Here is a 57671-nt window from a genome sequence, read left to right as displayed (position 1 = left end):
CGCTGAAGGTGGAAGCGGTCAGTTCCAGCATGACCGCCACCAGGATGAGGGCCACGCCATCGCGCTGGATACCGCTGTCCAATTGTCGTTCTTTCTCCGGAATGGCAGATCCGTGGATTTTTTCGATGATCCAATAGCGATGTTCCAGCATGACACCGAAGGTGGCGATCAGGATCACAATCTCATTTTCCAGGCTGATCTCGTGGGGCATGAAATTCATGTGATAGTTGCTCAGCAGGAAATCCAGCTGTTCATCCAGGACCGAGACCGCGCCAAAAAGGACACCGAATGAAATGAGGATCAGGAAGGCCGGGCTGGAGACGGTTTTGTAGAGCATGGAAAAGTCCGGTTTATCAATCTCTTCTCCCGGCCAGATGATAAGCCAAATTCCTTTCCAAGGAATTAAGCGTGGGCGGCGGGGAAAAGGCAGGCCTGCACTATTGCCAGCATGTCACGCGACCCGGAGGTCAATAGCCTGCGGACCGTGAGAATATTCCCATCACTGTGCGTCTCCGGCCTGGCTCAGCGGTTGTGACTTTAAGAAATCACTCAAAGTCCGTGCGACCAGCTGGTGGCCGCGTTCGTTCCAGTGGCCATCCCGCAGGGCCTCGAATGTGGATCCATGAAGATCATAATCTTTTCGGAAGGCTGGCCTTAGATCCAGGACAGTGTAGCCGCGCTTTTGGGCTTCCTGGGCCATATAGATCCGCATCAGGTTGAAATAACTGGCATTGAATACGGCTCCATCGTCGGAACAATCCCGGCCGTCCATGATCATGGAGATCCGGTTGGGCGGCAATTGGGTCATTTCCGGTAGGGCGTCTAGAAAGGCGTCAATGGCGCGGTAGGAATCTGTCACACGTTCCTGGCTTACTGTTGCTGAAACATTGGCGACATAGTCAACCTGCTCCTGGTCTTGTGTCCATTCGGACCATTTTTGCCGGGCCAGGGCAGGGACGGAAAAAATACGCATATTGTTGATCAGGTATCGGACCAATGCAGAATGGCGCGCCAAAAAATTGACCTGGCCCGGGGCGTAATCCACCCGCCTCAGGCAGGGCGCCTCAGTCTCACAGGGAGAGAAATGATGAAATTCCGGCCCCTTTTTGTATTTTGCTAGGCTTTCACCAAAGTCATTGGCAATGATCACGAAATTCAGATAGTCCACGCCATATTCTTCACGTGCGTGTTTTGCCCAAATGAGATACTGGCTCAAAGGGGCACCGGAAAAACCGAAACTGTAAACGTTCAGGCGATCGCTGAATTCTTCAGACAGCCGTCCGTAGAATGTGTCCTGGTAATCCACCTGCACGGCTTCAACATATGAATCTCCGATGATTCCGATCGTGGGTGTGGATGTGTCGTTGGAATATTCCTGATCGTTTCGGAAACCTGCCTGATTTATATGAATTTCGCGGGCATTGAACATGTCCCAGCCGAGCGAATAGGAAATCGTCTGATACCCGTTTGCGTGGAAAACCGGGGATTGCTGATTGACCGGTGCAAAGCTCAAGCCTTCATTGACGGGCATCATCCGCAAAACCAGTTCAAGCAGAATGGCCATAAAGGCCAGACTGCCGATCAGGAGTGCGAGGCTTTGAGCGGCTGACTTCATGTTCATATGTTTGATCCGGGATTTTAACGTCAATTGCATGAACAATAGTTATGGCTGGATTATTGAGTAAGCTTGCTGGAGCAAGAAGGGGGGCGAATGAAAGCGCTCTTATCGCAAGCCTCAAAAAAAGAGGGGCCCGAATTCGGACCCCGTTAACATACTGAGGGAGGGGGAGTTTTTAATCAGCGCCAGCCGCAGGACCGGCCCTTATTCTGTTCGTCCAGCCAGCTTTTCAACGGTTTGAAATAGGCAAGCATGGGACCTGCATCCATCTGTCGGCTGCCGGTGAATTTCTCCAGGGCATCGGGCCAGGGTTTGGACGCGCCCATTTCCAGCATGGCGGTCAGCTGTCGGCCGACCTCCTTGTTGCCGAAAAGCGAGCATTGGGTCAGGTCACCGCCCTGTCCGGCCAGGGTACAGGCCTTTTCAAACAGCTGGAACTGCATGATATGGGCCAGGAAATAACGCATATAGGGGGTGTTGTTGGGGATGTGGTATTTTGCGCCGGGATCAAAGGCATTTTCGCCCCGCGTCATCGGCGCGCTGATCCCCTGATACTGGCGGCGTAATTCCCACCAGGTCTGGTTATAGTTTTCCGGTTTCACCTCACCGGAGAAAACTTTCCAGCGCCATTGATCCACCAAAAGACCAAAGGGCAGGAACGCGACTTTGTCCAAAGCCTGGTTCAGCAGGAAGTCGACCTGGTCGGTTTTTTCTGGCGCTGCTTTCAGCAAGCGGATCTGCCGGAGATAATTCGGGGTGACCGAGAGGCCGATGGCATCGCCGATGGCCTCATGGAACCCGTCATGGGCGGTGTCCCGGAACAGGTGGCTCTGATCCTTGTAAGCCATATAGGTGTAGATATGGCCCAGTTCATGATGGACGGTCTGGAAATCCTCGGCATTCACGCTGGTGCACATTTTGATGCGGACATCATCGCGGGTAATGTCCCAGGCGCTGGCATGGCAGGCGACCTTGCGGTCATTCGGTTTTTCCAGCAGGGATTTCTGCCAGAAGCTGGCCGGCAAAGTGCCCATGCCGATACTGTCGAAGAAATCTTCGCCCGCCTGCATCATTTTGCGGGCATTGTAATTCTCCTGTTCCAGCAGCAGGGTCAGATCATACCCCGGTCCGGAATCACCGGTGGCGACAATATCATAGATATTGCCCCATTGCTGGGCCCAGACATTGCCCAGAAGATGGGCGGGGATTGTGCCGTCCTTTGGCATCACATCCTGGCCGTAATAATCGGTCAATTTCGCTTTCGTATGGCAATGCAGGGCATCATAAAGCGGGCGCACCTGCTGCCAGAGGCGTTCGGCTTCCGCCGGGAAGTCCTTGGCCGGCATGTCATAGCCGCTGCGCCATAATTCACCGGTATTGGCAAAACCCAGCTCGCGCGCACCTTCGTTGGAAAGAGAGACCAGGCGGGCGTAGTTTTTCTTCATGGGGGGGGCGATCTCCCGCCATCCGGCCCACAGCGCCTTCAGCTCGGCCTCATCCCGGCTTTTTGCCATTCTCCCGATAACGCCTGTGCCATCGAAACAATCGCCATTCTTGAGGCAAAACTCGCCCAGGCTATAGGTTTCAGCTAAGGTCGCTTCCAGCCGGGCCAGCTCCGCCAATTTGTCATGATCACTGGGCTTGGGGATGGCCTGCATCCGTTTCAACAGACCCATCTTTCGCGCGGTCACTGGATCCAGATCCAGCCCCTGATATTGTTTGGACTGTTCAATCAGATCCACCAGGATCCGGGAATATTCCGCATCGGCTTTGATGGATTTTTCCCGGTTTTCCGGGGTGATGTCGGTGGCCAGTGTCCAGGCGGCCAGGGTGCTGGCCTGGCTTTTTTCGTCCAGGGTCTCTTCAACCTGACGGATAAAAGCGGCGGCTTCTTCTGCGGTTGGTGTCTTTGACGGGCTTGCCGCCAGCGCACAGGCCGGCACCAACAAAGCCAGGACCGCTGCATGGGCCAGCTGCCGTGATTTGAACCTCATTACCCTTCCCCTTTCCCCAAAAGATGGATCTGCTTAACAGATTGTAAGAAAACAATTTATAGGAGATTTATCAACCGATAATCCCGCTATAGTAGTTTTTAGTAAAGAACGCAACCAGTGGAGACATAAAAAAGCCCCGAGGATACCCCCGGGGCTCAATAACCGACAAAAAGAACGTGGCTAGAAGTTTAACCGGCCGCCCTGTTCACCGCGCAGGTGACGGCTTTCAGGGAGGCGGAGACGATGTTTTTATCACGGCCTACACCAAACAATGTGCGACCGTCGGCGGTGCGGGCCTCCACATAGGCAACCGCTGCGGCATCCGCGCCGCTGCCGACCGCATGTTCGGAATAATCCAGCACTTTGATATCGACACCGGCCTCGTCTTTGAGCGCGTTGCAATAGGCGTCGATCGGGCCGTTGCCTTTGCCGTGAATTTCGATCTCCTCACCGTCGCGTTTGACCTTGGCCGTGATCGCGCGGATCTCGCTGGCATGGGTGTCGGGGACGGTGCGATGATCGATAAAGGCATAGGGGGCTTCATTGCCGATATATTCGGCATTGAAATGATCCCAGATCTGCTGGCTGGTGATCTCCTTGCCGGTCTCGTCCGAATGCTGCTGGATCACGCCGGAAAATTCGATCTGCAGTTTGCGCGGCAGTTTGATGCCGTAATCCGCCTCCAGAAGATAGGCGACCCCGCCCTTGCCGGACTGGGAATTGACGCGAATGACCGCCTCATAGCTGGCACCGACATCTTTCGGGTCAATCGGCAGATAGGGCACCTCCCAAACGCCGCTGTTGGATTTCTCCAAGGCGGTGAGGCCTTTCTTGATCGCATCCTGATGGCTGCCGGAAAAGGCGGTGAAGACTAATTCACCGCCATAGGGGTGGCGTGGATGGACCGGCAACTGGTTGCAATATTCAACCGTTTTGACCATTTCCGGCACGTTGGTGAAATCAATGCCGGCGTCAACACCCTGGCTGACCATGTTCATGCCAAGTGTTACCAGATCCACATTGCCGGTCCGCTCGCCATTACCAAAAAGCGTGCCCTCGACTCGGTCCGCGCCCGCCATCATGGCAAATTCCGCTGCGGCAACACCGGTACCCCGGTCGTTATGGGGATGGACGGAAATGGTCACACAATCGCGGTTCTTGATATTGCGGCAGATCCACTCAATCTGGTCGGCATAGACGTTGGGGGTGGCAACCTCCACCGTGGCCGGCAGGTTGATGATCAGCTTTTTCTCCGGGGTCGGCTGGATCACATCCATGACCGCCTCGCAAACTTCCAAGGCATAGTCCATCTCGGTCTGGGTGAAGCTTTCCGGGCTATATTCATAGCGCATGTTGGTGCCCTTCGCTTCCGCCTGGTCGCCCAATTCCTTGACCAGCTTTGCGCCCTCGATCGCAATTTCCTTGATGCCCTCGCGATCCTGGTTGAACACCACCCGGCGCTGCAGGGTCGAGGTGGAATTATAGAAATGCACAATGGCATTTTTCGCGCCGTCGATTGCTTCATAGGTGCGTCGGATCAAATGCTCGCGGCACTGAACCAACACCTGGATTGCGCAATCATCGGGGATCATCTTCTCTTCGATCAGCTCGCGGGCAAAATCAAAATCGGTTTGGGAGGCGCTGGGGAAACCGATCTCGATTTCCTTGTAGCCGATCCGGGTCAGCAGTTCGAACATGCGGCGTTTGCGCTCCGAACCCATCGGTTCGATCAAGGCTTGGTTGCCGTCGCGCAGATCGACACTGCACCAGATCGGGGCCTGTTCGATCACCCGTCCCGGCCATTGGCGGTCGGGGAGATTGATCGGGGTGAAGGGTTTGTATTTATCAACGGGCATCTTTGCCATCGGTCTCAAGCTCCTGGGAAGCGTCAAATTACATCTTGTGATCTCGGGGGGCGGCACCGTCACGGTCACCGGAAGCCGCAAGGACCCGGCGACCGCCCCTTAGTCGCAGCCAAAGAGCCTGCGTCCAGAAGGACAAACCCCAATTCGGCGCAGCCAAAGATGACCCGCAGAATACGGGCGTTTTAATGCTGTTGGGTGAAAAATTAAAGGACATCTTTTGTCGAACCGGTTGCTGCTGCTGTTTTTAAGGTGCCGCGAAGGGCGCAGGCGGTCATGCCGTCTGAGGGAAATCAGGCGCCTAGTAGTAGGCCTAGCAGCGGGCAATATGCGCGGTTCATGTTCATGGCGCCAACGTTAGTGAGGCTTTGAACCCGGGTCAAGCGATAATGCGCCGAAAATGATCGGGGCTGTCATTCTGGTTTCACACAAGTGCGATAAGCTTGCAATCTAAGGATTGGCTGATCAAAGGGCATACTCAATTGACAAGGGTATCATTCCGGGGGTGGATGATTGCTATCATCTGTCTGTTTTTCCATGAGAGCCATGCATGCGCAGAGGAGGATCTGAGCGTCGGCTTCGACCCATGGCCGCCTTTTGCCATGGTGAAAGACGGACAATATCGGGGGATTGCGGTCGATATCATCCGTGAACTGGCAGCGCGGAACGGGTATCGGCTCAAGATGCGGCATTTTCCGGTTAAAAGGCTGATTGCTATGTTTGAACATGGGGATATTGATGTGATCCCCTTAGACTCACCGCTTTGGAATGATGAGAATAATCAGGCTGTTTCGGTTTTTTCCAACAGTCTGTTTGATCTGAGGGAATTCGTCTATCTGCGCGCCGGTATCCGGGAAGGGGCCATGCAGGTGGCAGAGATGCAAGGGCTGAAGCTGGCTCATGTGAACGGCTATGCCTATCCTGCCCTGGCATCTGCGTTTCAACGCGGAGACCTGTTCCGGGCGCGGGTCAGTCAACCGCTTCAGCTGTTTAAAATGGCAAGGCTGGGACGGGTGGATGGATTGCTGCTGGATGAGTTTCTTTTCAGCCATTTTGTGAAAGAAGAAGGGGTCGTGCGCGAGGATTTCCAGCGTGGCATGCAGCTGAGCAAGGCCCCGATGGCGGTCAAGCTGCATAAAAGCAAGGCCCGCCTGCTGGCCGATATTAACCGGACATTGATGGAGATGAAGGCCGAAGGTCGGATTGACGCTATCTTTGGGCGCTATGCCGACGGGGGACGGATCGCCCTTCTGCGCTGATATGGCTTATGGCGGCCGCTTTTCTCCCTATCCGTGACCGTGGGCCAGTATGCGGCTTTTTGGCTGCGGCGGCTGCACGGCGATCCGGTAGGAGACCGTGCCTGACAGCAGTCCAAACAATGCCATGCCACAGCCCAGACCGATCAAAATGCCCTCAGCCCCCCACAGATGGCTGCCCAGCCAGACAAACGGAATGACGCCTAATGTTTCCCGGGCGAGATCAAAGGCGGTTGCCATGGGGGCTTTTCCGGTGACGTTAAAGGAAGTGTGGGCGACATATTGAACGCCGGTGAAGAAATAGAGCGGTACGATCCAGATACAGAAAAAACCGATCAGGGCCGCCGCCTCGCCCGAGGCGCCAAACAGGATTGCCAGCCAGTCCCGGCCCAAGGCCATGACCAGCGCCACAATCAGCATATAGACAATCATCAGACCCAGCACCTGTTGCCAGACGGCGCGGATGCGTTCGGTCTGACCAGCCCCGAAATTCTGCCCCACAATCGGCCCGATGGCCTGGGGCAGGGCGGCCAGGCCGACAAAGGCGAAAGGCGTGATTCGGTCAATCACCGCCATCGCGGCCATGGCTTCAGTGCCATAGGCGGCCATGGCGGAAATGACGAAGGCGCTGCCGATGGGCGGCCCGGCCTTGGCCAGGCTGATCGGGATGGCATTGCCCAGGATCGGTTTCAAATCCAGGCGAAACCCGCGCCAGCCGGACCGCCCCACCATGTTATGCACGCTAACCGCCCCATGCAGGGCGATTGCCAGGATGAAAAGACGGGATAAGACGGTGGCCCAGGCGGCCCCTTCAATGCCCCACCCCATGGCAAAGATGAAGATCGGATCCAGGATGGCATTGCTGAATGCCCCGGATAATTTGGCGGCCATGGCTCGCTTTTTGGCACCGATGGCCCGCAGCAGCGCGCCTGCTGCCATGCTGATCGTGACGATGGGCAGGCACAGCAAAATAATGCGTAAATAGCCGATCGCCAGGTCAAGGACCCGGCCTTCCGCGCCGAACAGGGCCATTATTTCCGGGGTGAAAAGCCACAGCACCAGACACAGAAGGCTGTTCAAGATCAGGCCGAATAATAGGATATTAAAGGCCAAGCGGCGAGCGCGTGGGCGGCGCCCGGCCCCGACTGCGCGCGCGACCAGCGCCATCATGGTTGTTGAAAAACCGAGCGACAGCGCCAGGATGAATAGGATCACCGGCCAGGCAAAACCCAGGGCGGCGATGATTTCCACATCGCCCAGCAGGCTCAGGAAAAACAGATCCAGTGCGTCGACCATCAGCACGGCCACCAATCCGACCATACTGGTCCAGGCCATACCCAGGATATGGCTGATCGGGGCGCCTTGCAGAAAAGTTTGCTCTTTCATTCTTTCTCTCCGATACCGCTGGACCTCAGTGGACCACGGGTTGTTGGTCTTTTTCATTATGACACGGGCTGATCTCGCTGATATGGCAGCCCAGTTTCCACCAGGCTGCGGTCACCATGTCATCGGCCTGGTTCAACTGGGCCAGGTAATGGGCGATCCGTTCGCGCAATTCCGGTTTCGGAACAAAATGTTCCTTGGTCCAAAACCGTTTGTTGCGGTCAAAGAAACCGGTTTCATCCAGCAGTGCGATGCCGAAATAGAACGCATTTTCAACGGAATGGTAAAAACCGTCGCGGCAGTGAAAGAAACCTTCCGGATCCATGGAGTCATAAAGACACCAATGCAGCATGCGTCGGATCGCGGCGGCGGCCTGTTCCTGTTCGGCGGCGGTCATATAGGGCCAGGCGAACCGGAAGATTTTGGTCACATCATAGCTGTTATGGTTGTTGAACTTGCCTCCGACCAGCCAGCCGTTGGGATATTCGCGTTGGCTGTTGAGCAATGTGGTTTCAATGATTTTGCGCCAGCCCCGAATATTTCCCTTGCGGTAAGAGATGATGTGGAAAGTGTAGCTGAGATCGTCATAGCGATAGAGGGTGCCATTCGATTCATACCAGGGGCCCCAATAACCGGTTTCTGGGTTTTGGGAGTCATCCAGGAAACGCTCAAAGGCATCGACATATTTATCGGTCAGGTGCAGTTCCGGCACATAGCGCCGGACATAATTCCGCAAAACCGGTTTGAAACAGATTTGCGCCAGGCAGGACACCACCCCGCCAAATTCATCGCGCTGGTTGCGCCCGGTTTCGGCGATGTTGGAAATCCGCATGCTTTCCAGATATTCCAGCATACGCCGTTTGTTGGAGATGGGTTTGAGGAAATCGAGGGGGAAACGCGGGGCCCTTTCTTCTTCGGCCAGCTCATAAAGCCGTCCGATCGTTGCATCCAGCTTGTGATGAAATTCCTGATAATGCCAGCCCCAGGAGCCGTCATCCGGGGACTGTGTGGAAACATAGCTCTGATCCGGCAACAGGAAACTGTTTTCCAGCCGTTCGATCTGGCGGTTCAACCTGTGCCAATGCGCGGTATAACGGGCCAGCCATTTGGCATAGATGTAATATTGCTGGGATGCCTGAAGCGATAATTCCGGCGTGTCCTTCTGCCGGAAAGGGGTGTGCAGCTGTTTCAGGCTGTCCAGATATTTCTGAGCCGTGATTTCGTAATTCCGGTCAAAGGCCCGGAAATCACTTTTTATTATACAGTCCGCCGGTTTCCCGGGGTGTGCAGGGTCATTGCGCATTCCTTCCCCCAATTGCAAGGAACACGGTATTTGCAGCACAAACCGGCAAACCGGGTCCGAATGGTCCCGGTCCGGCTGTTAACTATCCACCCCACTGACTTTTTTTATTACCCTAGGCCCCTGTTCACGCATTCTGCTCTGCAGATACCGTGTACAGCCAAAATTCCATGGTGCTCCGACTTTATCAAAATACGCTTAAAAAGGGTAGTGATCTAAATCATCTGCCCGTTTTTCAGGTGTTTTGGGCGACGGGGGCCGGATTGAGGCAAATTTGTGGCGTTTTGTTTCTGGACTATTGCAACCAGGATTCCGCCTCCCCATCTGCCTAAATGTGAATGATGACAAGATGAAATGGATGACGGCATGAAAAACGCGGGCCAACTTCTCAATCAGTTTCTGGGTGGCCAGGGCGCCGGCGGGGCCGGCGGCGGTACCGGTGTCGATCTTCAATCCATGCTGAGCGGCAAAGGCGGCTTGGCGACCGGAGCGGTGGTTGGTGGCCTGGCTGGGTTGATGCTGGGTGGCAAAAAACCGAAGAAGATTGCGAAAAAGGCCCTGAAAGTGGGCGGCGTCGCCCTGGTTGGCGGTTTGGCCTATAAGGCCTATCGCGATTGGCAGAATAATAAGGCGACAGCTCCTGCGCCCCTGGATGAGGCGGACCTGGCTGCGCCGGCGGACAGCGCGTTCCTGCCACAGGCTGCCGCCGCACAGGATGATCTGGGAACTGCGCTGGTGCGGGCTATGATCAATGCGGCAAAAGCGGACGGGCATATCACGCCGGATGAGCGCGCGCGCATTTCTGAACAGTTGGGCCGTTTGTCCCTGGAAAACAGCCACCGCCAGTTTGTTGAAACAGAGCTTGCCAAGCCAATGGATATCGAAGCCGTGGCCGGGTCTGTCGACTGTCCGGAGCAGAAGGCGGAAATTTATCTGGCCTCAGTCCTGATTGTTGACCGCAATGGCCCGGCGGAACAGGGTTATCTGGCCATGCTGGCGGCAAGGATGGGCCTGGAAGCCGATCTGGTGGCGCATCTTCATGCGGCGGCGGATGCCGCTGAACAGGAATAGATTTTTGGAACGACCGGGCGCGGTCACGTGATCTCCTGCCGGGAAAGGGCCTCATGATCTCCCCTGTCCCCTCCCTGACCCGGCTGAGTTGACCGATGTCCCTTGTAACCGGGACGGCTTTCCCCTGGCCGTCCCGGTTTTCTTTAATCCAGTCGCATTTTTCCAGATTGATGCCGCTTACAGGGCGGAGTGCTCCCGGATCGGCTGCTAGATCTTACGGTATTCCCGGTATCGGGAATTGTTGCAGGTGCTGGATGAAATCATCTTTGATTTCAATCGGATAATTGGGAAACCGGTGAGGCGGATAACCGTCGATCCCGGTGCTGCCCCCGCAACGGTAAAGAGGAAGTCCCCACCGGAACCACTGGGCGGATCGCCCGGGAAGGGGTGGGGGGAAGGCGACGGCCTTCACCTCTGAGTCCGGAAACCAGCCTGGAACATGTTAACTCGACGGATCGCGGTGGGCGATTGACGAGACGTGCGTGACCAATGCGCCTTTCAGGCTTGCCCGCTTTCAGGATCCGCGGGTGAGAATGGTCCCGCCGCCTTATCCTCAACCACGTGATTCATAACATCCGAAAGCCGTCCGGGATCATGCCTTGGCGGAAACGACAAGAAGTGGATTTTGTTATGGATACGCAAAACCGGATGCTGGCCATGCTGTTGCGGCGCAAGGCCAACTTCTCACTGGAACAGCCATTTTATAATGCCCAGGCATTCTTTGATCTGGATATGAAGCATATCTGGGAAAAAGGCTGGATCTATGTCGGCCTGACCTGTGACATCCCCAACAGCGGGGATTTCTTCACCGTTGACATCGGCAATAACCCGATCATCGTGACCCGCGACCCGGATGGCTCGATCCATGGTGTTTTCAATACCTGCCGCCATCGCGGATCGAAAATCTGCCTGAAGGATAAAGGCAATGCGCCGAAATTGGTCTGCCCCTATCATCAATGGACCTACAATCAGGATGGCAGCCTGATCTTTGCGGGCAATATGGGCCCCGAATTCAAGACCACGGATTACAAGCTCAAAAAGGTTCATCTGGAGGTATGCGGTGGCTATATCTTCATCAGCCTGGCAAAGAACCCACCAGCCTTTGATCAATTCCGCAAAGAAGTGGAACCCTATCTGGCGCCCCATGATATCGACAATAGCAAGGTCGCTTTTGAACAGACCCTGATCGAAGATGCCAACTGGAAGCTGGTGATTGAGAATAACCGGGAATGTTATCACTGCGCCGGGTCCCATCCCGAGCTGCTGAATACCCTGGCGGAATTTGATAATTCCGATGATCCGCGTATTGACCCCAAATACAAGGATCTGATGGAGCGCAAGGCCAGGGAATGGTCCGCCCAGGGGCTGCCTCATGAACCGACCCCGGCCAATCTGCAATATCGCGCCGTGCGCCTGCCCTTCATCAACGAAGCCGACAGCATGACCATCGACGGTACCCCGGCCTGCGAAAAGATGCTGGGGAATCTGACCGACCGTGGCCTTGGGTCGGTGCGCATGCTGCATCTGCCCAATACCTGGAACCATCTGCAATCCGATCATGTGCTGGCCTTCCGGGTGCTGCCTCTGGGACCGCAGAAAACCATGGTCACCACCAAATGGCTGGTTCACAAAGATGCAGTGGAAGGCGTTGATTATGACCTGGATAAACTGACCACGGTCTGGAAAGCCACCAATGAGCAGGACCGGGAGTTGGCGGAAAACAACCAGAAGGGCATCAATTCCATGGCCTATGAGCCGGGGCCCTATTCCGACACGATCGAATTTGGTGTGCAGAATTTCATCGACTGGTATTGCGCAGAGATGGAAGCCCGGATCCTGGAAGATCAGCCTGATATGAAACTATTGTCAGCCTAATGGTCTCAGGCGGGAATGTGTGACTGCACATTCCCGCCTTTTGCCTTCCGAAAAGATAAAAGAGAAACACCATGTCCGTTGTAAAAACCATCTCCGCCCTCAATCAGAGCAAACCTTGGGACAGCCATAACCAGAAACTGATCTGCTCTATGGTGCTGCAGGATTCCCATGATGTGAAAACCTTCTGTTTCCAGACCACGGACCAGGCCTGGTTCCTCTATCTGCCGGGGCAGTTCATCACTCTGGAGCTGGAGATTGACGGCAAGGTCGTGCATGGCACCTACACCATTTCCTCCAGCCCGTCCCGGCCGCTTTCCATCACGATTACCGTAAAGGCGACGAAAGACGGCTATGTCTCAAAATGGCTGCACGAGAATATGAAAGAGGGGATGGAGGTGAAGGCCTATGGGCCTGCCGGCATCTTTACTCTGCATAACCACTTGGCGGATAAATATCTGTTCCTGGCGGGCGGGGTTGGCATCACACCCCTGATGTCCATGACCCGGTGGCTGTTCGATTATGGTATGCATACGGATGTTTCTTTCATTCAATCCTGCCAAACCCCCAGCGACCTTCTGTTCAAACGCGAACTGGAGGGAATGAGCGCGCGAGTTTCGGATTTCAAGCTTTCCTATATCTGTGAACGTCCGGACGAATATGGTGCCTGGACCGGCTATACCGGCCGCTTGAACCAATTGATGCTGGAACTGATCTGTCCGGATTATATGGAGCGCGAGATTTTCTGCTGTGGTCCGGAACCCTATATGCAGGCGGTACGCGATATTCTGAACAGCGCCGGCTATGATATGGATCGCTATCATGAAGAAAGCTTCTCCGCGCCGGTGGCCTCGGAAGAGGAAGCCCCCGAACATGATGATGTGATCATCGATGAAAGCAATAAAGCGACGGTTAGCTTTATCAAATCCGACAAGGAAGTGAAGATCCAGGAATCCGAAACCATTCTGGCCGCCGCCAAGGAAGCGGGTCTTCATATCCCCAATGCCTGCCAGTTCGGGGTTTGCGGCACTTGCAAGGTTAAGAAGGTCAGCGGGGATGTGCACATGGTCCACAATGGCGGCATCAATGACGCCGATATCGAGGCGGGCTATATCCTGGCCTGCTGTTCAAACCCGCTGGGACCGGTCGAAGTGGAATTTTGACAATGGAAGATCCCCGGCACAATGCCGGGGATCATAGTCTCAGTCTGATGAAAGGGAAGCCAGTAACCGGTCGGTTGCTGTCTGCATGGCCGCCAATTGATCTCTCATCTCTTCCCGGAACCGGTCCCAGAAAGGCTGTTGGTCTGATTCATCCATACGCCTGACCAGGAACCAGGCGGTCTGGACCATCATCATGAGGCTACCCGATGCCAGCGCACGGCTGGCCGCCTCCACCCCGTGGGCGATATCGCCTTGGCCCTGCTGAAGTAATGGGCGCAGTTGGTCGTAGAGGGCCGCCACATCCGGGGACGGGCTGGCATCAAGGGCTTCGATCATATTTTGGAAATGCCGGGCCACAGTCTGTGAAAATTCGGAAAGCCGCTCGGTATCGCAAAGCGTGCCTGCCGGCACGGTTACGATGTGATCCAGAATACCGGCCAGCTGGGCCGTGCGTGCCTCGGGCGGATTGTTGAGCTGGACCTGGTCCGGCAGGGCGGGCAAAGTGCCTTCGATCCGCAAGCCGTTACCGGCATTGTAGATTTTGAACCCGCTGCTGCTGGCGATCAGTTGCTCCAGATAGATCCTGGCATTCAGGAAACTGCGGTTGGTGTAAACGGTTCCGCCGCGGTTGCCGTCCACCGGGATCGTCAGAGCGGCCATTCCAGCACCGGATCTGAAGAAATCACTGCCTTCGGTCTCATAGACCGACGCGCTTGAATGATGATTGTCCGGCTGACGGGAGCCGAAATCCACCCCGAACAAAATGATTTCAGGAAAGCCGAATTCCATGGCCGCCCGGCAGGCCATGTTGGCAACGGTCGGCACCGCCAGCGGCACACAGGCATCGTCGGCGGTGAGAAGTCTGGTGGGCACCACGGAATCTCGATGCACAAAAATCACTGATTTGAACATTGCTGCGGTTTCCGGTGGCACGGTGTTGGCCGCGATCAGCACGGTTTCCGGGAAGCCGCCGGGACTGGCTTTTTCAAGGGCCTCGACCGTCAGGGCGGTATTTTCCACCTCACAATGGAAATCGGGCTGGATGCCATGTTTGACCAGGCTGGAGATCCCGGTCCCGACCGAAAAATAGACCGCGCGCTCACGGTTTTCGCGCAGACAGGGCAGGGCTTCGTCAAAGGAGGGGCCGCTGCCGACGATGAAGGCCGGCAGAGTTTTCCTTATATGTGCATCAGCACCTAAATAACCCGCTGCATAGCCTAGGTAATTCTGCCAGGCATTTTTCAGCATCAGGCATTCATCTTCGAAGAAACCCATGGAGGCCCGCAGGTTCACCTGAATTTCGCGAAAGCAGGAAACCAGCTCATCGAAATAGGGCGACTGATAATGCGGAAACAGATAACTGCCGTCGACCAGCGGATAATCGCGGCTGCGCAGGCCATGCAGCAGGGCATATGCCGCCCGGGTCGGTTCGTTGTCAACGATCCAGGAAACCTCCCCGCCCCGGTCTTCAATATCCTGATAGATCTTGCCCCAGCTTTGCAGGGCAAGCGCATGGCGGATGAAAGACAGGTTCGGCTCAATGATGATCAGGTTGCGTACCGGCAGGCGTTCAAGCAGCAAGGGGATCTGCAGGCCAAGCCCCAGCCCGAACAGCACCAGATAGCCACCGGTTGCATCGGGGTTGGCATTAATCTCGGTTTTGGAAAATTGCTGCAGCAACTCCCTGATCAGCTGATCATGATACAGGCCGGTGCTGTCGCCGCCATGGCGCGGCGGTTCGGCGAAATAGCGCTGTGGCTGTTTCAGATATCCCTCGACCTGAGCGTCGGCCAGGCGCAAGGCGTCATCGCCATAATAGGGATTGCCCTTGTCGTCAAACAGATTGACCGGCCCCTGATCCAGGCTGCCTTCCAGGCGGGACCGGTCATCACCCTGGTTTTTGATGCGCTCCGCTAGATCGGATTGGCCCTGCTGATTCAGCAGACTGAGATTGTCATCTAACATAGATTCCCCTCGCACGAGATTATCAGAGAGCCCTCCCGCCGCCACCGTTTGCGGTTAAACGCACAGGATCGCGTGAACCTCTCTATCCTGCTACTGGTCGTTAATAAAACAGATACTGCCCCGCAGCAGGCTTTTGGTCAAAGCGGTTTGGCTTCAATTGGTTGTGGAGGCATCATCCAAACGAGCTCCAAAGAGATGAAGGCCAAGCAGTTCTCGCAGGCCCAGCCATTCTATTGCAGGGATATCTTAAAGAGGTATTGTGCTTGGTAAATCCCGTTTTGATGGAATTTCATTTACAATTTTAACAGGTTAAACAATCATATATTGCTTCTTATGGGAGATATTACTGTTTCGTAATAATCAAATGGGGGAAATTTAATGAAATTGATCCGTTTGTCCGGCATGGCAACAGCAGTCATGGTCGCCCTGTCAGGTCTGTCGGCACCCGCCCTGTCTAATGGCAACTTTATCTTTATGACGAACCCGGACCTGGCTCCAAGCAGGGACAATGGGCCTCAGCCACACTATAGCAAGATATACGGCTACAGCATTGATGAAACGACCGGCGCGTTCACTGCGGTGCCTGGCACCCCTTTTGCCTCCAGTGACGGTGCGAGGCTCCTGGTGATCGGCCCTAAGGCCGATTATGCCTATACTGCAAATTATGACGATAACAACATTACAACCTATAGCTTTGATGTGAGCACAGGGCAGCTGGCAATCCTGGCCAATTCCGATTCCGGTGGCCGGGGTCCCAGCAAGCTGCAATTTTCGCCGGACGGCACCACCGCTATCGCAACGAATAATATCACTCAGTCCCTGGCAGTTTTCACTATTGGCAGCAATGGCGTCCTGAGCCAGGCCAGCGGCTCCCCATATGCCTTGGGAGGACCGCCTTTTTCCCCAAAGATCCATCCTACCGGGAAATATGTCTATGTATTGGCGAACAGTCATCTCTATGGATATAGCCTGAATGCCGGAACCGGGGGCCTGACGGCCATTAATGGCATGCCGATGGCACTTGAGGCAGGGAACAACCTGGTCATGGATGCGGCCGGCGATAATCTCTATATTCAGGCCGGGTACGAGAAAAAGGGCTATGTCTTTTCCATCGATCAAGCCAACGGCGAAGTCAGCGAGGTCAAAGACGGCCGGTATGCGGTGGCCGCCTCCGGAATGGTCTTGTCGCCGTCCGGTAATTTTGCTTATGCCATTAATTTTTTTAATAAATCCGTGCCGATGATATTCAAGGTGGATGGCACGACCGGCAGTCTGTCTACAGTTGATCCCGGATCGGTAACTTTTGGCTATGACCCCACCTATCTCACGATGAGCCGGGATGGATCATTTCTCTATGTTCCGGACAGTCAGGCCAATGTCATTCACGGCTACACTGTGAATCAGGAAACCGGTGCCCTGACGGAAATCACCGGTTCGCCCTTCGGGACCGGAGGGACATTCGCCACGCGTTTCACCATCAGCCCGTCCGGCCAATACGGCTATATCGGCAACGCACAATCCCACAATGTATCGGGCTATTCGATTAACCAGAGCACCGGTGCCCTGACCGCTTTGCATGGATCGCCTTTTGCCATAGATGCCGGTGCATTCTACATGACGGTTTATCCGCAGTAGGAATCGCAACATGCCGTCCCCGCCATGGCCTTGGTGGATCGGTTTTTGTGTGGTTGAAGACTTAAGGTTCTTTCACAGCCGGCATCGGGCGCGGGTCGGTGCGCAGGATGGCATAGGTTACGTGATCCTGCCATTGGCCGTCGATACACAGATATTGGCGCGCCAGGCCTTCTTCGGTAAAGCCGTTTGATTCCAGGAGGCTGCGGCTGGCACTGTTGCGCAGGAGGCAGGCTGCCTCCACCCGGTGCAAACCCTGGATGCGGAAGCAGTAGTCAAGGGTCAGCTGCAGGGCTTCCGCCATGTAACCCTTACGGATATGGGGCAGACCGGTCCAATAGCCAATATTGGCGGTTTGCACGATCCCGCGGCGGATATTGGAAACGGTGATGCCACCGACCAATTGGCTATCCGCATTGCGGATGATGAAAAACGGGCTGCCGGTGCCGTCTTCCCATTCGCGGTTGAACCGTTCCAGGCGCCGTTTGAAGCCGCGTTTACTCAAGGCATCGGATGCCCAGGTGGGTTCCCAGGGTTTTAGGAAATCGCGGCTTTCTTCGCGCAGGGCGGACCAGGCGGCATAGTCACGGGATTTCGGGGGGCGGATATGCACGGTGGGGCCGGTTAGGCGCGTGTTGTTTCGCGATCCAAACAGCAGCCCCAGCATGTTAAAGCCTCGCCGTTAGCTGGTCATGGCTTTCCAAATGGCTGAGCGGCCCGGTGGCGGCTAGGGTGGGGGTGCCCCTGAACAGGCGGCCGGCCAGGCTGGCAACGCTGTCACGGGTGCAGGCATCAATCTTGGTGATGATCTCGTCCATGCTGAGCGCGCGCCCGTAGGATAGCATCTGTGTGCCCAACTGATCGGCCCGGCCGCTGGTTGATTCCAATCCCATCAGCAGGCTGGATTTCAGCTGCGCCCGGGCGCGGCTGATCTCTTCTTCCGTGAGGTCTTCCGGCAGGCTGGAGAGCACATCACAGACCACGGGAATCAGTTCGCGAACCTCTTCTTCACCGGTGCCTGCATAAATGCCGAACAGGCCGCAATCGGAAAAGGCGCTGGAAAAGGAATAGATGGAATAAACCAGGCCCCGTTTCTCACGCACCTCCTGGAACAGGCGCGAAGACATGCCGTCCCCCAAAAGGGTGGAGAGCATATGGGCGTCAAAATGATCCGGCCCGCCATAGGTGACCCCATCAAAACCCAGCAACAGATGCACCTGTTCGCAATCCCGTTCCTTACGGAAATCACCGCCCTGATAGCGGCCCTTGTCAATTTCCGGCACCGGGTCATTGGTCAGGTTGGCAAAGGCCTCTTCGGCCTGGGCGACGATCATGTCATGGTCGACCGCGCCGCTGGCCACCAGGACCATATTGCGGGCCTGGTAACGTGCCTTCATGAAATCAATCAGGGTTTGGCGCTGGAAATCCCGGATCAGCGGGGCTGTCCCCAGAATAGGGCGGCCAATGGCTTGATCGGGAAAGGCGGTTTCCTGGAAATAATCGAAGATGATGTCGTCGGGGGTATCCAGGGATTGTCCGATTTCCTGAAGAATGACCCCACGCTCCCGCTCAAACTCCGCTTCTATGAAGCTGGGGTTTTGCAGGATATCGCCCAGGATATCGACTGCCAGGCCAACATCACCGCGCAACACTTTCATATAGTAAGCGGTGTTTTCGCGACTGGTATAGGCGTTGAAATGGCCGCCGACCGCCTCCACTTCCATGGCGATATCAAGGGCGGACCGCCGGGTCGTGCCCTTGAAAGCCATATGTTCCAAAAAATGCGCCGTGCCATTGATGGGCGCGGTCTCCGCGCGGCTGCCGGTGCCGACCCAGACGCCGATACAAACGGATTCGACCGAATCCATCCGGTCGGTGATAACGCGCAGCCCGTTGGAAAGGGTGCTGGTTCGTACTTGCGTCATTCAGCGCTGCCGGCACTGTTGGACTTGCGGATCCGGGTCTGGATGGCATCCACGGAATTGGGCAGGACCTCAAACCGCTCTTCCCGGTCGAACAGGTCGGCCAGCTTGTTCGGCAGGGCCGGTCGGATACCGGTGGCCTCTTCAACCGCATCTGGAAATTTGGCCGGATGGGCGGTGGCCATGCAGACCAAGGGTGATGCCGGGTCCTTGCGCTGGGTCCAGCCGGCGATGATGCCGACCGCCGTATGGGGATCGACCAGTTCGCCGCTGCTCTCGTGGATCGCGCCAATTGCCGCCAGGGTTTCATTGTCATCCAGGCAATGGCCGGTGAAATCTTTGGCTGCGCGCCGCCAGCGGTCTTCCTCCATCGGCATTTTGCCGCTGGCGCGGAATTGCTGCATGGTTTCTTCAACCTCCTCGCCATCCCTGTCCAGAAGATCAAACAGCAATCGCTCGAAATTGGAGGAAACCTGAATATCCATGCTGGGCGACAGGCTGGGTGAAACCTGTTTCATGGACATGTCATTGTCACTTAAGAAACGGGTCAGGATGTCATTGCTGTTGGAGCCGACGATGAACTGATCGATCGGCAGGCCCATTTCACGGGCGGCATAAGCGGCAAAAATATTCCCGAAATTTCCGGTCGGCACGGAAACGGTGATGCCGCGTTCCGGCGCACCCAGGCTGACACCGGCATAAACATAATAAACGATCTGGGCCATGATCCGGGCCCAGTTGATGGAATTGACCGCAGACAAATTGACCTCGTCCCGGAAGGAAAGGTCGTTGAACATGGCTTTCACCAGATCCTGGCAGTCGTCAAAGGTGCCCTCGACCGCCACGTTATGGACATTCATCGACAGGACGGATGTCATCTGGCGGCGCTGCACCTCGGAGGTACGGTTATGCGGATGCAGGATGAAAATATCGATGGCTTCCCGGTCCCGGCAGGCCTCAATGGCGGCGGAGCCGGTATCGCCGGAGGTGGCCCCGGCGATGGTGACCCGCTTGCCCTGCTTTTTCAGCACGTAATCAAACAAACGGCCCAGCAGTTGCAGCGCCACATCCTTGAAGGCCAGGGTCGGACCATGAAACAGTTCCATGACCCAGGTATTGGAATCCAGCTGTTTCAGGGGGCAGGTTGCGTCATGGTCGAAACCGGCATAGGCGTCGGCCACCAGATGGGCGAAATCATCTTCCGGGATGCAGCCCTCAACAAAGGGATACATCACCCGTGCAGCGATTTCCTCGTAAGAGAGACCCCGCATCTCGCGCAGGTCATCTTCTGTCAGCTTTGGCCAGGCAGCCGGAACATAGAGGCCGCCATCGCGGGCCAGTCCCGTCAGCAGGACCTCGTCAAAATTCAACTCCGGTGCCTTGCCCCGTGTACTGACATATTTCATCGCTACTTTTCAGCCGGATGGCTGCCCCTGTGTTACTCGGTTACTGCTTTTAGCGCCCAAAGACGTCCGGGAAAAGGCGTTTGGGCAATCCGTTCATGACGTTTTTTCGACCTGGTGAAGATACACATCGCGCTGCGGATAAGGGATGGTAAATCCGTTGGCTTCCAGGTGGACCTTCACATCCCGTTTCAGATCACAGACAAAAGCCCAATAATCGGGTGTGTTGACCCAACAGCGCAGATTGATGTTCACCGAGCTGTCGGCCAGTGCCATCACCATGACGGCCGGGGCCGGATCGGCCAGCATCTTGTCGCGGCTTTTCAGGAATGTTTCCAGCAAGGTCAGTGCCTCGGTCAGGTTATCGTCATAGGAAATGCCTACTTCCAAATCCACACGGCGTGTTTGGTTCATATTGTAATTCTTAACCATGCCGCCCCAAATGGAACTGTTCGGAACCGACAGGAAAAGGCCGTCCAGCGTCGTAAACTGGGTTGTAAACAGCCCAATCTCCTTCACAACACCGCTGGTGCCGGCGGCTTCGACAAAATCACCGACCCGCAGTGGGCGCAAAATCAGGATCATCACACCGGCTGCGATATTCTGCAAAGTGCCCTGCAAGGCCAGGCCAATGGCCAGACCCGCGGCACCGAGAACAGCGATGATGCTGGTGGTTTCAATACCAAATTCGGAGAGGACCGCGATAATCGTGATGATAATCACGATATATTTGGCGATGTTGGATAGCAGTGGCTTCAGGGTTGCATCCATATTGGGGATCTTGTTCATCGCCCGTAGGGTCAGGCGTTTGACCCAGCCAGCGATGGTCCAGCCTACGATCAGGATCAGGATGGCAATGAGGGCTTGCATCGCGTAATCCAAACCACTTTCCAGCAGGCCGGGCGGCACGATTTCTTGTAATTTTTCCACGCTGTGGTCTCCCCAAAGAAGAAGGCGGACGGTCTGTTCAGACGCTATCGCTGTGTTTTTTCCAAAACCGGCACTATTCAAAGGAATTACGGGGCCGGTTGCAAGCGCTTAATCGCTGAGATAGCGGCGTTTGAGGTGGTTTTTAAAGGCTTCCGGATCCAGTGGCCGTCCCGTCGCGCGGCTGACCAGCTCATCGGTGCTGAGCAGCGAGCCCTGCCCATGCACATGCGTCCGCAACCAGGAAAGCAGGGGCGAGAAATCGCCTTTACCAATGGCCGGCAGGATGGCGGCATCGGCCTCGGTTGCGGCCTGGAAGAGCTGAGCCGAGGTCATGGCGCCTAGAGTATAGGTCGGGAAATAACCCCAAGCGCCGTCATACCAGTGGATATCCTGCATACAGCCAAGCGTGTCGGTGGGCGGGGTGATGCCCAGCAAGGAGGTCATGCCTTCATTCCAGGCGCCGGGCAACTCCGCCACTGTCAAATCACCCTTCAACATGGCCTGTTCCAGCCGAAAGCGTAGGATCACATGAGCGGGATAGGTGACTTCATCGGCATCGACCCGGATGAAATCCGGCTTTACCAGGATATTGCGGCGGTAATAGTTTTCGTCACTCAACCCTTCCTGATGGCCGAAGGCCTCCCGTAAGATCGGGGCGGCAAAGGAGGCGAATTCCCGTGACCGGCAGGCTTGCATCTCGATGATCAGCGACTGGCTTTCATGGATGGTCATGCCTCTTGCATCACCCACCGGCTGATGGGTCCAGGCATCCGGCAATCCTTGCTCGTAGAGCGCATGGCCACATTCATGCAGCACGGCCATCAAACTGCCGCTGAAATCATCCTCACTATAGATCGTGGTGATCCGGCTGTCGCCTTTATAGCCGGTAGAGAAGGGATGGGCGCTTTCATCCAGGCGGCCGCGGGTGAAGCTGAAGCCCACTGTTTCGGCAAATTGCCGGGTCATCCGCTTTTGCGTTTCGATTGGAAACGGTCCTTTTAGGGGCGGCAGAGGGGATTTGGCCTCCTGGTGGCTCAGCACTTGATCCAGGAAGTCGGGCAGGAAGGCTGCATAATCGTCGAAAATTGGCTGAATATTGGCGGATTTTCCGCCGGGTTCATATTCATCCAACAGCGCGTCATAGTCTGTGCATCCCAATTTTTCCGCCTTGGCCTGGGCTACTTGGCGTGTCAGGCCCAGCAGTTTGGTCAGGGCGGGCGCAACCAGGTCAAAGTCATTTTGTTTCTTGGCCCGGCGCCACAAAGTCTCGCATTCCATACCGGATTTGGAGCTTGCCGCCACCAGGTCTTCCGGTACTGCAACGGCATGGATATAGGCCCGGCGCATTTCATTGAGATTGGCCCGCTGCCAATCATCAAGTGCCATATTTTCAGAGGCGTCCAGCAGATCCCGGACCGCAGGATCGGTCAGCATCTTGTGATGCATGACCTTCAAAGCGGCCAGTTGCTCAGACCGGGGCTCAGCACCGCCCGGTGGCATCATGACGGCCATGTCCCAATGAAGGACGGACATGGCTTCGGAAAAAACGGCCATGCGTTGAAAACGGTCTTGGAGGTCCTGATAGGCTGATTTAGCGGTCATGATTGAGTGTCCGGTTGGTGTTGGTCGGGCGACAAAATGGCGAGAGCGGCATTTTCTTGCAAAGGACAATTGAAGTACAGGGGAGAGTTTCTATATCATGGCCAAGCTGGCGAATCGTCACGTAACAATAACCAAAAATTTAGGCTTTGATATGAACTTGCCTACCGTTTCGGCGCGCCTCTCTTCACTTCAGGCCGCATTTCTCGGTATCAGCATACCGTTTTTTGTGATCGGCCGATCGGTCATGGCGGTTGCGATTGCCCTGTCTGCATTGATTCTGTTGTACCGGTTTGTACAGGAACGGGGCTGGCAGCATTGGCGGAGCCTTGTTGTATCCCCGCACGGATTGGTTCTTTCGGCCATGCTGCTTTGGTGGCTGATTAGTTCGGTTGTCGCCTATGATCCTAAAAACGCTCTGGGCGCCCTGGCGCATTCCGCCGGCTACATTTTTCTGGCGGCAGAGGTTGCCCGACAGTTTGCCAGCCGTCAGGAAATGATCGGAATCTTCATGCGTTCCTTGACGGTGAGTGCGCTGGTCATAGGTGGCTATATTGTTGCCGTCGCCTATGTAAACCCAGACTTTTTGGGCCTGTTGGAGGCCTTGCGCGGCAAAGAGTTAAGCTTTATCAGGGTGTTTAAACCCTATGCATCCCTGGTGGCCTGCACGATGCCCCTATTGTTTTGGTGGGGCTTACGGGACCGGGGGGCATGGCGCTGGTTGTCTCTGACGACATTGCCGGTTGCTGTCCTGGTGATTTATTACAATGGCGTTGAAATCAGCCGTGCGGCGGTTATTGGGGCCTTGGTGGGCTTTGTCGGACCGGCTGCCTGCTGGCTGTTGGTTAAACTGCCGGGCATTTTGCAGCGGACCATTGTCGTCGCCGGGTTTTCGGCCGTTTCCATCGGTGGTTTGTTATTCCTCCAGGCTTTGCCCCATATGCCGTTTGACGGTATGCGCCTGCCTGAGATTGCGCTGCCGTTTCCCGATCTCCATCGCCAGGTAATCTGGGGCTTCATCTATGATTTGGTCGTGGCGAACCCGCTGTTGGGTGTTGGGATTGACTGTTCCAATCTGCTGCCTTCGGCGCGGGCTGAAATCACATTGAACTTGGTGAAAAAAGTTGAAACCGTGCAATTCATCGGCTCCCACCCCCATAACTGGGTTTTGGAAGTCCTGGTCGAAACCGGGGTGCCGGGCCTGGTTGGTGCGGTTGCCGCGCTTGTGCTGCTGACCCGTGGTATCCTATATGATCCGCGCCTGGGGCAGGCCCGATGGGCGGCGGTTGGCGTGATCTTCGCGTTCTGGATCAGCTCGCTTGCCAATTTCTCGATCTGGACAAGCTGGTGGCAGGCCGGTTTTGCCGTGTTGATTGGTGTCGCTTTGGCCAGCCGTGTGCCGGAAAAGGCGGGGGGCTGATCGCCTCCCCCCTTGGAGCAGTCTGTTGTTTAGGGCCAGCGTGCTTCCGGCGGCAGGGACATGAGCACCGCTTCCGGGTTGCCGCCGGTCATCAACCCAAACCGCGTGCCCCGGTCATAGACCAGGTTAAACTCTGCATAGCGACCGCGCTTGATCAACTGCCACTCGCGTTGTTCCTCTGTCCAGTTCTCGTTCATATGGCGTGCCACCAGACGCGGATAAATATCCAGGAAAGCCCGGCCGACATCCTGGGTGAAGTTGAAATCCGTCTGCCAGTCACCGCTATCCAAATAGTCAAAGAAAATCCCGCCGACGCCCCGTGGCTCGTTCCAATGCTTGATCATGAAATAATCGTCGCACCATTCCTTGTATTTCGGATAGTAGGCCGGATCATATTTGTCGCATGTGGCTTTTAGGACATCGTGAAATTCCTGGGTTTCCGCCTCGATTTCATACATGGGGTTGAGATCGGTGCCGCCGCCAAACCAGGATTTCGAGGTTACGATGAAGCGAGTATTCATATGGATAGCGGGCACCAGCGGTGAATGCATATGGGCCACCAGGGAAAGGCCGCTGGCCCAGAATTTACCCTCTGATTCTTCGGCACCCGGAATTTCCTTTCGGAACTGCTCGGAAAAAGTACCGTGCACGGTAGAGATATTCACCCCAACCTTTTCAAAAACACGGCCTCGCATGATCGACATGGTGCCACCGCCGCCGGTTTCGCCGACCTGGTCAGGGCGTTGCCAGGTCTTGCGCTCGAAGCGTCCAGGTTCCTGGTCTGCATTGGTGCCGGTGAGTTCATCTTCCAGATCTTCAAAGGCTTTGCAGATCTGATTCCTCAGATCCTCGAACCAGGCGCTGGCCTCGGTCTTCCGGTTTTCCAAAAGCTCTGCGGTGGTGTCAGTGCTATTCACGAATCTCTGCCTTCCAAAGAAAAGTCTAAAATGGGTGCGTCCGGGGGACGAACTTCAGCTCTGGGGGAAGCCGCCAGTTTGGCGCAACGCCTCACCTAAAACCATGGCGGCGGAAACCGCAACATTGATTGACCGCATTTCCGGCGCCATGGGGATCAACAGACGTGCATGGGCCGCCGCGTGGACTTCTTCCGGCACGCCGGCGCTTTCCCGACCGACCATCAGTGTATCCTGTTCCGCAAAAGAATAATCCGTATAGGCCTGTGCGCCCTTGGTGGTGAGCAGGGCCAGCCTGCGGCCCTCATCTTCCAGGGATTGCCGGAAAAAGTCCCAAGACCGGTGGCGACGTATTTCAACCGCGTCTAGATAATCCATTCCGGCACGCCGCATTTTTTGTTCCGACCAGACGAATCCACAGGGTTCGATGACATCCACGCCGAGGCCCATACATGCGGCAAAACGCAGCAGAGTGCCTGCGTTTTGTGGGATTTCTGGTTGGTAAAGCGCCAGTCTCAAAGCCATTGCCGATCCACCGTATTCTCTATGGAAACCGTATGATGGGATTCCGTTTTTTATCTGTTGCCAATTTACTATAGAAGCCTGAGTTTCCGCGCAAATGTTAGATGATGGCCTTTCCATTTAAGGACTTATCTTGTATAGGAACCCGGATAAATGGTGCATCGTTCCCTAACCGGAACGCGGGCGGGCAGAGCGCAAAGACTGCTTTCCAGCCCGTTTTGGTGCACGCGAGCCGAAATTTTTTCGGATATTTCGAGCTGCCCTAGGGCTTGTTAGATCGGAATGAGGGGACGAAGATGGCTGATGTGAGCCAGCCGGCCAACGGTGAAGAACCGAACCGCCGGGATTTTCTGAATATTGCTGTCGGCGCGACTGGCGCAGTGGGCGGGGCGTTTTTTGCCTGGCCGCTGATCGATTCCATGAACCCGGCCGCAGATACTTTGGCCCTGGCCTCCACGGAAGTGGACCTCAGCGCAGTTGAGGAAGGCCAGAGCATCGTTGTTAAATGGCGCGGTAAGCCGGTTTTCATCCGTCATCGCACGGCGGAGGAAATTGAAGCGGCACAAGCGGTAAACCTGGATGACCTGGTGGATCCGCAGACCGACGGCGATCGCGTTCAGAAGGATGAATGGCTGATCATGGTCGGCGTCTGCACCCATCTGGGCTGCATTCCGCTGGGCAACAAGGACGGCGAGCCGAAAGGTGATTTCGGCGGTTGGTTCTGCCCCTGCCACGGATCTCACTATGACACTTCCGGTCGTATCCGGAAGGGGCCTGCTCCCAAGAACCTTGGTGTTCCGGAATATGCCTTCATTGATGAATCCGTTGTGAAAATCGGCTAAGGGGACGAATGATGAGTGGACCTGCTCCCGAATTCAAAAACCCGGTCGTGCGCTGGATCGATGTGCGCCTGCCGGTTTTTTCCTATCTGCACCATGAATACCGTGCCTTTCCCGTCCCGAAGAACCTGAACTATTTCTGGAGCTTCGGCGGTATGGCGACCATGTGTCTGATCGTCATGATCGTCACCGGTATCGTGCTTTCCATGCAATATACCCCGCATGTTGACTATGCCTTTGACAGCGTCGAGCGCATCATGCGTGACGTGAATTACGGCTGGTTGCTGCGCTATATCCATATGAATGGCGCCTCGATGTTCTTCATCGTGGTTTATATTCATATTTTCCGTGGCCTCTATTACGGATCGTATAAAGCACCACGTGAGATCCTGTGGATCCTGGGTGTCGTGATCCTGTTGCTCATGATGGGCACCGCCTTCATGGGCTACGTGCTGCCCTGGGGCCAGATGTCCTTCTGGGGTGCGACTGTGATCACCAACCTTTTCTCGGCTCTGCCGATTGTGGGCGACCCGATCGTGACCCTGCTGTGGGGCGGTTTCTCGGTTGATAACCCGACCCTGAACCGGTTCTTCTCGCTGCATTACCTGCTGCCGTTCGTGATCTTCGGCGTTGTGATCCTGCATATCATTGCCATGCATATTGCCGGTTCCAACAACCCGAAAGGGATTGATCCGAAAGGCCCGCAGGACACCGTGATGTTCTATCCCTACATGACGGCGAAAGACACCATCGCGCTTGTGGCCTTCATTCTGTTCTGGGCGTTCTTTGTCTTCTACGCACCGAACTATATGGGTCATCCGGATAACTACATCCCGGCCGAGCCGCTGGTGACCCCGGCGCATATTGTTCCGGAATGGTATTTCCTGCCCTATTACGCGATCCTGCGTGCCTTCACCCCGGATTTCCCGCTTTACTGGCCGATGGCCTGGATCGGGATCGATGCCAAATTGGCGGGTGTTCTGGGCATGTTCGGTTCCCTGATCCTGGTGGCCCTGTTGCCGTGGCTGGATACCTCTAAGGTGAAATCCTGCAAATACCGTCCGGTTTACAAATGGTTCATGCTGCTTTTCGTGGCCGATGTCATCGTGCTCGGCTATTGCGGCGGCAAACCGGCTGAAGGCTGGTATGTGGCACTCTCTCAGGTCGCCACCTTCTGGTATTTCTTCCATCTACTGGTCCTGACCCCGGTCATCGGCTGGTTCGAACGTCCCAAACCCTTGCCCGCCTCGATCTCCGAGCCGGTCATGGCTGCGAAGTAAGAGGAGACCAGAATAATGCGTAAGTCTGTATTTGCTCTTGCTGCAGCCCTGATGATGGGGGCCACCGGCGCCCAGGCAGCAGGCGACAAGATCGTCCCGGCGGAACAGGAATGGTCCTGGACCGGTTATTTCGGTAAGTTCGACAAGGCATCCGCCCAGCGTGGCCTGCAGGTCTATCAAGAGGTCTGCTCTACCTGTCACGGATTGAAGCGTGTTGCCTACCGGAACCTGATGGATCTCGGTTACACCGAGGATCAGGTAAAGGCCTTCGCCGCTGAATATGAAGTGATGGACGGTCCGGATGACGAAGGGGAGATGTTCTTCCGTGCGGCCATCCCGGCTGACAAATTCGTCAGCCCGTTTGCCAACGACAATGCGGCCCGTGCCAGCAATGGTGGCGCATTGCCGCCCGATCTGTCGCTGATCGTCAAGGCCCGTGCCACCGGCTATGGCTCTATCCCCCTCAACTTTGCCAAATGGATGCAGGGTAATGGCACCGCGAGCGGCGCTGATTACATCTATGCCCTGTTGACCGGCTATGAAGAGGATGATGAGACGGCCAATGCCTGGCTGAAAGAACGCTGGGATCATGCGGAAGAAACCGGTCATCTGACCAAGCATCAGCTGGAGGAAGGCTTCAAGGAGCATGTCACCGCTGAGGGCAAATATTTCAACCGTTATTTCCCGGGGCATAACATCGGCATGGCACCGCCGATTGACGATGATTATGTGGAATATGAGGATGGCACCGAGGCCACCAAGGAACAGATCGCGCGCGATATCGCGACTTTCCTGGCCTGGGCATCCGAACCGGAACTGGAACAGCGTAAGGAAATGGGCTGGAAGGTTATTCTCTTCCTGGTCTTCCTGCTGGGCCTGACCATTGCGGCCAAGCGCCGTCTTTGGAAAAACGTGAAGAAGTAATCACCGGTTTCCCGGTTGATGATTGGAGACGGCCCGGTATTGTTACCGGGCCGTTTTCTTATGGGGTTTGGATATGCGGGACATCGATCTTTCCGAATATGACCGGCCGGATCTCTATGATCTGGAAAATGGCACGGATCAGGATCTGGATTTCTTCCTGGCCCAGGCGCGTCAGACCGGCGGGCCGGTTTTGGATATCGCCTGCGGCACCGGCCGGATCGGCATTCCTCTGGCCAGGGAAGGCTATCAGGTGACAGGGGTTGACCTGAGTGAACCGATGTTGGTCCATGGCCGCGGCCTTGCCGGTGAGTTGCCAATCTCCTTCCTCAAAGCCGACTGTCGCGATTTTGATTTGAGAACCCGTTTTCCACTGGTTTTCATGACCGGCCATGGATTTCAAAATCTGATCCGGGACGAGGATCAAGCGGCTTTGTTCGGCTGTGTGCGCCGTCACCTGGCGCCGGGCGGGCGGTTTGTGTTTGAGACCCGTAATCGGGATATCTCGCCATTGGCATCCTCCTGCGATCGTAAGGCCTATCGGTCTTATCGGATGCCGAATGGTGAGTGGATCGATTGTTCAATCAAACAGGATTATGACCGCAAAACATCATGTCTTCACTATCGGATTTGGCGGGAAAACAGGCGGAGTGGTGAGGTCTGGCAGGGATCGGGTCTTTTGCGATTTCCCAGTGAGGGGGAGATCCGACTGGGGTTGAAGGCGGCGGGCCTGGAGGTTGTCTCCTGCTATGGCGATTGGGGGTGTGAAGCTGCAAGCAGAACGGCGCCGGAACGGATCTTTGTCTGTCAGTTAATGGCGTGAATGTGGGAAAAGGCCTCGCCATTAACGATAATTTAAACGGAAATGGCTATTATAGAGGGAGGAGGGGCAAGTTAAGAACGGAATCAAGGTTCTAACGGGGGGACCATGACGCAGAGATCAAAAGCAACGATTCTTCCCGGTGATGATAATCCCGGGCGCAAGGATAATTTCCAGTATATTGAACGCTACCCGGTTGTGGGTTCTGTTGCCTTCCAGACCGATGTGGTGCGCAGGCTCTATGAGAAATGGCGCCGGGATGGCGCGCGCGTTGACGCCTGGAACGTGGACAATCTGGACAGTGATGTGGAGTTCCGTCCGAATTATTACATGGTCCGGGTGTTGGGGGATGGCAGTTTCCTCTATCAGCGGAATGGCCGGGAAGTTAGGCGTCTGGTCGGCGGTTATCAAAAGGGTGAGACATTCAGCTATACCGATCAAAAGCAGGAAGCCCGGACTTTGGCGCGCTATTTTCAGGAAGTGGTGGATGACCGGCTATGCTATCGCTGTTGCGGTGAATTAGTGACGGCCGAGGGGCGGAAAAGCTTCGAATCCCTCGATTGCCCCCTCATGGATGAGCATGGCACCGTAGTGGCGACCATTGGTGCGTTAGCCCTTACTGAGGTGGATGCCGGTCGTTGACGACTTCCGGAAATGTGACCGTAAAAAAGCCCGGGAGAAATCTCCCGGGCGTTCAGCACGATCAAACTGGTGACGGGATTAATCCTCGTCGTCATCCTGGTGGCGGCTGGACATGACCGCCCGTCCGGTCATGACGGCACGGGATGCCATTACGGCACGGGATGTCATAACGGCGCGGGATGCCATAACGGCGCGGGATGCCATAACGGCACGGGATGCCATGACGGCACGGGATGCCATAACGGCGCGGGATGCCATAACGGCACGGGATGCCATGACGGCACGGGATGCCATGACAGCGCGGGATGCCATGACCGCACGACCGGTCAAATCATCCCCGGGAAACGTCTCCCGAACGGCGAGATCAGGGCGATCGACACCGTTGCTCAGCGCCAGTTCGGATTTCACGTTTTCGTCAATCACCTCGTAACTGTCGAGGTCGCCGGGCACGAAGTAGAGACGGCCGTCTGCGCCACGCAGGGTCAGGCCGCTGCCGTCGTTGACCATGCCGATTTCGTCGGCCACATCCATTTCTTCGGCATCGGTCCAGTCGTCGAATTCCTCTTCTTCCAGGATCTCGCTAACCGTGCCTTCAAGTGTGGCGATCTCCAGGCTTGGATCGTCCTGATCAAGTTCCCACATTGAATAGTCGGATTTCGGAAAAGCATCCTCCCAGCCTTTTGCATCTGCCCCGCCATTGGGCATCAGCATCAGCACCGGTTCATCCAGCAAAGCCTGTTCCTGATCCACCATATACCCGTGGATATACGCCAGGACCGGCTTGGATTTCGGATCCTGACCCAGGAATTTTTGGAGACGGCGGCTCAGCGCCTTGGGATCAATGTTAAATCCGTCGACCACCTGTCCATAAACCGTGAAATGGTAGGGGTCCCCTAATGTGACCTTCTTCGGCATGATTATTCCCCTTCTCAAAGTAACAAGTCCCGGCCCCATGCCGGAAAAAATACGAACTAGTGCGCTTCATGCGCTTTCCGGCTGCGCGGATACCCAAACCCAATCTCGCGCCAACGAAAACTTTCAATGATGGCGTTTTGATAGCAATTGCCGCTCAAACGCCTGTCGATGGTAAGGAATGTTTTGGCGACCCCGCCGTAAGTGAGATGGTCGGCTCTTAACTGACGCCAGCATTCGGCCAGCCGATATCCCAGGGCATCACGGGCAATTTCAAGGGCCTGCCGGAAAAGATCAGGAGATTGGGCATAACAGTCCTGATACTGTTTATGGAGGCGATCGCCAGCCAGCGCCAGTTTTGAATTGCGGGTGGAATCCCGGTTTAACTCAGCCGGAATTGCACCCAGACGGACCAGGTTGTTTTGATAAATCTCGACCAATATGTCGAAAAAGGCACCGGTCAGGGGTTCGCCCAGACTATGCACCTGCTTATAACTCAGCTCTTCAACCGGGGTTCGCACATCAATGCAGTCGCGCATGCGGTAAGCGTTGGAGGCCAGCCTGATCTCCTCGGTTTGCGAGAGTTCGCCAACCCGGTTCAGCATATTTTCAAGATAGAGGTTACCGGCGGTTTTCCTGAGCAGGCGATCCAGGAATTTCTCGAAATGAAGCACAGAGAGCACAGCGACAAGATCGCTGGCGGATTCATGAAAGCCGCGATATTCAGCTGTTATATTTCTCTCACTGGGAATGCCGACCATGGAAAAGACCAGCCCATGTCCCGCCTCATGGGCCAGCACATCAAAATTCAGCGCATAGGCATGTCGGTTGCCCTGGCCATCCCTGCCATAGCCCGCCTCCATAAAGGCCCAGCCGAATTGCGCGTTATTCCAGTCCAGCCAGGGAATCATTTCCAATCGGTCATGGGTCTGGCGGAAATGCCAGGGAATAGGTCCGCGGAAATAATCTTCCCATATATCCAGCACCCGGCGGACGGTTCCATACATATGGGCGGCACGGAATTCACGGCTGTCCTGGCCATGATGATCAAAATGGCCTTGCGGGCAAGGCGGAGCAGGGGGATGTGCGGGGCCTTTAAAGGGGAGGGAAAAAGGGTCTTCGTAAAAATCTTTCTTCTCTTTGGGGTCGATCACATACATCCGATGATCGGACGGGCCTGGCTGGATGCTGCCCGGTGGCGGGGAGAGCCAGACTGTTTCCGGGATCTCATATCCTTCCAGAAAGGGCGGCTGGGCGTGGAGGCGGAATTTGGTGCCATGGCCCTGCAATCTGGCGTCCAACTTCCGTGACATTGGTCAATCCCCCTCTTTTGTTGAAGGGAGGGAAAGGCCCTGAAGGGCGGCGTCCCAAACCGTGGTTTCCTCGAAGCGGAAAGTGGGCGGCCGGCTGATCACTTCCCCGGCGGCCACCTTGTGTAACAGGCTTTCCGCATCCAGGCGTTTTTGGTTGATCCGACCGGTTTCGAGCCATTGTTCCAGTTGGTCCAGATCATGGCCGTCGGCACGGCCGAGGCGCAGCAACTCGGGATAGTGGCGGTTCTTGTAAAACAGGGATTTCGCCAAGCGGGCCAGCCGATCCCGCGTACGGTCATCAATAATGCCCGCCTGTTCAGCCGCATCCAGGGTGGCCCGGATATCCACCATGGCAACCGAGCCTGCATAAGCCAATTCCTTGGGGGCATGAATGACGGCGACTTCGTCATCATCCTCGAACCGCTCCTTTGTGAATGGGGGAAACACCCCATCCCGATAGGCTTGATAGATGCGTCCATGGCCGATCATGCCAAACTGGCAAAGCTCGGCGGCCCGCAAGGCTCCCATGCTGGAGGCGCCACAAACGGTGCGGCCCTGTTCCAGAGCCCAGAGAATCTCTTTATGCCAGACGGCGGGGGTTTGCTCGAACAGACCATCAATCAAAACAAGGGTTTGTGGATCATATGCTTCAACCGCACGGATGATATCCCCTTGGGCGACCGGCGGCAGGTAAACGGCATCCAGGATCGTTTGCGCTTCGGAATGGGCCAGGGTGGGACCAAGGAAAACACAGATGGTCATGACGTGGCCTCCAGCAGTTTGAGGGCGCGCTCGCCCGGCAAGTAATCCGAATGCGGCCCTTCCAGAAGGCTTTCCAATCCCGGCACAACCACTCTCGATACCGGAATATTGAGCGCCTGCTTGCTGAGATCCACATGCATGACTTCGGTGATGCCGGAATCGGCCAATGCAGACAGAGTATGTTCGAGATCCGATGCCAGACAGTCGGTTTCATGATGCGGAATATCCTGAAACGACCGGGCCGGCACATGATCCGCGACAAGTGCACGGGCATTGTCGTGGCGCAGCGCAACGGCATCGGCTGCGTAATCGCGTGCGGTGATGTCGTCCCGTGCGCCCGTGATATAGGTTGTGCGGGCTTGAGCGGCCTCCGTCAGGGCACGCGCCAGGGCAACGGGCCTGGATAAATGGCACCCGGAACCAAATTCCGGCGCGCCCACGGTCCGGTCTCGACCCGCGATCAGACATTGGAAAGCAGGCAGGCCAATGTCTGATGTGATGTCCCAGATCACCAGATCCATCCCGGCGGCCTTGATCCGGTCGATTAAGTCTCTACAGGCGGGGTCATCGATGCTGTGGGGATCAACAACGGTAGCCGCCTGGGTTTGATCGCCCGATAATTTCCATAAGGTTATGGCATCGCGTTCGATGACTTCATACAAGCCGTGGCTTATGGCCTCCTCTTTGACATTGCCCGAGGCCAGGCCGTTGGTGGTGGCGGCAAAACTGCCGGATCCTGGCAGATGGGGCAGGGTGTAGTTGGCATGAACCAGCTCAAATGGCAGCCATTTACGCCCGCCATTCAGCAAATCTTCTCCTTCGATCCAGAAGATCGGACATAGAGGGTCAAAATTGCCCTCCTTGGAAAAGGGCATCTTATGGATTTCGGCGATGGCATGGCTGTAGCAGATTTCTTCCACAGCGCCATATTTTAACGGCAGGTCAATGGTTTCCGCGTGAAAGGTTTCAACGGCTTCCATGATGGCAGAGGCCCTGGCAGCGGCCGGGTCCAGTCCTTTGCCCTGAAAAACAGCGAGCGAACGGGAATTGGGCCTGCAGGCCATGAAGACGGGGATGCCCAGACAATCGAGGCCGGTGATATTGGCGATCCGGGTGATCCCGAAGACCGGCAACAATGGTTCGATGCGCGCAAGTGTTTTGTCCGGCGAAACCGCCCGATGGGTGCCGGACCGGTATCCTTTCGGTACGGCTGGTTGGCCGCGATATTCATTTGCTGCCGAGCTGGCCTGATGCCGTGCGCGTTGAAGCACCCCCTCTACTCCCCTGTCTGTCAGACGGTCAAGAAGTGATGGATGCCAACAGCGCCCTAGCCTCTTGATGGTCTCTGGTTTCCGTCCCCTCGGTAAACCAGTTTTCTATTGTTTCCAATATATTGCGAGCTTCACTTGGTTTGCTGCGCTGGATAAGGACTTTCGCAAAAGTTGCTGCGGAACGCAACTCCAAGGATCGTGATTTCTGCTTTTTCGCGATTTTCATCGCTTCGTTCAGATAGGCATCAATCCAGGCGTCATCATCGACCGTCATGGCCAGCAAGGTTTCCGCATATTGCCGGTTCAATTCCGCGGCCCAATAGGCAACGCCTTCCCGCTTCATCACGTTCAAGCCTTCTTCCAACATGGTGACGGCGGCTTCGAAATCGCCCAACTGGCGTTGGCCTTCGGCCAGCATACAGAGGAAAACCGGAAAGTCTTCCTGGGTGCCGACTTTGCGCATGATCTCAATGCCGTTTCGGATCAGGATCACGCCGGGTTCGACCAGGCCTTCCTCGATATGCCACCATCCTTCGAAGATCATGCCTTTCGCGAGATAGTCTTCCAGATCATTCTTTTCCCCGAGCAATTTGAGTTCATGGGCAAAATCCCGGACCATATCCACATCGCGCAAGTAGTGATAGAACATGGTGGCAATATCCAGCGCATGCAGACGGCTGCCCAAATGGCCGGATTCATCGGCCCATTCCAAACAGCGATCCATATAGGCACGGGCCTGGTCGGGATAACCGGTCAGCCATTTGGAAAGTGCCAGCTCGCCGAGTGCGCAAACCTTTGGATCATGGCCGCCATAGAGTGACCCGATCTGGCCGAAATGACCGTTTTCATAGATCTGCAGGCCGGTATAGGCATGGTCGCATACGGATTTATGGTCGCCGACCAGGAAGGAATTGGCCCAGTTACAGTGATGTGCCTGCAGACCGAATTCAGGTTCGTCCATATTTTCCGCCACTTCCACCAGGCGTTCCGCCCGTGAGAGCATAATGGTGAAATTTTCGGAAATGCGCCACCAGCCCCAATAGGCGGGGAAATGCCATTTGGTTTCCGGCAGAATCTCACAAAGTTTCAATGCCTTATCATACACTTCCCGGGTCTTGGGGGCGCCGGGTCCATCGGTGATGATCAAGGTGCTGCCCAGCAGAACATGATAGCGCAGTGACAAGGTCTGGTTGGCGCGAATGGGTGGCAGTTTTTCGAGCTGTGCCAGTCCCTGGGTGAGGTGCCTGACCGCTTCTTCACAGGCGGAGGCCTGGCTGGCGCGTTCTCCCGCCTTTAGCCAATATTGCACCGTCTTGGCAATCAAGCCCGCCTGATCGCAATGATAGGCCAGGACTTCCGGCCGGGTTTGGCGCAAACGCACGGGGTCATGCTCGATCCAGTCCACGACCAGGGCATGCATGGCCGATCTGTTTTGGCGCAGAAGACTGTTATAGGCCACTTTCTGATATAGGGCATGGCGGAATTCATAGGCCAGCCCTACAGGGTCTTCAACATGAACAACAAAGTCTGATTCAATCAGCTGTTCGAGTGTTTGGCTGATGGTTGCAGGATCGGAATCGGCCAGCGCACATAGCGCATCGAAGGTGAAGCTTCTTCCCAGAACGGATGCTATTTGTGCCAGAGCTTTGGCATCGCCCAGGCGGTCCAACCGAACCATCAGGCTGTCCATCAATGAGGCGGGCATCTCCAGTTCCGGTGAGGCGGCACTGATACCAAGCTTGCCGTTTTTCTCCACCAGGATCTTGCTTTCCATCATGGTCTTGGTCAGTTCTTCGACAAAAAGCGGCACACCATCTGTTTTGTTGATGATATCCTGCTCAAGGTTTTTATCGAGGGGTAAACTGTTGGTGACACGACGGATAATGGCGGTGCATGAGGCTTCGTCCAGGCCCTTCAGACCGATCGTTTGGTGGACGGACATCCTCTCCCAGGGGAAATGAATCTCCGGCCGTTTCAAAACAATCAGCAAGACGGGAGAATCACTGGATCGGCGCACAATCTGGTCGATGAATTCCTGGGTGGAGGGATCGGTCCAATGGGCGTCTTCCAGAATGGCGAGCAAAGGTGTTCCCTTGGATTTGAAAAAGCGCGCCAATCCCATAAAAATATCCTGGCGCATGGCCTGGCCACTGTGGCCCTCTTCCAGTTCTCCCTGACGGTCCATCAAAAACAGGCGGGCAAGCGCGCCGACAGTGCGCTCATCGCGAATGCCGTTGCCCCGGATCCATTCCTTGATCTGATAAGCTTCAATGTTACCGGTTTCACCGGCAATGAAACTGAATTCCTCTTTCAACATGCGCAAAATCGGACTGAAGGCCGAATGCTGGTCATAAGGCGTGCAGGCCATCATGACCGTTTTTTTCATGGGGATTGCGGCCTGATGCAGGAAGGCGCGCAGCAGACCGGTTTTTCCAATGCCGGGGTCGCCGACAATCGTCACGATACGTCCGCCGGATCCCTTGGAGACCGATCGCCAATTATCCATGAGGATTTGCAATTCAAGATCGCGCCCGACCAGAAAATCGCTTTTCAGATTTTGCGCGCGTAGTTTTTCCACCTGATTAGCCAGGCCGACCAGCTGATACACCTGGATCGGGTCTTTGACACCGCGCAAGGTCCTGAAACCCAGATCAATAACGGAAAAATCAGGCTCAATCAGGCGTTTGGATTCTTCGCTGAGTGCGATGGAATTTGTTTCCGCTGTCTTCTCGAGGCGGGCTGCCAAATTGGGGGTCAGGCCGACAATGGCCAATGTCTCACGGGTTTGTCCCGCCCCCATTTCCCCGGCCACCACCGGGCCGGTATGGATGCCGATACGGACAGAAAGCCGCATGCCGATCCGGGCAAAAAGACTGTCGTTGAAGCTGTCCATGCGGCGGAGGATCTCGAGCGATGAATGGGCGGCACGCTTTGGCGCATCCTCATGAGCCATCGGATATCCGAAATAGGCCATGATTCCGTCACCGATATATTTTGAGATATGCCCTTCAAACCGCTCAATCACATCCGCGCAGGTTTGCTGATACGCCAGCAGCAGATCGCGCAGGGCCTCCACATCCAATTCCTCCGCCAGCTGGGTGGATTGGACGATATCACAAAATAAAACAGTGACTTGCCGATGTTCGCCACCGGCATGGAGGGCCGTGCTGAAACCTGCGGATTGCTCCTCCAGCTCACCAGGCTGGGCCGTGCCGCATTCCGAGCAAAATTTTGCTCCGACGGGAAGGTCATATCCGCAATGAATGCAATTCATGGCTTCTGCCTGTGACGCTTAAGTCTTGTTCGAATTGGAAAATTTCCGTCTTCGGTTCTACAAGCATAGGGGGTGATTGTATAGCATTCAATTTGTGGCCGATTTTTTTGAGTCTATGCTCTTCATGCTTGCGATCCTGGATCAAACGGTATCATGGGGGTAGGCAAAGGGAACCGATCCGCGGGCAAGCCGGCTGCTGACGAAGCGTCGGAAATCAGGGTCTTCAACCAATTGCAAGATGAATGCATCCTCATCCAATTCAAGGTCATGCATCTTGTGAATCCGGCTGAGCAATGCGGCGGTGGAGCTGGCCGGATGACGGCGGTTCCGGCAGGAAACGGCCGCCATCGCGACGGGCTGATCCTGTAGGATCATGTGGCCTGCTGTGCCGACATAGACATAGGCTTGGTCGAGGGTGCCTTGACCGTCCAGGGCAAGGGCGAGATTTTCAAGCCTGCAAAAAGCATAATTGCCTTCGGTAGCATGCATGATTTCAAGCTGTTCTTCGTTCAGCCAATTCACGGCCAGGTCGACCCGGGCGCCCGGGCAATGCTGTAGCATGGCACCGACCGCACCATAGCTGGTGATATGGGCACAGTAAAAAATGTCGAAATCATCCAGTTCCGCCCTTTGCACGGGGATCTGCTGATTGCGCAGATGGCCGTATTTCTGGGTCAGGCGCACGGGTGACTGGTTGGACCCGATGGCCAGAACCGGGATCCGCCCCTCAGTGGCCACCTGGTTAAAGGGGCGGATTTCACTATCATGATAAATGAAGGACTGGCGCGGGAAGGCATATGGATAATCCCGCGCCTTGGAGAGTCTTTCTGACCGATCGGCGGTCATCTGATATACGCTGCCCCGATCAAAGTTTATCGATGCGATAGCGGACGTAACAATTGTCCACACTGGCCATGGATTTTGATTTCCAGGCATCGCGGGCTTCTTCGCGGGTGTCGAACGGGCCGATATGGTCTTCGTCACCGCCGCCCTTGATGGTTTTAAAGTCAGTGTCGGTATATTCACCGCCAACGACCCAGAATTTTTTATGGTCGACCTTTTCGATATTGAATTTGGCATAGGCCTCATCAACAGTTTCCATGGCCTTGGCGCGCCAAACGGCCAGCGCCTCGTCATAATTGTCAAACGGGCCAAGCTTCAGCAGCTTTTCGCCTTCGGCAATGTCGGTGAAGGTGGTGTCCTTGAACAGGCCGCCGACCACATAATATTGTTCATTTGTTTCGGTCATTGATTTTCCGATTATTTTTTGCGCTCTGGTGGTTTCCGCAAGCAGCCGGTTTTCGGCTGCCGACCCGGGGCGGATCATACAGTGACTTGCCGGACAGGCCAAGATGCTGGCCTGTCCGGCGGGTCGGAAAAATCAATGGGCCTATGGGATCAGTGAGTCCCGTCGCTGATGCCGCCTGGCAGGGACAGGTCACCCGATGCGATATCAAAGACCGCGCTGACGCACAGCAGCGGGTTATGGATATTGCGGTTGACCCGCAGGGCTGAGGTCACCCCGTCAAACTGGTCGCCAAGGCCGGTGCCGACCTCCTCAAAGGGAACGGTTACGGAAATCTCCTTTCCTTCCAGGGTCGGGGACCATCCGGGACTATCGATCAGGATCGGCAGGCCGGGCCAGGTTTTTGGCAGTTTCGGTGTTGTGCCTTCTGCAATATCCCGCACCTTCAGCCCGCCTTTGCCGCAGGCCTCATCCGGGGTGAGAACCACCCAGTGGCTGTGCCACAGATCCCCATCATTGCCCTTGTCGCCGTCGGCATTTTCATCAAACAGCGGCGTGTCGTCAAAATCCGGATGCGCCGTGACGGTAAAGGCCAGGATGCCTTGTTCCTTTTCAAAGCCGACCAGGGAACTGTCCAGGCTGGTCGGCCAGACATAGGCATAAACCTCGCTGCCCGCAAGATTGCCGGTTGCCGTGGGCTTTAATGAACCAGCAATGCCGGCGGTTTTGATGGAAAAGACCAGATTATTTTTGTCGGCGATAACCCGGGTTTCAACAATATCGAAGGCCGGGTCCGCATCCAGGCCGCCCTGGGGCGATTCAATCGGATGGGCCAGGGTGGTGAGAGGCAGGGCGACCGCAAAAAGGCCGGCAAGGGTGAAGGTGGTTTTCATCATATTCTCCATTAAAGTATCGACTCGAAACTAAAATAGGGAAGAGATTTTCGATTGCAAGGAAAATATTGACTCGATACTATTTTGTCATGACGACAGAAACCGACAGCAGGCTGGCCGCCCTGCTCTACCGTCTGGTGGGGCTGGTCCGGTCACGCGAACAGGCAACCATACTGAACCCGGTGCAATGGGAGGCTCTACGCTATCTCCACTGGGCCAACCGTTTTTCCGCCTCGCCGAAAGGTGCGACCGAATATCTTGGCTCCACCAAGGGAACGGTGTCCCAGACCCTGATCGCGCTGGAGAAAAAGGGGCTGATTGAAAAACGTCAGGATGCGGAAGACAAAAGAAAGATCCATCTTGTGCTCACTCCGGCCGGGCAAGAGCTTCTCACACAGGATCCGCAAGCCTTGTTGGAAGAGGATCTCAAGTCCCTGCCGGAGGATCAGCGCCGCCTGATGGAAGAGGCTATGGAAAACCTATTGCGGGTCGGGTTGCAGAGGTCCGGTGGCAAACGGTTCGGTTTTTGCCGCAGTTGCCGCCATTTCCGTGAAGACGCGGAAGAAGGCGCCCCCTATTTCTGTTCCCTGCTGGGCGAGCCGCTGGCGCAGATGGATGCGGATCGCATCTGCCTGGAACATGATGCCGCATGACCCGATGTCAGACTTGCTTTTCTTGACCGGTGGCAAGGGGTAAATAAGGTTTGAGATTAAGAAAAAACCGGTCCCGGTCCAGACGGACCCGACCCGAACGATAAAAGGCCGCATATGCCCTACGAATCAATGCGCGACTTCATGGACCATCTGGAAAAACAGGGACGTCTGGTCCGGGTGAGCCATCCGGTTTCCACCCATCTGGAAATGACCGAGATCCAGACGCGCCTTCTGGCCGAGGAAGGGCCTGCGGTTCTGTTTGAAAATGTCGTCAAAGAAGACGGTACGCCCTCCGACATGCCGGTGCTGGTCAATCTTTTTGGTACCGTCGAACGGGTTGCCTGGGGTATGGACCGCACACCGGATCAGTTGCGCGAGGTGGGCGAGACGCTGGCTTTCCTGCGCCAGCCGGAGCCGCCCGGCGGTTTCAAGGAAGCCCTGGGCATGCTGCCCATCGTAAAGACCGTCATGTCCATGAAACCAAAAACGGTTTCCTCCGCGCCTTGTCAGGATGTGGTGTTGACCGGTGACGATGTGGATCTGGATAAATTGCCGATCCAGGGCTGCTGGCCGGGCGAGCCAGCGCCGCTGATTACCTGGCCGTTGGTGGTGACACAAGGCCCTAACCCCAAGGGGGACCGGGCTGATGATTTCAATCTCGGCATCTACCGGATGCAGAAACTGTCTAAAAACAAGGTCATCATGCGATGGCTCAAACATCGCGGTGGTGCGCAGCATCACCAACGCTGGAAAAATGAAAAAACAGAACCCTTGCCGGTGGCGGCTGTCCTCGGCGCGGACCCGGGAACCATTCTGGCAGCCGTGACCCCGGTGCCGGATACCCTGTCGGAATATCAGTTCGCGGGCCTGCTGCGGAACAAAAAGGTTGATCTGGTCGATTGTAAGACCGTGCCGCTGAAAGTGCCGGCGCAGGCGGAGATCATCCTGGAAGGCTATGTTTCGTTAGATGAATATGAGGATGAAGGACCTTATGGAGATCACACCGGATATTATAATTCGGTGGAGAAATTCCCGGTTTTCACCATCACCGCCATCACCATGCGCAAGAAACCGATCTACCTCTCCACCTTCACCGGCCGTCCGCCTGACGAACCTTCGGTGTTGGGGGAGGCTCTGAACGAGGTTTTTATCCCGCTGCTGCAACAGCAATTCCCGGAGATCCTGGATTTCTGGCTCCCGCCCGAGGGCTGCAGCTACCGGGTGGCGGTGATTTCCATGAAAAAGGCCTATCCGGGCCATGCCAAGCGGGTGATGATGGGCGCCTGGTCCTTCCTGCGTCAGTTCATGTATACCAAATGGCTGATCGTAGTGGATGAGGACATTAATGCCAGGGATTGGAAGGATGTGATCTGGGCGGTCTCCACCCGGATGGACCCGGCCCGCGATATCACGGTGATTGAAAACACCCCGATTGATTATCTGGATTTTGCCAGCCCGGAATCCAGCCTTGGCTCCAAGATCGGCCTGGATGCCACCAATAAATGGTTCCCAGAAAGCAAACGGGAATGGGGCGAAAAGATCGAGATGGATGAAGAGGTCGTCGACCGGGTCAGCGAGATCTGGCAGGATCTGGGCCTGCCTGGTTCGGGCAAGCCGATCTGGAAGTAAGCGTTGGCCGTCTCGGTTGGCTGCCGGCTTATTTTGACCGGCGGCCAGCTTCCCACTCTGCCCTCGTGATCCGGAAGCCCGGGCCCATGGCGCCATAGGCCATGATCGGGCCGGTTTCGGTCAATCCGGCTTTTTTCAAGACCCGGCGTGACGCTTCGTTCGGGTCATCGATACAGGCGACTAGTTCTGCGAGTTCCGTGTGCTGAAAGGCACAGTTCACCAGACATTTGGCGATCTCGGTGGCATAGCCCCTGCCCCAGGCGGCCGGCAGCAGCTCATAGCCGACTTCGACCGGAATGTCGGGCAGGCGGTCCGGCTTGATCTGAGAGAAGTCCGGGACGCTCTGATCGGTCGGCATGGGCATCAGGGCACAATTGCCGATCCGTTCGCCCGTTGCTTTTTCCACGACACACCAGACACCGATCGCCCCTTTTGCGCCCCGCTTCACCAGTTCTTTCATGAAGCCCGCGACCTCTTCGGCGGTGAAAGGCGGACGGATGTAGCGCATGACGCGCTCATCGGTCAGCAGGGCGGTGACCAGATCCTGGTCGGCCATTTCCAGGGGGCGCAGGACCAGACGGTCGGTGGAGAGGATAAGCGGCATGATCAATCTGTGCGGATGGGTGTTTCTGGGACGGGCACTATGGCCGGTGTGGCAACCGATGGCCAGGTTTATCTGGAAAATGAGGGGGCCGGCGATTGCCGACCCCGGTAATCTCTTATTGCAGAATGGACTTCATGGGTTTCACCCAGCCCAGGATCAGCAGGTCAAAGGCCAGCACCGTGAGCAGGGTAAGGCCCGCCATGGGGAAGGCCAGTGATATCAAGAGCATGATGAACACGGCCCCTTTCCAGAGCGGTATGTTGCTTGGCATTGGCGGCGCGGCAAGACGCGCGACCCCTTTTGGACGGCGCAGCCACCAGAGCACCAGGCCGCTGATGCAGAGGAAAATCATCATCAGGCAGAATAGGGCGTTGAGCAGCGCGTTCCACCAGCCCATGTCGCCTTGATGAAAGGCAGTGCTGACCGCCATGGCTTTGGCCATTGGTGAATAATCGTCATAGCCGACCTGTGCCAGGATGCGGCCTGAATATTGATCCACATGCATGGTCCGGTCCCCGGTCGGGCTTTCGGATTCACCGTCCCAGGCATCTGACGTGATGGTGAAGACACCGCTTGCATCTGCCGGAATATTGATCCGAAAGGTGTTGCCAAAACCGGTCGCTCTTGCCAACCAATCGATTGAAGAGAGGGAAACGGGAACACCCTCGGGCAGGCCTTCAATGCCCTTGTCTGATCCGCTGGCGGGCAGCGGGGTTTGTTCCAGGCCCCAGGGAACCTCTTTGACCGCACCACCATGATTCAGGCTCTCGTGGGTTTGGTCGGATAGGGGCACATCATCCCATTTTTCCGCCGGAAAGCTGGACCATGGCTGGACGAACTGGCCGCCCCAGATCCCGGCCCAGGAAAGGCCGCTCAACAGGAAAAACATCATCAGGATGGAAAGATAAAAACCGCTGACCGCATGAAGATCCCGCCACAGGGCACGCCCGCGCAAGGCGAGATTGGGCCAGAATAGGCCCCGGCTCTGACTGCCGCGTGGCCACCAGAGATAAAGGCCGGTGATAATCATGAGGATCGACAGGCTGGCGGCGATCTCGATCAACCGGTCACCCAGGTCGCCGATCAGCAAGGTGCCATGAATGTCGCTGGCAAAATTATACCAGCTCTCTTCCTTGTTCACGCTGGCCAGGACATGGTTCTGATAGGGGTCGACCGAAACGATCAGGGCACCGTTTTCTGTTGCCACTTGAAACAAGGCTGCCCGGTCCGGTCCGGCGGGCGGGATAAATTGCTTCAGAATGCCGTTGGGAAACTGTTCCAGGACCGCGCCGGCCATTTCATTGGGCGACCTGGCCTGATCACCGATCGGCACATGGATGGTTTCGCCAAACCGGGTTTCGATGGCGTTGTAATAGACCATGATCAGGCCGGTCACGGCCAGCATCAGCAGGAAGGGGATAACATAAAGCCCGGCGTAAAAATGCCAGCGCCAGACGGCGGCATAGAATTTGCCGGCCAGGCCTTCAGTGCGGACAGATGTGCCCGCCGCGCCCAAAGGGGCGGGGGATTGCAATGTCATGATAGCGATCTCTTCTTCTGATTAATTTCGGGAATTTCAATCCGGTGCAAAACACCGGTCACCATCAGACAGGAAGAGGCGGCCCTCGGAGGCTGGGCGGGCTTCGGGTAATGGGAGAGGGAAGCTGCCAGTCTTCCAACTGCGGGGTGGCGCTATATTCCGCCGCCAGGATTTCCGCGGGGGTTTTCGGGGCAGCTGGCAGGGCGGCCGCTACGACCAGCCGGCAATTGTCACAGCCCTCGGTCTGGCCGCTTTTTGGGCCATTGCCATTGGGAGAGATACAAAGAAAGGCGGCTAGGTCACCGGTGAAACCCAGTTCCGAAAAATCGGGCAAAGTTGTTTGAGAGCGGGACAAACCATGCCCGAACCCGTTGACGATCAACGCCAACAGAAAGAAGAGCGCCGCCCAAAGACGCATGTGCCTGTTCAGTTTCCCTCTCATGGGAAAGGAGGGTAGAGCGCACCTGATTCCCGGTCAAGCGGATAGAATTTTGTGGCGGGTTAGCGATATTGGTGGTGATGTTCCATGCGCTCGAAACCCCGGAACTCACCATTGGTCAACAGCTGGCGGATACGTTCCGGGCGTCCTTGATCGTCAAATTCTACCAGACCGATTCCGGCGCCGTTAAGAAGGCGCCGACCGTCCTCCAACCCTTCGGGCCGCCTGGGGACCACCCGCATGCGGCGTCGCTTGGTAAACCAGTTCAGCGGCGATGAGGGCGAGTATAGCCAGCGATTCAGGATATCCAGACGATCCAGCAGGGTTTTCGGAAATTCGTTGCGTAAGCCGCTGGAACAGATCTGCCAGATATCCGACCCCCGGTTATGGCGGCGCAGTTCCACGTCATAGACGAAGGAATAATGCACATCTCCAGAGAGGATGGTAAAATTCCTGGGCGTTCTCTTGTGCATGAAGATATTCAAGATCGCGTGGGCCGTTCCGGGATGGGCCATCCAGTTTTCCGCATCCACCATCAAAGGTTTGCCGAGCCAGGTGAAAAAGGCCTGGATATTTTCAATCAGTTTCACCCCGAAAATCGGAGCGGATGAAACCAGGATCACGGCCTCCTTGCCTTTCAGCATTTGCTGCAGGTCGGTGATTGCTTCCCAGTCCAGCAGGCCTGCTGGTTTGACACGCGAGCTTTCCGAACGCCATCGCCTTGTCCTTGTATCGATCACGGTCAGTGGCGGGCTGGTCTCCCAGATATATTCCCAGCCTTCAAACCGCAAAAGTTCATCAGTAAACTCATCATGCTCGCTGCTGCCGGGCTGTTTGAGGGTCTGGTCCAGATGCTCCATGAGCGTGGTGGGAAATTCGGTGGGGGCATTGCCCCACCCCTGACAGGTCAGATAGGCCGCCAGGGCATTGCCCACCATGCGTTTGGAAAAGGGGTGGCCATAGACCTCTTCTTCCCATTCCCGGTTCAGGTTCCAGTCATCAGACACATCATGGTCGTCAAAAATCATGGCGGTCGGTAAATGCGCCAACAGGCGCTGGACCTGCGGGAGCCCCTCTTTGAACGATCGGATGATCTGTCTTTCGCGCCGGTAGCGCGCACTTTGTTTCGGGCTTAAGCCATCCGGCGGGGATGTGTCCGCGAATTCCCAGGGCACCGGTGACCAGACCATCAGATACATCACCAGATGTTCTGCCAGGGTGATCAGGTGATTGTCACTGGTGTCCGAGGTGAAAACCGGTTTGCGAATGCCGCCGAAAAAAACCTTCGCGAGATCATCTTCCCCTTGGAGCTTGGGCAGCATCTCACTGCGCCGGTAGTAGCTGTAATCATGATGGTGGATTTTATCTGAAGTGCGGTAATCCTCATGCTCTGCCAGGTCGAACCGTTCCGTGAACAGGCCCAGTCTGGCGATCACATCATGGATTGCGATCAGCATCGGTCCGGCAACGTCATCGGCATAGATCTGGTCGCCGGTCATCAGCAACAGGGAGGGCCGGTGGGGGGGAAGGGGATCTTCCCTCGGGCCTGGCTTCATAAGGTCTGCCATCAGATTGTCTGCCGCCACCAGGCCATCACCGGAATTATGATGCGGCTTGCGACAGGATCCGTGCAGGATCGATTTGATTTCGCCTGGCACCCTGAAGGTCATTCGGTTCTGGTTGGGATAGAGCAGATAAGGGGCTTCGCTCGTGATATCGATCCAGCCCTTGCCGTCCTGCTGCCGCTCCAAGACATAGTCGACCCGACGGTCAACAGGCAGCGGGCTGGACAGGTCCAGGGAGATCAGATGGAAAAAGAGTTTCTCGCCAGCCTGCAACAGTCGGCTGTGCCCGCTGTCATCTGAGTTGATCTCAAGGACCTGTTGCTGTGCGTCCTCCGGCTGCAGGGTCAGGCGCAGCGGGCCGCCTGCGCTTGATGCCAGCCAAAAGCTGATCCGGCTTGGTTCAATCTTTCGCAAGATCGGCCCGGCCAGCAGCCAGGGGAGGGAGGTGTTTTCAGGCAAGGTTATGATTTCCGGCAGAATTCAAAAAGTCTTCACGCATCTACAATAGGTAGGGAGCCAGCGGCTGGAAATCAAACTGAACCATGGTGATGCGATGCCAACCGGTTAACCGGTTGCGGCCCAGCCATAGGCGGAAAAGGGCTGGCTGCATCGAATTGCGGACAGGGCCTGAGCCACATATGGCACCAGGGGGGATGGATATTGGTCCGCCTCATACCAGCCCAGCCGGTCATGTTTATTCGGTTCATTAAGATAGGGGCTGCCGTCAAAGCGTGAGCATTCGAAGAAATAGCCGGTCCATTCCTGTCCGTCTTCATTCCGGCTGTGCAGCACATGGGCCAGGAACAAGGCCGATTCCTTGGCAACCAGGCTGGTTTCCTCTTCCAATTCCCGCCGGGCGGCGCTGACCAGCGTCTCACCCCCTTTTATGCGCCCCGCCGGCAGGCTGAAATGGCCGTCCATCCAGCCGGTATTGTTCCGGCGCAGCAATAGGACCCGGCCCGCTTCGCGCGCCATCACGAAAACCGAAGCGGGCAGTTTGAAACGCTCACCATCCGCCATGATCATTCATCCTCCGGCAGGGTGACGGAACCATCCTCGGCAATGGGCAGGAACGGGTTATAGGCCACTTCCCAGGGATGGCCATCGGGATCGGCGAAATAGCCGGAATAACCGCCCCAAAACACTTCTTCAGCCGGTTTCAGCAGGGTGGCCCCGGCGGCAACGGCCTCCTCCAGAACCTGGTCAACCTCTTCCTTGCTGCGGCCGTTATGGGCCAGCGTGATGCCGCCGAAGCCGCCGTCATCGGTCAAGCGGGCCTCTTCGGCAAGCGCCGCCCGGCTGTAGAGGCCCAGCACAATGCCGCCCAGTTGGAAAAAGACGATATTGTCGTTGCTGTTCTTCGGCGAAGCCTGCCAGCCCATTTTTTCATAAAAGGCCCGGCTCCGACCCAAATCATTCACGCCCAATGAGACCAGGCTCAATCGCTGTTCCATACTGGTTACCCCCATATTCTGGATCAAGTCTTCGGAAAATAATTAGAACAAAATAAGAACAAAATCAAGGAGAATTAGAACTGGCCAATTTCTGCAGTTGGGTGAAACTGATACCGAGATAGGCCTGATAGATGAGGTCGAGACGGCCATTGTCAACCATTTGACGCAATGCTTTATCCATATTCTCCTGAAGGTCGTGGTGATCCGGGCCGAAAGAAGGGTAGAGCCTGTTGATGCTGACCACGGGTGCCAGGGGGCGAATGGGCAGATTGTGCTTCCGGACAAAGATGCGGGAATTCACCAGATCGCTGAGCGCCATGTCGATTCGCTTGAGCGCCAGTTTGCGCAAATTGGTTTCATCGGTTTCCGCATAATCGAGAATGATGGCGGGGTCTTTTTCAATCTCGTCCGGATAGACATAGGCGCTGACCAAGCCCAGACGCCGATTCTTCATCAGCGACGGCCCCGGATAGGATTGGGCCGGATGATCGTTATGGACCCAGATATTCTGGGCGAAGATTGCTGTGAAGGTGGGCCCCTGGAGGAAACCTTCACGCGGACCGGAATCGGCGGCGGCATGGAAGTCACCCTTTTGCACATGCAGCAGGCAGCGTTTCCAGCGAACATGCATGAAGGCCGCTTCATGACCGATCGACTTCAGGGCTTCGCGATAAATGTCGACCGTGATTCCGCTGACCATGTCGTCGGCTACGGTGGTATAGGGCGGCCAGTCCCCGACACAAAAACGGACGGTTTCCGCCCTTGCCGTCGTGAGCAACGACAGGATGGTGAGAGGAATGAAGCAAAAGAACCGCAAATCCTGGGTCTCCCTGTGGATTTGCGATTCTAGTGGATAGGGGTTTCAGAAGTCTTAAGTCTTTTGCGCAACCACTGCCGGGGTGCCGCGCCCCTTGGTCAGAACCAGGAAATTGCCGCACAGGATTGCGACCAGGCCGACGATGGCCTCCGGTGTCCATTGATAGCCTTCCAGGAAGGTGGAGATGCTCAGCGCCACCAGAGGGAACAAGATCGTCATATAGCCGGCTTTTTCCGGCCCGATCCGACCGACAACCGTCAAGTAAGTGGTGAAGGCGATGACCGACCCTGGAACGGCCAGATAGAGAAGCGAGCCGACATAAAGCGGGCTGGGATCGAAACTGTAATCCACCCCGCTAACCAAGCCGACCAGGCTAAGTGCGGCCACCCCGTAAACCATGGCATAGGCATTGGCGCTGGCCACATCCAGGCCGGCTTTCTGATTTCGGGCAGAGATCATGTTGCCGAGCGAGAAAAGATAGGTCGCCCCCATGGCAATTGCGATGCCAGCGATCATTTCCGGGCTGGCATTCTGGCCGATAAGGTCATGCCAGAAGAGCAGGCAAAGCCCGCAAAGCCCGATGGCGGCCCCGGCAACGGTGCGGGCCGTGGGCACCCGGCGGTGAAATAGATAGGCATTGGCCACATTGAAAATGGTGGCAGAGGAGAAAATCACCGCCATGAGGCCGCTGACCACATATTCAGCCGCATTGTAAAAACCAAGGAAGTTAAAGCAAAACAGGCACAGCCCCAGCGCCAACAAATAGGGCTGGTGCCGCCAGCCGATCCGTTGCAGCCGCCCGGTCGCCAGCAAAATCACAAACAGGACCGCGCCCGCAATGGCAAATCGATAGAGGACAGATGCCTCCAGTGGCACGGTGCCGACCTGAAACTTGATGGCAATCCAGGTGGTGCCCCACAAAAAGACGGTCAAAATATAAAGAAAGGCGGTCATGGGCGGATACTCCGGTACAAATGGATGCTGCCATGATGACCGGTTAGAGCCGGAAAAAGATTTCAGATCCTGGCGGTTTTTTGCAAATTCTTGCGCAATTTTCGCGCGTCGCTGGCCGCAAAAGCTTGTCGGGCCTATGATAGGCCTCTATTTGAGAGAGACGTTGATTTGTCAAAGAACCGGAACATTATGCTGCAAGCGCCACAAAATGAGGTCAGCCGAGAGCTGCAATCCCGCGGGGTTGAGCTGCAGCAGCATGTGTCTTTCGGCAAAGGTCTCGAAGCGGCGGTCTGGCGCAATCCGGGCATGGCCCCGGATCAGGTGCCGGTTTATGACCGGCCCGGCCATCACACCTTGAGCCTCTATTTGGAAGGTGGATATAAGGTCCGGCGGCTGGATGACACGAAAGCGGGCGAAAGCGCGCCGGGCAAGCTCTGCCTCCTGCCAGCCAACCACCAATCCCGCTGGTTCGTTGGCGACAGTTTGCGCATGTTCCATCTCTATATCACGCCGGATTATCTGAATTATCTGGCGCAATCGACCCTGGATCTTGACCCGCGCCAGCTGGAATTGAAGGATGAGACCTTCAAGGATTCACCTTTCACGGAATCGGTGGTGAATTCGGTCTTCCTGTCCATGGACTGGCAGGGCGAAACCGATCGGATGGCGCTGGGCAATGCGGCGCAACTGCTGATTTTCGATCTGTTGAAGAACCATTCCGACCGGGCGCGGAACCTGACCGTGCGCGGTGGCTTGTCGCCCCGGGACCAGCGCCTGCTGAAAGACTTTATCGAGGCCCATTTGGACCAGCCTCTGACCTTGGATGACCTGGCGGACCAAATCGGGTTGAGCCCCTATCACCTGGCGCGCATGTTCAAACTTTCCTTTGGCATCCCGCCGCACAAATTCGTCATGGCCCAGCGGCTGGAACGGGCGGAGGATCTGTTGCGCCATTCAGGCATGGGCCTGGCGGAGATCGCATTGGAATGCGGTTTTTCCTCGCAGAGCCATTTCTCCAACAGTTTCAAGGCTGCCAAGGGCCTAACGCCCCGGGCCTTCCGAACTCTTTAATCCATCAAAAGGTGCGCGATCGGGGCAAATGATCGCCGGTGATGCGGGGTGACCCCCAATTGGGCCAGCCCTTCCTGATGGGCCTTGGTGCCATATCCCGCATTCCGTTCCCAGCCATAGCCCGGAAATTCCGCCGCCAGGGTGCGCATCATCCTGTCGCGGGCCACTTTGGCGATCACAGACGCTGCGGCGATGGAAAGGGAGCGTCCATCCCCCTTGACCACGGTCTGGGTCGGGATGCCAAGTTTCGGGTCCCGGTTGCCATCCACCAGGGCCACAGCCGGTTTTTGGGGCAGCCCGTCAACCGCGCGGCGCATGGCAAGCATGGTGGCGGCCAGAATATTGACCTGATCAATCTCCGTAACCGAAGCCTCGCCCAGGCAATAGATGCTATGCTGGCAGAGCGGCTCGAACAGCGCCTCGCGCTTTTTGTCGGTCAGTTTCTTGGAATCATCCAATTGGGCGGCCAACTCAATGGGGAAGGTCTCGGGATCCAGGATGGCGGCACAGGTCACTACCGGCCCGGCCCAAGGGCCGCGTCCCACCTCATCAATCCCGGCAACGGGACCGTCAAATTGTGATTCCAGGGAGAAGTCTGGCATGGATCTATGTCGGTTGTTTAGGAAGGGTCTTCCTTATTCGGTTCGGGCTGATTTGGCGACTCTTTGTCATGGCCGGGCTTGTTTTTCCCGGGCCGCCGGACGGCGGATAACTGCCAGCCGGTTCGTTTTTCGATCATGTTTAGTAGTCTTCCGATGTGGATGGCCAATCGCTGCCAGAGCACCAGCAGGCGTTTGGAAAACTGCCGGGTCAGCGCCCATTCATTGACATAGAGGACCTTCATTGTCGCGCGGAAGCCTTCCGGCTGGCTGGCCAAATGGGTCAGGCGGCGGGCGGCATCGGTATAGATCGGACTGGAAATCAGCGAGAGCACGGTCACAATCACCAGCAGGCGGTGGATTTCACTATCAATCACGGCGGCGGAGAGGGCGGCCGCGCCCAGCACGAAGGAAAATTCACCCAGCTGTCCCAAAACCAGGGAAACCGAAATGGCGCTTTTCCACTTTTCACCCTGGAATTTCAGGATGCAGGCATTCAGCGCGGTCTTGAAGATGGTCACAAACAGCCACATGGCCAGGACCATGCCGAAATTGTCAAACAGGAAGCCAAGATCGATCAGCAGGCCGATGGAGAGGAAAAACACCATCAGCAGCACCGCCTGCACAGGGCCGGCATGTTCATGGACCAGTTTGCGTTGCGCGCTGTTGCCTGCGATCAGGCCCGCCAGAAACGCCCCGAAAGCAGGCGACATATGGAAAAGCCCGGCGATGGAAGCCAGCAGGAAGCACCAGGCCAGCGCGCCCAGGGGGGCCAGATCCGGCTTGCCCTCGATCAGGTGATGACCTGGCAGATTGACCTTTTTCCGGTTCTTGGTCAGGTAAACGATCAAGGAAACCAGCAGGCCCACCGACAGCGCCACTTCCAACAACACGCCGAGCCCCATGGAGCCGCCCGCCAGATTGGACACCACCACCAGCATAGGCGCCACCGCCAAATCCTGGGCAATCAGAATGCCGATAGTGATGCGGCCCGTACGCGTACGTAACTCGCCCATGCCCTCCAAAACCTTCACCGCGACCGCGGTGGAGGACAGCGCCAGGCAGAAACCGAACAGGACCGCATATTCCACCGGCCAGCCAAAAAGCCGTGTCAGTCCCAGCACCGCCAGAACGGAGCCGCCGATCTGCACGGCGGTGGCAAAGAGCGCCAGTTTCCAGATATAGCGGAAGGATCTGAGCGACAGCTCCATGCCGATGAAATACAGCAGCAGGATTACCCCCAGTTCCGCCAGGACATTGATATTTTCCCGGTCGGTGACAAAACCGAGGCCGCTCGGCCCCAGAAAGATACCGGCCAGGATATAGCCGATGATGGCGGGCTGGCGGTATTTCACCATGGCCATGCCGCACAGGGTGGCGGCGACGGCAATGATTGCGATTCCGGTAAGGTCTGTGGCACCATGCATGGGAAGGCAGCAATCCGTAAAAAAGACGTTCAGTTAGGGTCGGTAACCTCTTGTTTAAACAATAGGAAGGAACAGGGCATATGGGCAACCGGAATTTCCCGCCAGCCATGGGACCGGAAGATGTGGAAAAGCGTGTCGGCACCGTTTATCCGGATGGGTTGAAGGGCATTACCGAAGGGCGGATCAAGCAGAAACTGGGCAATGCGCTGGGGTTGAGCCAGTTCGGGGTTAATCTTGTGACCCTGAAGCCTGGCGGCGGTTCATCCCAGCGCCATTGGCATGAAACCGAAGATGAGTTCATCTATATCGTCCAGGGCACGGCGACCCTGATCACCGATGAAGGCGAACAGGAACTGACCGCCGGCATGTTTGCGGGCTTCCCCGCTGGTGTGCCCGACGGCCATAATCTGGTCAATAAGGGCGTTATGGATGTGGTCTATCTGGAGGTCGGCACCCGTACGCTGAATGACAAGGTCACCTATCCGGATGTGGATATGAAATTGGAAATGGTGGATGGTAACTATCGTTTCCTGCATAAGGATGGCACGCCTTACCCGGAGGGGTAAGGTCGGTAGGGATGATTTTTAGAGCCTGGCACAGGGGCGTAGTGCAAGTAAACCAGGTGCTTTCATTATTGACCAGGTTGAATAAGTTTGGTTCGTAAGTAAGCTCACTTTAACTCCTAAGGTCGCTATCTGGATTTTGGTTTTGGAGCTGGCCTTAAGGAACAATCAGGAATTGGGGATATCGGATGGGGTGGACTGGCAGGCTGGCAAAGTTGTCTGTGATTCTGACTTTGGTGATGGGGCTGGGCGGTTGCCAGTCAGCAAATCAGACTGGGAGAAATCAGGGCGTTGAAGCCTTTGACACAGGGAGTTTAGTGCCGGGCAATCTTCCTGCGTTGCAGTTTGAGCTGGGAATAGAGATCCGGGAGCCGATGGAGGTCAGTGAGATACTGTCGCTGGGTTTTGAAAAATCGCCAGCGTCGGAACATTTCCTTTGGGAGGAGGAAAGTCCAGAAAGTGAGTTGAAGGAGATCTTGACGGAAGGCGATGAGTTTTACGTCAAGAAACTTGCGGCCCCCGATCTTACGGGATTCTTGGATGTTTATATTATTTATCGGGATGGTGTTATCAAATCCGTGGAGTTTTTTGCCCTGTTGACGGATGAAAATGAATATAATCAGATGAAGGAAATCACCTCCTGGCTGTTCAAAAACCGTTTATGGAATGCGTTTAATTACTATAAGCGCAGGAAGCCAGGCCAAAAGGGGTATGAAGCCGATCTGGCTGAGTTGAATGCTACCTATGAAAATGGCATCGGCAAGAGGATCATTCAGGAGTATCCCAGTGACGGCACTTTGCGGGCATTTTATTCTTACCAACCGGGGCTTGATTATTCTGTGTCAAATAGTGGTATCTGATCGCCAGCCTGTGGCGGCACCCGGAAACGGTTGCAATCCAAATTTTCCTGCCGTTCCGGGGTGAGGCCTAGCTTGCGCATGGCCAGTTTGAACCGCTGGCTCATCAGGGTGGCATAGGGGCCGGTGCCGCGGAATCTGGTGCCCCAGCCGGACCGGTAGGTCTGGCCGTCCCGGCATTGCCGGATCAGGCTCATCACATGGTCGGCCCGGTCCGGCACATGGGTGGCCAGCCATTCCTCGAACAGCTCTGTGATTTCCAGCGGCAGGCGCAGCAGGATATAGTTGGCGCGGGTTGCCCCGGCGTCTCTGGCAGCGGTGAAAATCCTCTCCATTTCCATGTCATTGAGCGCCGGAACCATGGGGGCGGCCATACAGCCCACCGGCACGCCAGCCTCTGCGAGACGATGGATCGCCTCCAGCCGCTTTTGCGGCGTGCTGGCGCGCGGTTCCAGCTTGTTGGCAAGCTTATGGTCCAGGGTCGTGACCGACAGATGGACCGACACCATGTTTTTGTCTGCCATCTCGCTCAGGATATCCAGATCGCGCAGGATCAGCGCCGATTTGGTGACAATGGTGAACGGGTGGTTGAAATCCCGCAGGATCTCCAGCAATTGCCTCGTGATCTTTTTATCCCGTTCCACCGGCTGATAAGGGTCGGTATTGGTGCCAAAGGCAATGGGTCGGACCTTATACCCCTTCTTGGAGAGTTCCTTGCGCAGCAGATCGGGCGCATTGGGCTTGAAGAAAAGCTTGGATTCAAAATCCAGCCCCGGTGACAGGCCCAGATAGGCATGGGTCGGCCGGGCAAAGCAATAGACGCAGCCATGCTCGCAGCCCTTGTAAGGGTTGATCGACCGGTCAAACGGGATGTCGGGGGATTCATTCTTGGTGATGATGGTCCGGCTGGCATCCACGCTCAAATGGGTGCGCAGCGGCGGCAAAGCCTCATCTTCGTCCAAGTCCCAGCCGTCATCGACCGCCTGGCGGGTTTCACGCTCGAACCGGCCGGTGCGGTTGCTGACCGATCCCCGGCCTTTGCGGGGCCGGTCGGGCAAAACGGGGTGGGTATGTTCTGTCTGTTCCATGGGGGGATTATATGCCCAAAAACAGAACAAATAAAGAACAAAATAATGAAAAAGAGAGGGCGGATTTCGCCGCCCTTTCCCTGTTCCGATGGCTTAGCCCCGGCCGCGATAGGGCGGCACGCCCTGGTCCGGGATCCAGACGTCACGTGGCTGCTCGCCGGTTTGGTAGAAGACATCGATCGGAATGCCGCCGCGCGGATACCAATAGCCGCCGATCCGCAGCCAGCGCGGCTCCAGCAACTCCACCAGGCGCTTGCCGATGGAAACCGTGCAATCCTCGTGGAAGGCGCCATGGTTGCGGAAGGAACCTAAGAACAGTTTCAGGCTCTTGCTTTCCACCAGCCATTTTTCCGGCACATAATCGATCATCAGATGGGCAAAATCCGGCTGGCCGGTGATCGGGCAAAGCGATGTGAATTCCGGCGCGGTAAAACGCACCAGATATCCTGTGCCTTCCTGCGGGTTCGGCACTTTTTCCAGCACCGCGTCTTCCGGCCGGTCGGGCAGTTTGCTGTCGCCGCCCAACTGGGTCAGGCCATCATAAATCGTTTCATTGCTCATGGGGTTTTCCTTCGTTTCTTCATTGTCAGACGCCGCGCAGATTGCCCCATAACAGGACATGCAATTGGGGCAGGATTTTGGCGTCATACCATTGATCTTCCGCCACTTTGTCGACGAGCCAGCGCATGCGGGCCAGAATGCCGTCAATATCGATCTCGGCATCATCATCATCGGCAGGGGGCGGCGTGTGGTTGCCCGGCTGCAGATAAAGCGGCAGCTTCGGGTAACGTGCGGCAGCATCCTGGGCATAGGCATAGTCGGCCTCGTCAAACACCACTATCTTCAGCGCAATGTCGGGGCTGTGCCCTGCTATTTCCAGGCATTCGTCAAATTTCGACCAATCTGTATCCATACCGCTGCTGGGGCCTTTGGGGCTGAGCGTCAGCACATCCAGGCCCGAAAACCAGGGGGCGGCAACGCTGCCCTGGGTTTCCAGGGCAAAGCGGTAGGCTTTTGCCTTGCCAAGGGCAATCAGGTCTCCCAGGGGCTGGATCGCCGGGTTACCGCCGGACAGGGAGAGCGTCAGCGGTTTGCCGCCGGACAGCCGCTCAACCTCGGCAAAGATCGCCTCCGCGGTCATCGGCGTCCAGTCATGGCGATAGTCGCTCTCGACTGCATGCAGGGTGTCGCACCAGCTGCAACGATAATCGCAGCCGCCGGTGCGGACAAAGACCGTGGGCTCGCCGATCAACGCACCTTCGCCCTGGATGGTCGGGCCGAAGATCTCGCTGATCCGGATGGTATCGGTTGCCATGGTCTTTAAGGCCTGTATTCGGACCAGGTTTTCGGCGTCTCGCTCACGCGCACCGCAACCGTTTCCGGCCATCGGGCCTTGCACCAGTCATAGAAATGCTTGGCTATCAGTTCCGCAGTCACGAAATCATCGCCCAGAACATCGTTCAGATGGCGGTGATCCAATTCGCCGTCAATATAATCCTTCAACGCGCCCAATTCGCGATAGTCGCGGACAAAACCGTCGCTGTTTAACTCTTTCGAAGCCAGTTCCACCTCAACCACGTAATTATGGCCGTGCAGCCGGGCACAGGGATGGTCCTCGGCCAGATGCAGCAATTGATGCGAGGCGGAAAAATGAAATTCCTTGGCGATCCGATACATCATGCACCTGCCTTTTCATGGGCCTTGGCCACGGCCTCGCGCCAAAACTCGGTGTCGGCATAGTGGGTCGGGTCTTCAACCCCGGCCTCGACAAAGGCCTCGATCCGCTCGACACAGGTGCCGCACCGGCCGCATTGATCCTCCCCACCTTTGTAACAGGACCAGGTTTCGGCAAAAGGCACGCCGAGGCGAGCGCCCTCCGCGGCGATCTCGGATTTTGGCACATGGACAAAGGGGGTATAGAGCTGGATCTCATTCATCCCTTCCAACGCATGCTTTTGCATGGTCTCGAACGCCTCGACAAAGGCAGGGCGGCAATCGGGATAAATGAAATGATCGCCGCCATGAACAGCGGCCGCCACCGCATCGGCCCCGCGGGCGGAGGCGATGCCAAAAGCGATGGCCAGCATGATGGCATTGCGGTTCGGGACCACGGTGATCTTCATGGTCTCTTCCGCATAATGGCCGTCGGGCACATCGATATCGTCGGTCAGGGCGGATCCGCTCAACAAAGCGCCGATATTGGCCATGTCCACCGGAATGAAGGGAACTTCCAGCCGTTCGGCACAGGCCTTGGCGAAATCCATTTCTTTTTTATGGCGCTGGCCATAGTCAAACGTGACAAGGGCCAGCAATTCATGCTCTTTCGCCACCTTATGGGCAAGCGTGACGGAGTCCAGTCCGCCGGAGCAGATGACAATTGTTTTCAAGCTATTAGTCCTTGTTTTAGCTAAC

Annotated in this window: 53 protein-coding genes and 1 riboswitch (1 of these 54 cut by a window edge); of the genes, 16 read left to right on the top strand and 37 right to left on the bottom strand. The window is 56.2% G+C overall.

The features are described from left to right. From DFP90_RS16380 to leuA, 4 genes are all read right to left on the bottom strand, one after another. Window positions 1–337, bottom strand: the 5' portion of a protein-coding gene (locus tag DFP90_RS16380) for a hypothetical protein (protein ID WP_115937596.1). Its footprint begins 128 nt before the window's first position; 337 of the gene's 465 nt are visible here — the first part of the coding sequence; the start codon lies at window positions 335–337; its stop codon lies off the left edge, out of view. Window positions 338–499: 162 nt separating this feature from the next. Continuing rightward, window positions 500–1621 carry an alginate O-acetyltransferase AlgX-related protein gene (locus DFP90_RS16375; protein ID WP_115937595.1) on the bottom strand — a complete coding sequence of 374 codons (1122 nt, stop codon included), beginning with the start codon at window positions 1619–1621 and terminating at the stop codon, window positions 500–502. Window positions 1622–1797: 176 nt separating this feature from the next. Next, window positions 1798–3612, bottom strand: coding sequence for a M2 family metallopeptidase (locus DFP90_RS16370; RefSeq protein ID WP_115937594.1), 1815 nt, complete (start codon window positions 3610–3612; stop codon window positions 1798–1800). A gap of 188 nt (window positions 3613–3800) precedes the next feature. Beyond that, window positions 3801–5477 carry a 2-isopropylmalate synthase gene (gene leuA, locus DFP90_RS16365; protein WP_115937593.1) on the bottom strand — a complete coding sequence of 559 codons (1677 nt, stop codon included), beginning with the start codon at window positions 5475–5477 and terminating at the stop codon, window positions 3801–3803. A 506-nt stretch (window positions 5478–5983) separates the two neighbouring features. Between leuA and DFP90_RS16360 the strand changes: the two genes are divergently transcribed. Further along, window positions 5984–6733 carry a substrate-binding periplasmic protein gene (locus tag DFP90_RS16360; protein ID WP_115937592.1) on the top strand — a complete coding sequence of 250 codons (750 nt, stop codon included), beginning with the start codon at window positions 5984–5986 and terminating at the stop codon, window positions 6731–6733. Between the two features lie 27 nt (window positions 6734–6760). On the opposite strand, the gene DFP90_RS16355 is transcribed toward DFP90_RS16360, so the two are convergent. Then, window positions 6761–8116 (bottom strand): MATE family efflux transporter, encoded by a 1356-nt coding sequence (locus tag DFP90_RS16355; protein ID WP_181905408.1) that lies wholly within the window; start codon window positions 8114–8116, stop codon window positions 6761–6763. A gap of 25 nt (window positions 8117–8141) precedes the next feature. Continuing rightward, on the bottom strand, window positions 8142–9416 hold the full coding sequence (locus DFP90_RS16350; RefSeq protein ID WP_115937590.1) for a hypothetical protein: 1275 nt from the start codon (window positions 9414–9416) through the stop codon (window positions 8142–8144). Between the two features lie 363 nt (window positions 9417–9779). On the opposite strand from DFP90_RS16350, the gene DFP90_RS16345 reads away from it, so the two are divergent. The 3 genes from DFP90_RS16345 to DFP90_RS16335 all read left to right on the top strand — a co-directional run bounded on the left by DFP90_RS16345 (window position 9780) and on the right by DFP90_RS16335 (window position 13519). Continuing rightward, window positions 9780–10484: a tellurite resistance TerB family protein gene (locus tag DFP90_RS16345; RefSeq protein ID WP_115937617.1), complete on the top strand. Its 705-nt coding sequence runs from the start codon at window positions 9780–9782 to the stop codon at window positions 10482–10484. Between the two features lie 228 nt (window positions 10485–10712). Beyond that, a riboswitch (cobalamin riboswitch) is annotated at window positions 10713–10934 on the top strand. 180 nt (window positions 10935–11114) lie between these two features. Next, a complete protein-coding gene (locus DFP90_RS16340; RefSeq protein ID WP_218044701.1) occupies window positions 11115–12359 on the top strand; it encodes an aromatic ring-hydroxylating oxygenase subunit alpha in 1245 nt (414 codons plus the stop codon). A gap of 71 nt (window positions 12360–12430) precedes the next feature. Next, on the top strand, window positions 12431–13519 hold the full coding sequence (locus DFP90_RS16335; RefSeq protein ID WP_181905407.1) for an FAD-binding oxidoreductase: 1089 nt from the start codon (window positions 12431–12433) through the stop codon (window positions 13517–13519). A 39-nt stretch (window positions 13520–13558) separates the two neighbouring features. Here DFP90_RS16335 and DFP90_RS16330 read toward each other — a convergent pair whose 3' ends face one another. Then, entirely contained in the window at window positions 13559–15484 is a 1926-nt protein-coding gene (locus DFP90_RS16330) for a motility associated factor glycosyltransferase family protein (protein WP_115937588.1), read from the bottom strand. A gap of 378 nt (window positions 15485–15862) precedes the next feature. Between DFP90_RS16330 and DFP90_RS16320 the strand changes: the two genes are divergently transcribed. Then, on the top strand, window positions 15863–17119 hold the full coding sequence (locus DFP90_RS16320; RefSeq protein WP_115937586.1) for a lactonase family protein: 1257 nt from the start codon (window positions 15863–15865) through the stop codon (window positions 17117–17119). A 61-nt stretch (window positions 17120–17180) separates the two neighbouring features. Here DFP90_RS16320 and DFP90_RS16315 read toward each other — a convergent pair whose 3' ends face one another. The 5 genes from DFP90_RS16315 to DFP90_RS16295 all read right to left on the bottom strand — a co-directional run bounded on the left by DFP90_RS16315 (window position 17181) and on the right by DFP90_RS16295 (window position 22973). Continuing rightward, entirely contained in the window at window positions 17181–17783 is a 603-nt protein-coding gene (locus DFP90_RS16315; RefSeq protein ID WP_115937585.1) for a GNAT family N-acetyltransferase, read from the bottom strand. Window position 17784: 1 nt separating this feature from the next. Next, complete coding sequence (locus tag DFP90_RS16310; RefSeq protein ID WP_115937584.1) at window positions 17785–19041, bottom strand: M16 family metallopeptidase; 1257 nt, start codon at window positions 19039–19041, stop codon at window positions 17785–17787. Next, on the bottom strand, window positions 19038–20444 hold the full coding sequence (thrC, locus tag DFP90_RS16305) for a threonine synthase (RefSeq protein ID WP_115937583.1): 1407 nt from the start codon (window positions 20442–20444) through the stop codon (window positions 19038–19040). Before thrC ends, DFP90_RS16310 begins: the two co-directional genes overlap by 4 nt. A 93-nt stretch (window positions 20445–20537) precedes the next feature. Further along, window positions 20538–21371 (bottom strand): mechanosensitive ion channel family protein, encoded by an 834-nt coding sequence (locus tag DFP90_RS16300; RefSeq protein ID WP_115937582.1) that lies wholly within the window; start codon window positions 21369–21371, stop codon window positions 20538–20540. Between the two features lie 108 nt (window positions 21372–21479). Continuing rightward, window positions 21480–22973, bottom strand: coding sequence for a carboxypeptidase M32 (locus DFP90_RS16295; RefSeq protein WP_115937581.1), 1494 nt, complete (start codon window positions 22971–22973; stop codon window positions 21480–21482). A gap of 151 nt (window positions 22974–23124) precedes the next feature. On the opposite strand from DFP90_RS16295, the gene DFP90_RS16290 reads away from it, so the two are divergent. Continuing rightward, on the top strand, window positions 23125–24390 hold the full coding sequence (locus DFP90_RS16290) for an O-antigen ligase family protein (RefSeq protein WP_147301039.1): 1266 nt from the start codon (window positions 23125–23127) through the stop codon (window positions 24388–24390). 29 nt (window positions 24391–24419) lie between these two features. On the opposite strand, the gene hemF is transcribed toward DFP90_RS16290, so the two are convergent. Then, window positions 24420–25307 carry an oxygen-dependent coproporphyrinogen oxidase gene (gene hemF / locus DFP90_RS16285; protein ID WP_115937579.1) on the bottom strand — a complete coding sequence of 296 codons (888 nt, stop codon included), beginning with the start codon at window positions 25305–25307 and terminating at the stop codon, window positions 24420–24422. Window positions 25308–25361: 54 nt separating this feature from the next. Continuing rightward, window positions 25362–25829, bottom strand: a complete 468-nt coding sequence (locus DFP90_RS16280; protein WP_115937578.1) for a tRNA (cytidine(34)-2'-O)-methyltransferase — start codon at window positions 25827–25829, stop codon at window positions 25362–25364. A gap of 293 nt (window positions 25830–26122) precedes the next feature. Here DFP90_RS16280 and petA point away from each other — a divergent pair, with 293 nt between their 5' ends. The 5 genes from petA to DFP90_RS16255 all read left to right on the top strand — a co-directional run bounded on the left by petA (window position 26123) and on the right by DFP90_RS16255 (window position 30328). After that, window positions 26123–26668 carry a ubiquinol-cytochrome c reductase iron-sulfur subunit gene (petA, locus tag DFP90_RS16275; protein ID WP_115937577.1) on the top strand — a complete coding sequence of 182 codons (546 nt, stop codon included), beginning with the start codon at window positions 26123–26125 and terminating at the stop codon, window positions 26666–26668. Window positions 26669–26676: 8 nt separating this feature from the next. Next, window positions 26677–27945, top strand: a complete 1269-nt coding sequence (locus DFP90_RS16270) for a cytochrome b (RefSeq protein WP_425452179.1) — start codon at window positions 26677–26679, stop codon at window positions 27943–27945. A gap of 15 nt (window positions 27946–27960) precedes the next feature. Continuing rightward, window positions 27961–28869 (top strand): cytochrome c1, encoded by a 909-nt coding sequence (locus DFP90_RS16265; RefSeq protein ID WP_115937575.1) that lies wholly within the window; start codon window positions 27961–27963, stop codon window positions 28867–28869. A 73-nt stretch (window positions 28870–28942) separates the two neighbouring features. After that, window positions 28943–29689, top strand: a complete 747-nt coding sequence (locus tag DFP90_RS16260) for a class I SAM-dependent methyltransferase (protein WP_115937574.1) — start codon at window positions 28943–28945, stop codon at window positions 29687–29689. Window positions 29690–29794: 105 nt separating this feature from the next. Continuing rightward, window positions 29795–30328 (top strand): PAS domain-containing protein, encoded by a 534-nt coding sequence (locus DFP90_RS16255; protein ID WP_115937573.1) that lies wholly within the window; start codon window positions 29795–29797, stop codon window positions 30326–30328. 78 nt (window positions 30329–30406) lie between these two features. Here DFP90_RS16255 and DFP90_RS16250 read toward each other — a convergent pair whose 3' ends face one another. The 8 genes from DFP90_RS16250 to DFP90_RS16215 all read right to left on the bottom strand — a co-directional run bounded on the left by DFP90_RS16250 (window position 30407) and on the right by DFP90_RS16215 (window position 40002). Then, complete coding sequence (locus DFP90_RS16250; RefSeq protein ID WP_115937572.1) at window positions 30407–31243, bottom strand: hypothetical protein; 837 nt, start codon at window positions 31241–31243, stop codon at window positions 30407–30409. Between the two features lie 56 nt (window positions 31244–31299). Then, window positions 31300–32553 (bottom strand): gluzincin family metallopeptidase, encoded by a 1254-nt coding sequence (locus DFP90_RS16245; RefSeq protein WP_115937571.1) that lies wholly within the window; start codon window positions 32551–32553, stop codon window positions 31300–31302. Between the two features lie 3 nt (window positions 32554–32556). Further along, on the bottom strand, window positions 32557–33315 hold the full coding sequence (locus DFP90_RS16240) for a TfuA-like protein (protein WP_115937570.1): 759 nt from the start codon (window positions 33313–33315) through the stop codon (window positions 32557–32559). Then, window positions 33312–34586 (bottom strand): YcaO-like family protein, encoded by a 1275-nt coding sequence (locus DFP90_RS16235; protein ID WP_115937569.1) that lies wholly within the window; start codon window positions 34584–34586, stop codon window positions 33312–33314. Before DFP90_RS16235 ends, DFP90_RS16240 begins: the two co-directional genes overlap by 4 nt. A gap of 28 nt (window positions 34587–34614) precedes the next feature. Further along, window positions 34615–37860 carry an adenylate/guanylate cyclase domain-containing protein gene (locus DFP90_RS16230; protein WP_115937568.1) on the bottom strand — a complete coding sequence of 1082 codons (3246 nt, stop codon included), beginning with the start codon at window positions 37858–37860 and terminating at the stop codon, window positions 34615–34617. A 141-nt stretch (window positions 37861–38001) separates the two neighbouring features. Next, entirely contained in the window at window positions 38002–38706 is a 705-nt protein-coding gene (locus tag DFP90_RS16225) for a hypothetical protein (protein ID WP_115937567.1), read from the bottom strand. A 19-nt stretch (window positions 38707–38725) separates the two neighbouring features. Next, entirely contained in the window at window positions 38726–39109 is a 384-nt protein-coding gene (locus DFP90_RS16220; protein ID WP_181905406.1) for a DUF4170 domain-containing protein, read from the bottom strand. A 149-nt stretch (window positions 39110–39258) separates the two neighbouring features. Continuing rightward, window positions 39259–40002 carry a hypothetical protein gene (locus DFP90_RS16215; RefSeq protein ID WP_115937565.1) on the bottom strand — a complete coding sequence of 248 codons (744 nt, stop codon included), beginning with the start codon at window positions 40000–40002 and terminating at the stop codon, window positions 39259–39261. A gap of 65 nt (window positions 40003–40067) precedes the next feature. On the opposite strand from DFP90_RS16215, the gene DFP90_RS16210 reads away from it, so the two are divergent. After that, window positions 40068–40652, top strand: a complete 585-nt coding sequence (locus tag DFP90_RS16210) for a MarR family winged helix-turn-helix transcriptional regulator (protein ID WP_147301038.1) — start codon at window positions 40068–40070, stop codon at window positions 40650–40652. Window positions 40653–40766: 114 nt separating this feature from the next. Next, window positions 40767–42281: a UbiD family decarboxylase gene (locus DFP90_RS16205; protein ID WP_115937563.1), complete on the top strand. Its 1515-nt coding sequence runs from the start codon at window positions 40767–40769 to the stop codon at window positions 42279–42281. 28 nt (window positions 42282–42309) lie between these two features. Here DFP90_RS16205 and DFP90_RS16200 read toward each other — a convergent pair whose 3' ends face one another. From DFP90_RS16200 to DFP90_RS16165, 8 genes are all read right to left on the bottom strand, one after another. Then, window positions 42310–42885, bottom strand: a complete 576-nt coding sequence (locus DFP90_RS16200) for a GNAT family N-acetyltransferase (protein ID WP_115937562.1) — start codon at window positions 42883–42885, stop codon at window positions 42310–42312. 115 nt (window positions 42886–43000) lie between these two features. Then, window positions 43001–44425: a PepSY-associated TM helix domain-containing protein gene (locus tag DFP90_RS16195; protein WP_115937561.1), complete on the bottom strand. Its 1425-nt coding sequence runs from the start codon at window positions 44423–44425 to the stop codon at window positions 43001–43003. 64 nt (window positions 44426–44489) lie between these two features. Next, the gene (locus DFP90_RS16190; protein WP_115937560.1) at window positions 44490–44843 is read right to left on the bottom strand and encodes a hypothetical protein; all 354 of its coding nucleotides are present in this window, start codon (window positions 44841–44843) and stop codon (window positions 44490–44492) included. An 83-nt stretch (window positions 44844–44926) separates the two neighbouring features. Continuing rightward, window positions 44927–46888: a metallophosphoesterase family protein gene (locus tag DFP90_RS16185; protein ID WP_115937559.1), complete on the bottom strand. Its 1962-nt coding sequence runs from the start codon at window positions 46886–46888 to the stop codon at window positions 44927–44929. A gap of 105 nt (window positions 46889–46993) precedes the next feature. Next, on the bottom strand, window positions 46994–47449 hold the full coding sequence (locus DFP90_RS16180; protein WP_181905405.1) for an NUDIX hydrolase: 456 nt from the start codon (window positions 47447–47449) through the stop codon (window positions 46994–46996). Between the two features lie 2 nt (window positions 47450–47451). Further along, window positions 47452–47883 (bottom strand): VOC family protein, encoded by a 432-nt coding sequence (locus DFP90_RS16175; RefSeq protein ID WP_115937557.1) that lies wholly within the window; start codon window positions 47881–47883, stop codon window positions 47452–47454. Between the two features lie 64 nt (window positions 47884–47947). After that, window positions 47948–48700, bottom strand: coding sequence for a substrate-binding periplasmic protein (locus DFP90_RS16170; protein WP_181905404.1), 753 nt, complete (start codon window positions 48698–48700; stop codon window positions 47948–47950). A 54-nt stretch (window positions 48701–48754) separates the two neighbouring features. Beyond that, the gene (locus DFP90_RS16165) at window positions 48755–49654 is read right to left on the bottom strand and encodes a DMT family transporter (protein ID WP_115937555.1); all 900 of its coding nucleotides are present in this window, start codon (window positions 49652–49654) and stop codon (window positions 48755–48757) included. A gap of 189 nt (window positions 49655–49843) precedes the next feature. Between DFP90_RS16165 and DFP90_RS16160 the strand changes: the two genes are divergently transcribed. Continuing rightward, window positions 49844–50725, top strand: coding sequence for a helix-turn-helix domain-containing protein (locus tag DFP90_RS16160; protein ID WP_115937554.1), 882 nt, complete (start codon window positions 49844–49846; stop codon window positions 50723–50725). Here DFP90_RS16160 and DFP90_RS16155 read toward each other — a convergent pair. Then, the gene (locus DFP90_RS16155; protein WP_115937553.1) at window positions 50722–51327 is read right to left on the bottom strand and encodes a ribonuclease HII; all 606 of its coding nucleotides are present in this window, start codon (window positions 51325–51327) and stop codon (window positions 50722–50724) included. The two genes, DFP90_RS16160 and DFP90_RS16155, sit on opposite strands and share 4 nt — an antisense overlap. Before the next feature lie 17 nt (window positions 51328–51344). Next, window positions 51345–52751, bottom strand: a complete 1407-nt coding sequence (locus tag DFP90_RS16150; protein WP_115937552.1) for a cation:proton antiporter — start codon at window positions 52749–52751, stop codon at window positions 51345–51347. An 80-nt stretch (window positions 52752–52831) separates the two neighbouring features. Between DFP90_RS16150 and DFP90_RS16145 the strand changes: the two genes are divergently transcribed. Both DFP90_RS16145 and DFP90_RS16140 read left to right on the top strand, forming a co-directional pair. Then, entirely contained in the window at window positions 52832–53317 is a 486-nt protein-coding gene (locus DFP90_RS16145; protein WP_115937551.1) for a cupin domain-containing protein, read from the top strand. A gap of 185 nt (window positions 53318–53502) precedes the next feature. Then, entirely contained in the window at window positions 53503–54174 is a 672-nt protein-coding gene (locus DFP90_RS16140; protein WP_115937550.1) for a hypothetical protein, read from the top strand. On the opposite strand, the gene DFP90_RS16135 is transcribed toward DFP90_RS16140, so the two are convergent. The 5 genes from DFP90_RS16135 to queC form a co-directional block, all read right to left on the bottom strand. Then, the gene (locus DFP90_RS16135; RefSeq protein WP_115937549.1) at window positions 54147–55259 is read right to left on the bottom strand and encodes a PA0069 family radical SAM protein; all 1113 of its coding nucleotides are present in this window, start codon (window positions 55257–55259) and stop codon (window positions 54147–54149) included. The two genes, DFP90_RS16140 and DFP90_RS16135, sit on opposite strands and share 28 nt — an antisense overlap. Before the next feature lie 93 nt (window positions 55260–55352). After that, window positions 55353–55820 (bottom strand): preQ(1) synthase, encoded by a 468-nt coding sequence (queF, locus tag DFP90_RS16130; RefSeq protein WP_115937548.1) that lies wholly within the window; start codon window positions 55818–55820, stop codon window positions 55353–55355. A 25-nt stretch (window positions 55821–55845) separates the two neighbouring features. Continuing rightward, window positions 55846–56574, bottom strand: coding sequence for a 7-carboxy-7-deazaguanine synthase QueE (gene queE / locus DFP90_RS16125; protein ID WP_115937547.1), 729 nt, complete (start codon window positions 56572–56574; stop codon window positions 55846–55848). 5 nt (window positions 56575–56579) lie between these two features. After that, window positions 56580–56939 (bottom strand): 6-carboxytetrahydropterin synthase QueD, encoded by a 360-nt coding sequence (queD, locus tag DFP90_RS16120; protein WP_245957096.1) that lies wholly within the window; start codon window positions 56937–56939, stop codon window positions 56580–56582. Then, complete coding sequence (gene queC, locus DFP90_RS16115) at window positions 56936–57646, bottom strand: 7-cyano-7-deazaguanine synthase QueC (protein ID WP_115937545.1); 711 nt, start codon at window positions 57644–57646, stop codon at window positions 56936–56938. The genes queD and queC overlap by 4 nt, the downstream gene beginning before the upstream one ends. Between the last annotated feature and the right edge of the window lie 25 nt (window positions 57647–57671).

This window comes from Aestuariispira insulae, assembly GCF_003385955.1.
GTDB classification, from domain to species: Bacteria; Pseudomonadota; Alphaproteobacteria; order UBA8366; family Aestuariispiraceae; genus Aestuariispira; species Aestuariispira insulae.
Note: the sequence above shows the minus strand (reverse complement) of the source record. Positions and strands in the feature narration are given on the sequence as shown.

Bases quoted from the DNA above. Each gene is read 5' to 3' on its own strand.
- DFP90_RS16165 (WP_115937555.1), bottom strand. From the start codon at position 49,654: ATGACCGCCTTTCTTTATATTTTGACCGTCTTTTTGTGGGGCACCACC.
- DFP90_RS16255 (WP_115937573.1), top strand. From the start codon at position 29,795: ATGACGCAGAGATCAAAAGCAACGATTCTTCCCGGTGATGATAATCCC.
- DFP90_RS16140 (WP_115937550.1), top strand. From the start codon at position 53,503: ATGGGGTGGACTGGCAGGCTGGCAAAGTTGTCTGTGATTCTGACTTTG.
- DFP90_RS16205 (WP_115937563.1), top strand. From the start codon at position 40,767: ATGCCCTACGAATCAATGCGCGACTTCATGGACCATCTGGAAAAACAG.
- DFP90_RS16360 (WP_115937592.1), top strand. From the start codon at position 5,984: ATGATTGCTATCATCTGTCTGTTTTTCCATGAGAGCCATGCATGCGCA.
- DFP90_RS16180 (WP_181905405.1), bottom strand. From the start codon at position 47,449: ATGGCGGATGGTGAGCGTTTCAAACTGCCCGCTTCGGTTTTCGTGATG.
- queD (WP_245957096.1), bottom strand. From the start codon at position 56,939: ATGATGTATCGGATCGCCAAGGAATTTCATTTTTCCGCCTCGCATCAA.
- DFP90_RS16195 (WP_115937561.1), bottom strand. From the start codon at position 44,425: ATGACATTGCAATCCCCCGCCCCTTTGGGCGCGGCGGGCACATCTGTC.
- DFP90_RS16330 (WP_115937588.1), bottom strand. From the start codon at position 15,484: ATGTTAGATGACAATCTCAGTCTGCTGAATCAGCAGGGCCAATCCGAT.
- DFP90_RS16335 (WP_181905407.1), top strand. From the start codon at position 12,431: ATGTCCGTTGTAAAAACCATCTCCGCCCTCAATCAGAGCAAACCTTGG.
- DFP90_RS16160 (WP_115937554.1), top strand. From the start codon at position 49,844: ATGCTGCAAGCGCCACAAAATGAGGTCAGCCGAGAGCTGCAATCCCGC.
- DFP90_RS16135 (WP_115937549.1), bottom strand. From the start codon at position 55,259: ATGGAACAGACAGAACATACCCACCCCGTTTTGCCCGACCGGCCCCGC.
- DFP90_RS16315 (WP_115937585.1), bottom strand. From the start codon at position 17,783: ATGCTGGGGCTGCTGTTTGGATCGCGAAACAACACGCGCCTAACCGGC.
- DFP90_RS16175 (WP_115937557.1), bottom strand. From the start codon at position 47,883: ATGGAACAGCGATTGAGCCTGGTCTCATTGGGCGTGAATGATTTGGGT.
- DFP90_RS16295 (WP_115937581.1), bottom strand. From the start codon at position 22,973: ATGACCGCTAAATCAGCCTATCAGGACCTCCAAGACCGTTTTCAACGC.
- DFP90_RS16310 (WP_115937584.1), bottom strand. From the start codon at position 19,041: ATGACGCAAGTACGAACCAGCACCCTTTCCAACGGGCTGCGCGTTATC.
- DFP90_RS16270 (WP_425452179.1), top strand. From the start codon at position 26,677: ATGATGAGTGGACCTGCTCCCGAATTCAAAAACCCGGTCGTGCGCTGG.
- DFP90_RS16240 (WP_115937570.1), bottom strand. From the start codon at position 33,315: ATGACCATCTGTGTTTTCCTTGGTCCCACCCTGGCCCATTCCGAAGCG.
- DFP90_RS16200 (WP_115937562.1), bottom strand. From the start codon at position 42,885: ATGCCGCTTATCCTCTCCACCGACCGTCTGGTCCTGCGCCCCCTGGAA.
- DFP90_RS16280 (WP_115937578.1), bottom strand. From the start codon at position 25,829: ATGGCTTTGAGACTGGCGCTTTACCAACCAGAAATCCCACAAAACGCA.
- petA (WP_115937577.1), top strand. From the start codon at position 26,123: ATGGCTGATGTGAGCCAGCCGGCCAACGGTGAAGAACCGAACCGCCGG.
- queE (WP_115937547.1), bottom strand. From the start codon at position 56,574: ATGGCAACCGATACCATCCGGATCAGCGAGATCTTCGGCCCGACCATC.
- DFP90_RS16220 (WP_181905406.1), bottom strand. From the start codon at position 39,109: ATGACCGAAACAAATGAACAATATTATGTGGTCGGCGGCCTGTTCAAG.
- DFP90_RS16145 (WP_115937551.1), top strand. From the start codon at position 52,832: ATGGGCAACCGGAATTTCCCGCCAGCCATGGGACCGGAAGATGTGGAA.
- leuA (WP_115937593.1), bottom strand. From the start codon at position 5,477: ATGGCAAAGATGCCCGTTGATAAATACAAACCCTTCACCCCGATCAAT.
- DFP90_RS16250 (WP_115937572.1), bottom strand. From the start codon at position 31,243: ATGCCGAAGAAGGTCACATTAGGGGACCCCTACCATTTCACGGTTTAT.
- DFP90_RS16355 (WP_181905408.1), bottom strand. From the start codon at position 8,116: ATGAAAGAGCAAACTTTTCTGCAAGGCGCCCCGATCAGCCATATCCTG.
- DFP90_RS16260 (WP_115937574.1), top strand. From the start codon at position 28,943: ATGCGGGACATCGATCTTTCCGAATATGACCGGCCGGATCTCTATGAT.
- thrC (WP_115937583.1), bottom strand. From the start codon at position 20,444: ATGAAATATGTCAGTACACGGGGCAAGGCACCGGAGTTGAATTTTGAC.
- DFP90_RS16375 (WP_115937595.1), bottom strand. From the start codon at position 1,621: ATGAACATGAAGTCAGCCGCTCAAAGCCTCGCACTCCTGATCGGCAGT.
- queF (WP_115937548.1), bottom strand. From the start codon at position 55,820: ATGAGCAATGAAACGATTTATGATGGCCTGACCCAGTTGGGCGGCGAC.
- DFP90_RS16155 (WP_115937553.1), bottom strand. From the start codon at position 51,327: ATGCCAGACTTCTCCCTGGAATCACAATTTGACGGTCCCGTTGCCGGG.
- DFP90_RS16345 (WP_115937617.1), top strand. From the start codon at position 9,780: ATGAAAAACGCGGGCCAACTTCTCAATCAGTTTCTGGGTGGCCAGGGC.
- DFP90_RS16245 (WP_115937571.1), bottom strand. From the start codon at position 32,553: ATGTCACGGAAGTTGGACGCCAGATTGCAGGGCCATGGCACCAAATTC.
- DFP90_RS16225 (WP_115937567.1), bottom strand. From the start codon at position 38,706: ATGACCGCCGATCGGTCAGAAAGACTCTCCAAGGCGCGGGATTATCCA.
- DFP90_RS16320 (WP_115937586.1), top strand. From the start codon at position 15,863: ATGAAATTGATCCGTTTGTCCGGCATGGCAACAGCAGTCATGGTCGCC.
- DFP90_RS16350 (WP_115937590.1), bottom strand. From the start codon at position 9,416: ATGCGCAATGACCCTGCACACCCCGGGAAACCGGCGGACTGTATAATA.
- DFP90_RS16190 (WP_115937560.1), bottom strand. From the start codon at position 44,843: ATGCGTCTTTGGGCGGCGCTCTTCTTTCTGTTGGCGTTGATCGTCAAC.
- DFP90_RS16150 (WP_115937552.1), bottom strand. From the start codon at position 52,751: ATGCATGGTGCCACAGACCTTACCGGAATCGCAATCATTGCCGTCGCC.
- DFP90_RS16340 (WP_218044701.1), top strand. From the start codon at position 11,115: ATGGATACGCAAAACCGGATGCTGGCCATGCTGTTGCGGCGCAAGGCC.
- DFP90_RS16370 (WP_115937594.1), bottom strand. From the start codon at position 3,612: ATGAGGTTCAAATCACGGCAGCTGGCCCATGCAGCGGTCCTGGCTTTG.
- DFP90_RS16265 (WP_115937575.1), top strand. From the start codon at position 27,961: ATGCGTAAGTCTGTATTTGCTCTTGCTGCAGCCCTGATGATGGGGGCC.
- DFP90_RS16215 (WP_115937565.1), bottom strand. From the start codon at position 40,002: ATGATGAAAACCACCTTCACCCTTGCCGGCCTTTTTGCGGTCGCCCTG.
- DFP90_RS16290 (WP_147301039.1), top strand. From the start codon at position 23,125: ATGAACTTGCCTACCGTTTCGGCGCGCCTCTCTTCACTTCAGGCCGCA.
- DFP90_RS16230 (WP_115937568.1), bottom strand. From the start codon at position 37,860: ATGAATTGCATTCATTGCGGATATGACCTTCCCGTCGGAGCAAAATTT.